Source organism: Streptomyces yangpuensis (assembly GCF_001005295.1).
In the GTDB taxonomy this organism is placed as follows: domain Bacteria; phylum Actinomycetota; class Actinomycetes; order Streptomycetales; family Streptomycetaceae; genus Streptomyces; species Streptomyces yangpuensis.
Map to the genome: position 1 here is coordinate 572,451 of NZ_LBMK01000001.1, position 55,503 is coordinate 627,953.

General features: G+C 71.3%; 53 protein-coding genes and 3 pseudogenes (1 of these 56 cut by a window edge). 22 read left to right on the top strand and 34 right to left on the bottom strand.

Features of this window, described 5'->3' with window-relative positions; genetic code table 11:
* Both AAT21_RS39615 and AAT21_RS02550 read right to left on the bottom strand, forming a co-directional pair.
* A pseudogene (locus AAT21_RS39615) lies at positions 1–145 on the bottom strand (DUF6303 family protein); the annotation flags it as partial.
* The gene (locus AAT21_RS02550) at positions 142–411 is read right to left on the bottom strand and encodes a DUF6284 family protein (RefSeq protein WP_046775041.1); all 270 of its coding nucleotides are present in this window, start codon (positions 409–411) and stop codon (positions 142–144) included. The gene AAT21_RS02550 and the pseudogene AAT21_RS39615, both read right to left, overlap by 4 nt.
* Before the next feature lie 465 nt (positions 412–876).
* On the opposite strand from AAT21_RS02550, the gene AAT21_RS02555 reads away from it, so the two are divergent.
* The 3 genes from AAT21_RS02555 to AAT21_RS35090 all read left to right on the top strand — a co-directional run bounded on the left by AAT21_RS02555 (position 877) and on the right by AAT21_RS35090 (position 3,533).
* Positions 877–1,635, top strand: coding sequence for a GntR family transcriptional regulator (locus tag AAT21_RS02555; RefSeq protein WP_046775042.1), 759 nt, complete (start codon positions 877–879; stop codon positions 1,633–1,635).
* Entirely contained in the window at positions 1,632–2,201 is a 570-nt protein-coding gene (locus AAT21_RS02560; protein ID WP_079025394.1) for an AAA family ATPase, read from the top strand. Before AAT21_RS02555 ends, AAT21_RS02560 begins: the two co-directional genes overlap by 4 nt.
* Positions 2,202–2,789: 588 nt before the next feature.
* Positions 2,790–3,533 carry a hypothetical protein gene (locus AAT21_RS35090; protein WP_235438647.1) on the top strand — a complete coding sequence of 248 codons (744 nt, stop codon included), beginning with the start codon at positions 2,790–2,792 and terminating at the stop codon, positions 3,531–3,533.
* Between the two features lie 307 nt (positions 3,534–3,840).
* Here the strand turns inward: AAT21_RS35090 and AAT21_RS37315 are convergent, their stop codons facing one another.
* The gene (locus AAT21_RS37315; RefSeq protein WP_157879609.1) at positions 3,841–5,082 is read right to left on the bottom strand and encodes a hypothetical protein; all 1,242 of its coding nucleotides are present in this window, start codon (positions 5,080–5,082) and stop codon (positions 3,841–3,843) included.
* Between the two features lie 804 nt (positions 5,083–5,886).
* Here AAT21_RS37315 and AAT21_RS02570 point away from each other — a divergent pair.
* Positions 5,887–6,705 carry a glycoside hydrolase family 26 protein gene (locus tag AAT21_RS02570; RefSeq protein WP_235438648.1) on the top strand — a complete coding sequence of 273 codons (819 nt, stop codon included), beginning with the start codon at positions 5,887–5,889 and terminating at the stop codon, positions 6,703–6,705.
* A 7-nt stretch (positions 6,706–6,712) separates the two neighbouring features.
* Here the strand turns inward: AAT21_RS02570 and AAT21_RS02575 are convergent, their stop codons facing one another.
* Both AAT21_RS02575 and AAT21_RS02580 read right to left on the bottom strand, forming a co-directional pair.
* Positions 6,713–7,849, bottom strand: a complete 1,137-nt coding sequence (locus tag AAT21_RS02575; RefSeq protein WP_235438649.1) for a glycoside hydrolase family 26 protein — start codon at positions 7,847–7,849, stop codon at positions 6,713–6,715.
* Positions 7,842–9,086, bottom strand: a complete 1,245-nt coding sequence (locus tag AAT21_RS02580; RefSeq protein ID WP_235438650.1) for a glycosyltransferase family 2 protein — start codon at positions 9,084–9,086, stop codon at positions 7,842–7,844. Before AAT21_RS02580 ends, AAT21_RS02575 begins: the two co-directional genes overlap by 8 nt.
* A 432-nt stretch (positions 9,087–9,518) precedes the next feature.
* Here AAT21_RS02580 and AAT21_RS02585 point away from each other — a divergent pair, with 432 nt between their 5' ends.
* Positions 9,519–10,838 carry a UDP-glucose dehydrogenase family protein gene (locus tag AAT21_RS02585; RefSeq protein WP_046775047.1) on the top strand — a complete coding sequence of 440 codons (1,320 nt, stop codon included), beginning with the start codon at positions 9,519–9,521 and terminating at the stop codon, positions 10,836–10,838.
* A gap of 189 nt (positions 10,839–11,027) precedes the next feature.
* Here the strand turns inward: AAT21_RS02585 and AAT21_RS39950 are convergent, their stop codons facing one another.
* On the bottom strand, positions 11,028–11,102 hold the full coding sequence (locus tag AAT21_RS39950) for a 50S ribosomal protein bL37 (RefSeq protein ID WP_099895366.1): 75 nt from the start codon (positions 11,100–11,102) through the stop codon (positions 11,028–11,030).
* A gap of 129 nt (positions 11,103–11,231) precedes the next feature.
* Here AAT21_RS39950 and AAT21_RS02595 point away from each other — a divergent pair, with 129 nt between their 5' ends.
* Both AAT21_RS02595 and AAT21_RS02600 read left to right on the top strand, forming a co-directional pair.
* Positions 11,232–11,906: a TRADD-N-associated membrane domain-containing protein gene (locus AAT21_RS02595; protein ID WP_235438651.1), complete on the top strand. Its 675-nt coding sequence runs from the start codon at positions 11,232–11,234 to the stop codon at positions 11,904–11,906.
* A 16-nt stretch (positions 11,907–11,922) separates the two neighbouring features.
* Complete coding sequence (locus AAT21_RS02600) at positions 11,923–12,147, top strand: DUF2277 domain-containing protein (protein ID WP_046775049.1); 225 nt, start codon at positions 11,923–11,925, stop codon at positions 12,145–12,147.
* A gap of 8 nt (positions 12,148–12,155) precedes the next feature.
* Here AAT21_RS02600 and AAT21_RS02605 read toward each other — a convergent pair whose 3' ends face one another.
* From AAT21_RS02605 to AAT21_RS02620, 4 genes are all read right to left on the bottom strand, one after another.
* Positions 12,156–12,686 carry a hypothetical protein gene (locus AAT21_RS02605; RefSeq protein ID WP_235438652.1) on the bottom strand — a complete coding sequence of 177 codons (531 nt, stop codon included), beginning with the start codon at positions 12,684–12,686 and terminating at the stop codon, positions 12,156–12,158.
* Positions 12,687–12,936: 250 nt separating this feature from the next.
* Entirely contained in the window at positions 12,937–13,578 is a 642-nt protein-coding gene (locus AAT21_RS02610) for a DedA family protein (protein WP_079025395.1), read from the bottom strand.
* Positions 13,579–13,778: 200 nt separating this feature from the next.
* On the bottom strand, positions 13,779–15,437 hold the full coding sequence (locus AAT21_RS02615; protein ID WP_046775050.1) for an alkaline phosphatase D family protein: 1,659 nt from the start codon (positions 15,435–15,437) through the stop codon (positions 13,779–13,781).
* A gap of 174 nt (positions 15,438–15,611) precedes the next feature.
* Positions 15,612–16,256, bottom strand: coding sequence for an HNH endonuclease family protein (locus AAT21_RS02620; protein WP_107081206.1), 645 nt, complete (start codon positions 16,254–16,256; stop codon positions 15,612–15,614).
* Positions 16,257–16,785: 529 nt separating this feature from the next.
* Between AAT21_RS02620 and AAT21_RS02625 the strand changes: the two genes are divergently transcribed.
* Both AAT21_RS02625 and AAT21_RS02630 read left to right on the top strand, forming a co-directional pair.
* A complete protein-coding gene (locus tag AAT21_RS02625; RefSeq protein WP_046775052.1) occupies positions 16,786–17,367 on the top strand; it encodes a TMEM165/GDT1 family protein in 582 nt (193 codons plus the stop codon).
* A 251-nt stretch (positions 17,368–17,618) separates the two neighbouring features.
* The gene (locus tag AAT21_RS02630) at positions 17,619–18,140 is read left to right on the top strand and encodes a DinB family protein (RefSeq protein WP_079025446.1); all 522 of its coding nucleotides are present in this window, start codon (positions 17,619–17,621) and stop codon (positions 18,138–18,140) included.
* A gap of 77 nt (positions 18,141–18,217) precedes the next feature.
* On the opposite strand, the gene AAT21_RS02635 is transcribed toward AAT21_RS02630, so the two are convergent.
* Together AAT21_RS02635 and AAT21_RS34310 are read right to left on the bottom strand one after the other, a co-directional pair.
* Entirely contained in the window at positions 18,218–18,925 is a 708-nt protein-coding gene (locus AAT21_RS02635; protein ID WP_046775053.1) for an HAD-IA family hydrolase, read from the bottom strand.
* Positions 18,926–19,214: 289 nt separating this feature from the next.
* The gene (locus AAT21_RS34310) at positions 19,215–20,090 is read right to left on the bottom strand and encodes a peptidoglycan-binding domain-containing protein (RefSeq protein WP_052757619.1); all 876 of its coding nucleotides are present in this window, start codon (positions 20,088–20,090) and stop codon (positions 19,215–19,217) included.
* Positions 20,091–20,314: 224 nt separating this feature from the next.
* On the opposite strand from AAT21_RS34310, the gene AAT21_RS02645 reads away from it, so the two are divergent.
* On the top strand, positions 20,315–22,384 hold the full coding sequence (locus AAT21_RS02645; RefSeq protein ID WP_046775546.1) for an MFS transporter: 2,070 nt from the start codon (positions 20,315–20,317) through the stop codon (positions 22,382–22,384).
* A 28-nt stretch (positions 22,385–22,412) separates the two neighbouring features.
* On the opposite strand, the gene AAT21_RS02650 is transcribed toward AAT21_RS02645, so the two are convergent.
* Positions 22,413–22,937 (bottom strand): GNAT family N-acetyltransferase, encoded by a 525-nt coding sequence (locus tag AAT21_RS02650; RefSeq protein ID WP_046775054.1) that lies wholly within the window; start codon positions 22,935–22,937, stop codon positions 22,413–22,415.
* A gap of 107 nt (positions 22,938–23,044) precedes the next feature.
* Between AAT21_RS02650 and AAT21_RS02655 the strand changes: the two genes are divergently transcribed.
* Positions 23,045–23,440 carry a nuclear transport factor 2 family protein gene (locus AAT21_RS02655; protein ID WP_046775055.1) on the top strand — a complete coding sequence of 132 codons (396 nt, stop codon included), beginning with the start codon at positions 23,045–23,047 and terminating at the stop codon, positions 23,438–23,440.
* Positions 23,441–23,592: 152 nt separating this feature from the next.
* On the opposite strand, the gene AAT21_RS02660 is transcribed toward AAT21_RS02655, so the two are convergent.
* On the bottom strand, positions 23,593–23,940 hold the full coding sequence (locus AAT21_RS02660; RefSeq protein ID WP_046775056.1) for an antibiotic biosynthesis monooxygenase family protein: 348 nt from the start codon (positions 23,938–23,940) through the stop codon (positions 23,593–23,595).
* A gap of 106 nt (positions 23,941–24,046) precedes the next feature.
* On the opposite strand from AAT21_RS02660, the gene AAT21_RS02665 reads away from it, so the two are divergent.
* Positions 24,047–26,092 carry a bifunctional glycosyltransferase 87/phosphatase PAP2 family protein gene (locus tag AAT21_RS02665; RefSeq protein ID WP_046775057.1) on the top strand — a complete coding sequence of 682 codons (2,046 nt, stop codon included), beginning with the start codon at positions 24,047–24,049 and terminating at the stop codon, positions 26,090–26,092.
* 479 nt (positions 26,093–26,571) lie between these two features.
* Here the strand turns inward: AAT21_RS02665 and AAT21_RS02670 are convergent, their stop codons facing one another.
* The gene (locus AAT21_RS02670; protein ID WP_046775058.1) at positions 26,572–27,816 is read right to left on the bottom strand and encodes a cytochrome P450; all 1,245 of its coding nucleotides are present in this window, start codon (positions 27,814–27,816) and stop codon (positions 26,572–26,574) included.
* 241 nt (positions 27,817–28,057) lie between these two features.
* On the opposite strand from AAT21_RS02670, the gene AAT21_RS02675 reads away from it, so the two are divergent.
* The gene (locus tag AAT21_RS02675) at positions 28,058–29,227 is read left to right on the top strand and encodes a steroid 3-ketoacyl-CoA thiolase (protein WP_046775059.1); all 1,170 of its coding nucleotides are present in this window, start codon (positions 28,058–28,060) and stop codon (positions 29,225–29,227) included.
* 155 nt (positions 29,228–29,382) lie between these two features.
* Here the strand turns inward: AAT21_RS02675 and AAT21_RS38570 are convergent.
* The 8 genes and pseudogenes from AAT21_RS38570 to AAT21_RS02710 all read right to left on the bottom strand — a co-directional run.
* Positions 29,383–29,509 (bottom strand): aggregation-promoting factor C-terminal-like domain-containing protein (locus tag AAT21_RS38570; RefSeq protein WP_459543213.1); only part of this gene is annotated, 127 nt, incomplete at its 5' end.
* A gap of 1 nt (position 29,510) precedes the next feature.
* Positions 29,511–29,871 (bottom strand): annotated as a pseudogene (locus AAT21_RS02680) (aggregation-promoting factor C-terminal-like domain-containing protein); the annotation flags it as partial.
* Between the two features lie 288 nt (positions 29,872–30,159).
* Positions 30,160–31,113: an ECF transporter S component gene (locus AAT21_RS02685; RefSeq protein WP_079025396.1), complete on the bottom strand. Its 954-nt coding sequence runs from the start codon at positions 31,111–31,113 to the stop codon at positions 30,160–30,162.
* On the bottom strand, positions 31,110–32,876 hold the full coding sequence (locus tag AAT21_RS02690; protein WP_046775061.1) for an ABC transporter ATP-binding protein: 1,767 nt from the start codon (positions 32,874–32,876) through the stop codon (positions 31,110–31,112). Before AAT21_RS02690 ends, AAT21_RS02685 begins: the two co-directional genes overlap by 4 nt.
* Positions 32,873–34,135: an energy-coupling factor transporter transmembrane component T gene (locus AAT21_RS02695; RefSeq protein WP_235438653.1), complete on the bottom strand. Its 1,263-nt coding sequence runs from the start codon at positions 34,133–34,135 to the stop codon at positions 32,873–32,875. The genes AAT21_RS02690 and AAT21_RS02695 overlap by 4 nt, the downstream gene beginning before the upstream one ends.
* The gene (locus AAT21_RS02700) at positions 34,132–34,788 is read right to left on the bottom strand and encodes an SCO2322 family protein (RefSeq protein ID WP_046775062.1); all 657 of its coding nucleotides are present in this window, start codon (positions 34,786–34,788) and stop codon (positions 34,132–34,134) included. Before AAT21_RS02700 ends, AAT21_RS02695 begins: the two co-directional genes overlap by 4 nt.
* Positions 34,788–36,062, bottom strand: a complete 1,275-nt coding sequence (locus AAT21_RS02705; RefSeq protein WP_046775063.1) for a prenyltransferase/squalene oxidase repeat-containing protein — start codon at positions 36,060–36,062, stop codon at positions 34,788–34,790. The genes AAT21_RS02700 and AAT21_RS02705 overlap by 1 nt, the downstream gene beginning before the upstream one ends.
* A 352-nt stretch (positions 36,063–36,414) precedes the next feature.
* On the bottom strand, positions 36,415–37,464 hold the full coding sequence (locus AAT21_RS02710) for an MBL fold metallo-hydrolase (RefSeq protein ID WP_046775064.1): 1,050 nt from the start codon (positions 37,462–37,464) through the stop codon (positions 36,415–36,417).
* 189 nt (positions 37,465–37,653) lie between these two features.
* On the opposite strand from AAT21_RS02710, the gene AAT21_RS02715 reads away from it, so the two are divergent.
* Both AAT21_RS02715 and AAT21_RS02720 read left to right on the top strand, forming a co-directional pair.
* Positions 37,654–39,117, top strand: a complete 1,464-nt coding sequence (locus AAT21_RS02715; protein ID WP_046775065.1) for an aldehyde dehydrogenase — start codon at positions 37,654–37,656, stop codon at positions 39,115–39,117.
* Complete coding sequence (locus AAT21_RS02720; protein WP_030656932.1) at positions 39,117–39,350, top strand: ferredoxin; 234 nt, start codon at positions 39,117–39,119, stop codon at positions 39,348–39,350. The genes AAT21_RS02715 and AAT21_RS02720 overlap by 1 nt, the downstream gene beginning before the upstream one ends.
* Positions 39,351–39,403: 53 nt before the next feature.
* On the opposite strand, the gene AAT21_RS02725 is transcribed toward AAT21_RS02720, so the two are convergent.
* The 3 genes from AAT21_RS02725 to AAT21_RS02735 form a co-directional block, all read right to left on the bottom strand.
* Positions 39,404–39,775: a VOC family protein gene (locus tag AAT21_RS02725; RefSeq protein ID WP_046775066.1), complete on the bottom strand. Its 372-nt coding sequence runs from the start codon at positions 39,773–39,775 to the stop codon at positions 39,404–39,406.
* Complete coding sequence (locus AAT21_RS02730) at positions 39,744–40,328, bottom strand: hypothetical protein (RefSeq protein ID WP_052757620.1); 585 nt, start codon at positions 40,326–40,328, stop codon at positions 39,744–39,746. Before AAT21_RS02730 ends, AAT21_RS02725 begins: the two co-directional genes overlap by 32 nt.
* A 93-nt stretch (positions 40,329–40,421) precedes the next feature.
* On the bottom strand, positions 40,422–41,882 hold the full coding sequence (locus AAT21_RS02735; protein ID WP_063838059.1) for an MFS transporter: 1,461 nt from the start codon (positions 41,880–41,882) through the stop codon (positions 40,422–40,424).
* A gap of 115 nt (positions 41,883–41,997) precedes the next feature.
* Between AAT21_RS02735 and AAT21_RS37320 the strand changes: the two genes are divergently transcribed.
* The gene (locus AAT21_RS37320; RefSeq protein ID WP_157879610.1) at positions 41,998–42,411 is read left to right on the top strand and encodes a MarR family winged helix-turn-helix transcriptional regulator; all 414 of its coding nucleotides are present in this window, start codon (positions 41,998–42,000) and stop codon (positions 42,409–42,411) included.
* 331 nt (positions 42,412–42,742) lie between these two features.
* On the opposite strand, the gene AAT21_RS02745 is transcribed toward AAT21_RS37320, so the two are convergent.
* Entirely contained in the window at positions 42,743–43,366 is a 624-nt protein-coding gene (locus tag AAT21_RS02745) for a TetR family transcriptional regulator (RefSeq protein WP_030852348.1), read from the bottom strand.
* Positions 43,367–43,582: 216 nt separating this feature from the next.
* Between AAT21_RS02745 and AAT21_RS02750 the strand changes: the two genes are divergently transcribed.
* From AAT21_RS02750 to AAT21_RS02760, 3 genes are all read left to right on the top strand, one after another.
* Positions 43,583–44,902, top strand: a complete 1,320-nt coding sequence (locus AAT21_RS02750; protein WP_046775068.1) for a glycosyltransferase family 4 protein — start codon at positions 43,583–43,585, stop codon at positions 44,900–44,902.
* Positions 44,903–44,966: 64 nt separating this feature from the next.
* Complete coding sequence (locus AAT21_RS02755; protein WP_046775069.1) at positions 44,967–45,701, top strand: class I SAM-dependent methyltransferase; 735 nt, start codon at positions 44,967–44,969, stop codon at positions 45,699–45,701.
* Positions 45,698–46,780 carry a prenyltransferase/squalene oxidase repeat-containing protein gene (locus tag AAT21_RS02760; RefSeq protein WP_046775070.1) on the top strand — a complete coding sequence of 361 codons (1,083 nt, stop codon included), beginning with the start codon at positions 45,698–45,700 and terminating at the stop codon, positions 46,778–46,780. Before AAT21_RS02755 ends, AAT21_RS02760 begins: the two co-directional genes overlap by 4 nt.
* A gap of 108 nt (positions 46,781–46,888) precedes the next feature.
* Here AAT21_RS02760 and AAT21_RS02765 read toward each other — a convergent pair whose 3' ends face one another.
* Positions 46,889–47,191, bottom strand: a complete 303-nt coding sequence (locus AAT21_RS02765; protein ID WP_079025449.1) for a hypothetical protein — start codon at positions 47,189–47,191, stop codon at positions 46,889–46,891.
* 118 nt (positions 47,192–47,309) lie between these two features.
* Between AAT21_RS02765 and AAT21_RS02770 the strand changes: the two genes are divergently transcribed.
* Entirely contained in the window at positions 47,310–47,948 is a 639-nt protein-coding gene (locus tag AAT21_RS02770) for a hypothetical protein (RefSeq protein WP_046775551.1), read from the top strand.
* A gap of 134 nt (positions 47,949–48,082) precedes the next feature.
* Positions 48,083–48,466, top strand: coding sequence for a hypothetical protein (locus tag AAT21_RS34315; protein WP_157879611.1), 384 nt, complete (start codon positions 48,083–48,085; stop codon positions 48,464–48,466).
* Positions 48,467–48,506: 40 nt separating this feature from the next.
* On the opposite strand, the gene AAT21_RS02780 is transcribed toward AAT21_RS34315, so the two are convergent.
* From AAT21_RS02780 to AAT21_RS39955, 6 genes and pseudogenes are all read right to left on the bottom strand, one after another.
* Positions 48,507–49,517: an LLM class F420-dependent oxidoreductase gene (locus AAT21_RS02780; protein WP_046775072.1), complete on the bottom strand. Its 1,011-nt coding sequence runs from the start codon at positions 49,515–49,517 to the stop codon at positions 48,507–48,509.
* A gap of 424 nt (positions 49,518–49,941) precedes the next feature.
* Positions 49,942–50,769, bottom strand: a complete 828-nt coding sequence (locus tag AAT21_RS02785) for a membrane protein (RefSeq protein WP_046775553.1) — start codon at positions 50,767–50,769, stop codon at positions 49,942–49,944.
* A gap of 155 nt (positions 50,770–50,924) precedes the next feature.
* Positions 50,925–51,920: an N-acetylmuramoyl-L-alanine amidase gene (locus AAT21_RS02790; RefSeq protein ID WP_046775073.1), complete on the bottom strand. Its 996-nt coding sequence runs from the start codon at positions 51,918–51,920 to the stop codon at positions 50,925–50,927.
* Between the two features lie 136 nt (positions 51,921–52,056).
* Positions 52,057–52,698 (bottom strand): class I SAM-dependent methyltransferase, encoded by a 642-nt coding sequence (locus tag AAT21_RS02795; RefSeq protein WP_046775074.1) that lies wholly within the window; start codon positions 52,696–52,698, stop codon positions 52,057–52,059.
* 91 nt (positions 52,699–52,789) lie between these two features.
* Positions 52,790–53,875 (bottom strand): serine/threonine-protein kinase (locus AAT21_RS02800; protein WP_459543211.1); only part of this gene is annotated, 1,086 nt, incomplete at its 5' end.
* A gap of 3 nt (positions 53,876–53,878) precedes the next feature.
* Positions 53,879–54,587: pseudogene (locus AAT21_RS39955) on the bottom strand (serine/threonine-protein kinase); the annotation flags it as partial.
* A 110-nt stretch (positions 54,588–54,697) separates the two neighbouring features.
* On the opposite strand from AAT21_RS39955, the gene AAT21_RS02810 reads away from it, so the two are divergent.
* A protein-coding gene (locus tag AAT21_RS02810) for a helix-turn-helix domain-containing protein (RefSeq protein WP_046775076.1) crosses the window boundary here: on the top strand, positions 54,698–55,503 show its 5' portion. The gene runs 43 nt beyond the window's last position; 806 of the gene's 849 nt are visible here — the first part of the coding sequence; it begins with the start codon at positions 54,698–54,700; its stop codon lies beyond the right edge, outside the window.

The window sequence follows — 55,503 nt, forward strand, 5'->3', positions numbered from 1 at the left end:
TGGGCGGCCAGGTGTAGGTGGGCCACTCGCTGACCAGACCGCTCATGGCCACATACAGCTGCCAGCACGGACCGTCCGTCGCGGCCAGGCTGGTGGTGCCACAGCAGCGCAGGGACATCTGCGCGCCGAAGATCTGCTTGTTCATGCCGCGCCGCCGGAAGACGGGAGGTGGGCGGCCTTGTTCTCCAGCGCGGTCCGGGCGGCGAGCACCCGCCGGCACGCCCGGCGGATCCGCTGCACGTCCACCTCGGTGGGCGTGCGGTCCAGCGTCATGATTTGCGCGTCGAGCAGGTCGCGTTCCGCCAGGATCAGCGGCAACTCGACCTCGATCGCCTCAAGCTCCGCGTCCGACGGCTCCAGGCCGTCGGACCACGGGGTAACAACGTCGTGAAGTGCAGCGATGGACTTCATGGGTCTTGCTCCTTCTGTGGAGGAACGGGACCGAACAGCAGCCCCGGTGTTCCAGCACCGGGGCTGCACTTCGTTGTGAAGCAGGAAGAACTCCGGCTCCCCTCAACCCCGCCCGTACGCCGCCGAAGCGGCGGACGAGCGGAGGAGGCAACCAGCCGCAGCCGTGTGACTGCGAAGTTGGTGATTCACGTGTCTCGCCTTCGGGAGCGCGCTCCCGTGGCAGGCGTGCGAGACGGTGACCTTTCGGTCTTGCCCTCCGGTTGACCAGGGATCCGGGACCCTCGGCCCGCTCTATCCCGGGCCCCTTGACCTCGACCGGCCACGAAGCAGGGCACGGCGAGGTCCGGCACTCCCCGGCCGGTGTAACCATTCGGCGAGCACGTCCCTAAGGTTCCCTAGGGTTCCCTGCGGTGTCAAGCAGTAAGCTAGGGAACCTCAGGGATGTCACGACGAGGAGCGAACGACATGGCAGGCCAGGCCGACAATCGGGCGCCTTACGCGAGGATTGCTGCCCACTACGCCGAGCTGATTGCGTCCGGTGAGCTGCAACCGGGCACCCTCATGCCGAGCATCAAGAACCTCTCGGAGGAGTGGCAGGTCAGCACGGCCACAGTGGAGAAGGCGCTGCGTAAGCTCCGCAATGACGGACTCATTCGGGGCATCCACGGCATCGGCACAGAGGTCTTGGACCCGCCTTCCCCCATGTCCTCCGGTTCTCAGCGACAGGACCGCGGGCGCCGTACGGGTTCCAGCTGGGGAGACGGCGAGCGCTCCGACTCGCACCAGGCCGCCGTGGTGCCGGCGCCCGCGGATGTGGCGCAGGCCTTGGATGTTCAGCCCGGCTCCGAAGTGGTCCGCCGTAGCCGCGTCTACCGGGACCGGCACGGCATCGTCGCGCACAGCACGTCGTGGATTCCCGCTCGCTACGCCCAGCTGATTCCGCAGCTGGCGGTGAGCGAACGGCTGACCGGGGGGACCTCGCTGCAGCTCATCTCGGAGGTGACCGGACATCCGATCAGCCACCGCATCGACACAGCGTCCGCTTCCCGCCTGACCCCTGAGTACATGGAACTCCTGGAGCTGGATCCCGACGACGCACCTGCGGACCCGGTTGTCGTCATGACCGCCAAGTTCGTCGACAGCGAGGGCAACGTCGTGGAGTACGGCGTAGACCTCGGTGGCCCCGGCCGGACATGGCGGACGGAATCCGAGGTCGTCGCATGAGCGGCGCGGACGAGACACAGGGGAACCCCACGCTGCCCTGCCGGCCGATCTGCGTCCTCATGGTGGGGCTTCCCGGCTCCGGGAAGACCACCCTGTCCCGCGCCCTCACCGACCGCGGTTTTGTGCGCCTGTGCCCGGACGAGGAGATGTTCCGCCGGCACGGCGTGTACGGGGTGGACTTTCCGCGAGGCATGTTTCCGACTCTTGAGCGCCCCGTCCTCGAAGACGTGGCCGTCGAGCTGACAGAGCACCTGAAAGCTGGTCACGACGTGGTGGTCGATCACGGCTTCTGGACGCCGGAGGAGCGAGCGAAGTGGCGCTCGATCGCCACCGACGCGGGGGCCATCCCTCTCGTCGTCTACCTCGCGGTGGACCATGACGAGCTGTGGGACCGGATCAGTAGGCGCAACGAGTTCCACGCGAACGACCCGAACGCTATCTACTTCTCGGAGAGCGACCTCCAGCGCTATCGCGCCCGGTTCTTCCCCCCTGAGGCCAACGAGCCGCACGTACAGTATGACGGCGATCCCGCAACCGTGATCGGTGCTCTAAAGAGCTTCCGCTGAGGCAGGTGGGGCCTGAAGTGCAGCCCGACCATCTCCGGAGGGTGGCGCGGTAGGACTTTCCCTACCCGACCAAGCACCCGGCTGCGCTCCGCTCCGCCGGGTGGGCTTCCCGGCTCCGCTCGGGGCGACGCTCCTACCTTCGGCCCGCTCCGCCCCCGCTGCGCCGACGCCCGCCCCTACGGCTGGGATAGGCCCAAGGGCATGAGTTGAGCCCCGACGGACCGTCGATTCCATCTTTCACCGACATGCCTCTGGCGGGGGCCTCAGGCTCCGGGATGGCGGTGCACCGTACGTGGGTGCCGGCCCGTGGATGGCTGGGGGGCGGGGAACTCCCATCCCGTCCGCCATCGGCCCAGGACAAGCCGAACAGGCACGGCACTGGGCGTCCATGTCGTTCGTACAGTGGCGCGCTCCACCTGGACGCCCGGTGCCGTGCCTGGCCCACATGCGTGTGGGCCGACGGCAGACGGGATGGGAGTTGGGAGGGTTGCGGCGGAGGTCACCGAAGCAGGGGTGGGGGCCAGGCAGGCCACATATCCTGCGGATGATGAAGTGGTGATCTCGCCCGTACCGACAAGGAGCTCACGAGTGATCGAAAGTGTCGCTGCAACCCTGTTGGCTGCGGCGGTCGTTTGGGTTGTCGTGGCTCTCCGGCGTTGGCTGAAGCGCGGTGATCCGCTAGTCGTCACGGGAGAGGTGATAGTTTCCAAGGCTTGGGAGCTCGCCTTGCCTACAGACGAAGCCTTGCCACAGCACGTGCCCCCTGACAAGCGCACGTACGTGCCTCTATATCGACTGCTTCGTCAACAGGGTGCCGCCGACTTCAAACGGACAACGGTCAAGCTCCTGGTCGAGAACCGCTCAGAGCAACCACTCACGATCACCTCAATCAAGGTTCACCGAGGAGAAGTTGGCGAGCCTTACAGCGCTGTTTGGGTTAGGTACCCACCAGCTGGCGCAGCAGGGGCGATCGTGTTGGACTTTCTGCTAGATGATGATCAGCCTGAAGCCTGGAGCGCCGCCTACGAGGACTCGATTGAGTATCTGGTCCGCACTGGCAGCCGTCCGTATTTTGATGATCACGTCATCACGCTTCCTCCTGGTGAGTCCCAATCGCTGCTGGTCACTGGTCGCGCCGAGAGCGTGCGATGCTCCTGGTGGTTGCAGATCGAAGTGGTCCAGGCGGGGAAGCGGAGAGTAGTTCCTGTAGTGCCAGAAGACGGCGTTCTCCTAACCTCCGGCACACCAGACGGAGGGTTCGGACGCCAACTGGAATGGGCCTGGTACGAGGGAGCGGACGCAAGCTTCGCCACACCGCCCTGGCTCACGTGACCGAGATCTGGTCAACAGCTCGCTACCCAGGGCAAGGCGCGTTGGCCGTACAGCAGCCCCGCACCGCAACCTCAGCAACCGCCCCTGCCAGCCACCGTCCTTCGGGGGCTTCAGAGCAGCTGGTATGACCGTCGACGACCGGTCTGGCTAGAGCTACAGATCACAAGGCTGGCCGGTGCGGGGAGGGGGGTCGGAACCCCGTCGGGATCCCGCGGCCTGAGCAGGATCGCGGACCCGCACCCGATGGATGCCATGGCAGCACTGAGCGCCCATTCGAGCCGCGGGGGGGCTCAGCGCTGCACATGCATTAGAGCCAGTAATACCGATCCTCAGCAATGTAGTCCGGCTCCTGCCATCCGGCATTCTTCGGATGGCCCTGCCAAAACATCCGGAGCAACGCGATGCTCTCGACTACGAGTGCCATGAGTTCGGCCTGATCTCGAATGAAGGTCTTGTTGGCGATGTTCTCGCGGACAGTATGGGCAGGCTTCTGGCGTGCTGCACGAATGTCACGCAGAGGCTTGAGCACACTGCGGCGCTCATCTTCCGGAATATTTTTCATTGCCAGGAGTCGGTCCAGTCGGTTAAGGCTTCCGATTGGCTGACCGTTCTCATCCTTCCGATCAACGCCGGCCGCATCAAAAGCAGCATGACGCAGATTTTCGGAAAGCAGCTTGTCCAGCTGATGAATGAACGCATCATACTCGGCCTGAGAGGGGCGGAGAACCCAGCCGAACTCACGCGGCCGTTCCACGGTCTTGAGTAGTGGCACACCAAACGCCTGTGCATGGAAATCATTCCAAGTCTCAAGCTCGAAAAAGAACCGCGCGAAGGGGCCAAGCCCATCGGGCCAATTTCCCATCTGGGCAGCCATCCAGACGGGGTGCGGCTTTACTTCCGGCTTCGCTGCGACCTCGTAGGTCCTCCATCGCTGCTGATGAGCAGGAGTCAGCTTGGACAGATCCCCCAGAAACGCGCAGACATAGCGAACAATCGGTTCGATACTGTCGCGCATGACAGTATTCTCATCGTAGGCAAAGCCGACATGGTGAATCGAGGTCTTATCGCTGGGATCTTCATCCTCATCCAGGTAGACCTCGGCCGAGATTGACGCCCTCACCCCAAAGTCATCAAAATCGAAGTGGAAGCGAGGATCATTACGGTAGCTCTCAAGAACGTCAAACCTGAAATAAGACAGGTCCAGCCTTCCGCGACCTTCAGCCAGTTGACGACGGTACGGCTCATCGCGGTAGAGCTGGGCTCCGAGGTGACCCTCCAGTGCCTTTGCGGTCGGATACAGGCAGATTGCCATATTCCCGGCGCCCGAGTTATTGATATCCTCCCGCTGCTGTTCGATCGGCCGACGGGTCGACCAGGGGCGAATGTGCGGATTCGGATAGTCCGCCTCGCTAACAACCTCAATCAGCCCAGCATCAAGTAGCCCAACAGCCTTGCGTCGGACGCCTTCCGGCTCCCCATAAAAGGAATATCCGTTGAAGTCGCCTGAACCAAGGTAGCGAGCAATGATCTCACCCAGAAGGTCTGCCATGTCGGGATAATATCAACGGCGGCCCGAAGACGGTGCCGCATTTTCCTCGCATGCGGGCGGACCAGAGGAGTCGGCGCCCGAGAATTGCGGCCGCGCCCCGCATCCGAGAGCCACGGCCTATGCGTGGACTGGCATGGTCGATCCAACGGACTCTGCACCCCTGACCTGGAGAAACGCGTGAGACGCACGGGGCCTCCGGAGCCGTGTGCCAGCAGTTGTGTTCTGACGGCAACCGCTGACGGCAACGGCTGCGCACACCGAGGGGTCGCGGCTGATCCTGACGCGGTGGTTGGAAAGCAGGCGGGCAGGCTATCCGATGTCGCCTTCCTGGCCTGGCGAGCTTACAAAGCAGATGTCGGCGGTTCGAAACCGTCCGCGCCCACCGTGCTTGACCAGGCATTTCTTGAGAACGGGCTTCCGGGAGACTCCCCAGGAGCCCGTTCGTCTTCACCGGGCGGCCTCGCCGGTCGAGGCTCTGCGCCCACCAGGTAGGTTTCCCCTGTGTCCACCTGTGTCAGAGCCGCCTTCGCCGGTCCCGCGGCCGTCCGGTCGAGCCGCCGGGTGTTTCCGGCGGTGCTGCTGGCCATGTCGGCGGTGCTGACTAGCTGTTCCAGCGCGGGAGCTCCCGACCGGTCGGCGGGGAGCTCGGCTGCGCGTGAAAGTCTTCCGGAGCAGAGCACGGCCCCTCCCGGCCCGACAGCGCCGGCCGTCTCGCCTGTTGCTCAGCGACTGATCCCGGAGCGGGGCAAGTACTTCGGCGTCAGCACGCTCGAGACGCCGTGGTCGCCCCAGGAGACGGACCTGGTGGCGCAGCGGGCGGGTGGGCGCCCGAACCTGCTGGAGTACTTCGCGAAGTGGACCGAGGACTACCGCCGGGACGCCGTCGACGCGACGTACCAGCAGGGCGCTGTCCCGCTGCTGACGTGGGAGCCCTGGGGCTCGGGCGCGGCCGGGACCGAGCAGCCGCAGTACGCGCTGGCGGAGATTTCCAACGGCCGCCACGACGCCTACATCAGGCGGTTCGCCCAGGACGTGAAGGCACACGGCCGGCCGATGATCCTGCGGTTCGCGCACGAGATGAACGGCACGTGGTTCCCGTGGGCGGAGCAGCGCAACGGGAACAGCGCCGGCGAGTACGTGAAGGCCTGGCGCCACGTCCACGACATCTTCACCGAGGCCGGCGTGCGCAACGTGGCCTGGCAGTGGAGCCCGAACATTCTGCGCACGGTGGAGAAGGTCCGTCTGCAGCCGTTGTACCCCGGCGACAAGTACGTCGACATCGTCGGCCTGAGCGGCTACCGCAAGCACGAGATGCGGGCTGCGGACGTCTTCGAACCGGCGCTCAAGGAGATCCGGGCGTTCACCCGGAGGCCTGTCCTGATCGCGGAGACCGGCGCTCGGCCCGGCGACGACAAGGCCCTGTGGATCGCGGACTTCTTCACCTGGCTGCGGGGGCGCCCCGACGTGATCGGCTTCGTGTGGTTCGAGCGGAGCATCGAGCAGGGGGGCAAGCAGGACTGGCGGTTCGCGGAGACCGCCGAGACGCAGAACGCCTTCCGCGGGGGGCTCGTCGGCCTGGAGCTCGCGGACGTTCCGGGCGGCGAGCCGATTCTGTCGGGCTGAGAGAGAGTCAGCCGGACTGCCCGGCGGTCGACACGAGGTCGATTCCGCTGAGTCCCGTCCTGAAGGACTGGGTCGTAGCCGGGTCGATGGAGAAGCGCCAGTCGGCGCCGCCGCCTTCGTTTTCACTGCGCTCGAACCAGATGAACCCGATGACGTCCGGCACCTTGTCGAGCCAGGTGAAGAAGTCCGCGGTCCAGGGTGCCTTGAGGGGGCCCGGCCGGGCCCCGGTCTCGGTGATGAGCACCGGGTGGGCGGCGAACTTGCGCAGGGCTTCCAGGGTGGGGTCGAACACCTGGGCGGCATTCTTCTCTTCTGCCGCGTAGCCCACCAGACCGACCCAGTCGACGTACTCCTTACCCGGGTACAGGGCCTGAAGGCTCACCTTCGGTACGGGGCGCAGGATGTTCGGACTCCACACCCAGATGACGTTGTCCGCTCCGGCGGCCTTGAAGAGCTCGTGGATGTGCTGCCATGCCTTGACGTAGTCGCCCGGCTTGTTGCCGCTGCGCTGCTCGGACCAGGGATACCAGTTGCCGTTCATCTCATGGGCGAAGCGCAGGGCGACGGGCCACTTGTGATCACCGACCCCCTTGGCGAAACGACTGATGTAGGCATCGTGCTCTCCCGCCGCGATGGACGCGAGGGAGTACGCGGGCTGGTCCAGCCCTGCCTTCGGGCCCGCCCAGGGTTCCCAGGAGAGTACGGGCAGCATGCCCTGCCGGTAGGAGGCGTCGACCGCCTCCGGCTCGAAGTCCTCCGTCCACTTGACGAAGTACTCGACCATGGTGGGGCGGGTGCCGGCTGCGGTGGCCACCTTGTCGATCTCCGAGGTGGACCACGGCGCTTCGAAGGTGCTGACGCCGAAGTGCTTGCCCTTCGGCGCGAGGAAGTCCGCGCGGTTCGGTATCGGCTTGTCGGTTGAGCCCGGCTTGAGTCGTTCGGTGATGCCCGGCTTGTTCTCCTGCTGTCCGAAACCCGCGAAGGCGGGGGTCGCGTTGGACTGCACCAGCAGGTAGACGCCGTAGCTGAGCCCGCAGAGCAGCACCAGATTGAAGGCCATCCACAGGCGAAGCCGGATGCCGGTACCGCGGTTCCACCAGCGCAGGCGCCTGCGGCGCCGGCTCTTGGTCCTGGCCCTAGACACTCATCATCACCGATCCGAACAGCAGGGCTCCGCCGAGGAGGTAGGGGATGACGACCAGGGGGCTGCGGGCGCTCTCACCGGCGAAGCTGTCGGCGCGTGTGCCCCAGCTCGCGTTGTGTGCCATACGGAAGAACCCCAGCAGTCGTACGGGCAGCAGAAGGAACGTGTTGATCAGCATGAAGACCGGGAGGAAGAACATGTCCTGAGGGCGGTAGGCGAAGTGCCTGCCGAACCTGACCGCCATGGAGAGGATGGACATGACGGCCGCGAGAGCCAGGATGAAGAGCAGTGCGTGCCAGGGCACTTCGGGCAGCGGCAGCTCATTGTAGATTCCGGGCCTGTCCCGCTGGAAGGCGGAGACGCCCCACGACGCGAACGTGCCGAGCAGGACGAACGGGACGAGGATGTCCGCCATGTAGAAGAGCCACAGGATCTTGGCGTGCCGGAGCATCCACCAGAACATGCGCATCGTGTTGTACTGCGAGCCGCGCGCCCAGCGGTACTGCTGCTTCGCCAGCTTCTTCAGTTCCAGAGGGGCGTCGGTGTACACGAGAGACGTGGACTGGTAGACGCACTTGTAGCCGGCCTTGAGCGTGTAGTTCGTCAGGGTCCGGTCGTCGCTCACCTCGAGGAAGACTCCCAGGAACTTCTCGCTCAGGAAGTCCTCCATGCATCTGTCGAGTATGTGCTTGCGGAACGCGATGGTGCGGCCGGGCAGGCAGCCGACGGTGCCCACGACGCTCATGGCGGGCAGAGAGTACTGGCACCGGACGCTCTCCAGCCAGTCCGCCCAGCGGGTCAGGACGGAACGGCCGGGGTCCAGGATGCGCTGGCGGGTGGTGACGCCGCCGACCTTGCGCTGGCGGAACGGCTTGATCAGCTCGGTCAGGGTGTCCTTGGTCCAGATGGTGTCCGAGTCGACGAGCACCGCGATCTCACCCGTGGCGTGTTCCAGGCCGACGCGCAGGGCGTTGCGCTTGCCGGGGATCTCGGTCCAGAGCCACATCACACCGACGTCGTTGCAGATCCGTTCGAGCTCGGGATTCCGTCGACCGTTGATCACGACGATGATCTCCGTCGGCCGCTGGTCGATGATGCGCCGGAGAACGGACCTGAACAGGTCCTCCGGCTCGTCGACCACCGGGATGATGACGGAAGTGGAGGCGTCGTAGCTCCGGGTCCAGGGCTTGTAGCGGCGGGCCAGGAAGATGCGAAGCACCCAGAGTGCCCAGATCATCGTCATGAAAACGGCGAACGGGTAGACGCTCCCGTGATTCCACCATTCTCTGATCTCAAGCAGAAACGCGAGCATGTGCCATCCCCGGAACCGGGCTGTCAGGCGCAGGGCGCGTGACCGCACATGTCCCGTCTGTGTGTAGAAAAAGTGAAGAGATTGCGACGGCTCTGGCGAGCGGGTTTTCTGGACTGGGTCAAGCTATGGGAGCTAACGAGTCTCCGAACTGTCTCAATTCGGTCATTACGGCTCAATGGTCTCGGCTGCGAGTCCCAATCGTTCCAGGAATGATGTCGAAAAGATGCCCGATCCGTTACAACCCTTCCGGGCCGCCGCTGTGGGGCGTCTGGTGAATTCGTGCGGGTTCTGCGGGTTTAAGGTGTTGATCCGAACAGTGGAACAACCGCACACAGGGCGGCTGACCGAGGGGGCCGCATGCCTTTCCGCGTCACAGTAATAGGCACCGGCTACCTCGGTGCCACACATGCGGCCTGCATGGCCGAGATCGGACACGAGGTGCTCGGGGTCGATGTCGACCCCGAGAGGGTCGCCGCACTGCAGGCCGGCCGGGCGCCCTTCTACGAGCCCGGCCTGGAGGCTCTCCTCGCCAAGCATGTGGCCGGCGGTCGCCTGCGGTTCACCACGTCCTACGAGGAAGCGGCCGCATTCGGCGACGTGCACTTCTCCTGCGTGGGAACGCCCCAGGTCAAGAACGGCTATGCGGCGGACATGCGTTACGTCGACGCGGTGATCGAGCAACTCGCGCCCCACCTGGAGCGGCCGTGCCTGGTGGTGGGCAAGTCGACCGTGCCGGTGGGTACGGCCTCTCGCCTCGCCGATCGGCTGACCGAACTCGCACCGGTCGGTGAACTCGCCGAGCTGGCCTGGAACCCGGAGTTCCTGCGCGAAGGCTTCGCGATCGAAGACACCCTGAGTCCCGACCGGCTGGTCTTCGGTGTACGGTCCGACGCGGCACGAACGACCCTCGAAGAGGTCTATCGGCCGGTGACCGACAAGGGGATCCCGGTCGTCGTCACCGACTTCCCGACCGCAGAGCTGGTCAAGACGTCCGCCAACGCCTTCCTGGCCACCAAGATTTCCTTCATCAACGCCATGGCAGAGGTCTGTGAGGCCGGCGGAGCCGACGTCGGCAAGCTTGCCGAGGCGCTCTCCCACGACGAACGCATCGGCGGCCGGTTCTTGCGCCCTGGTGTCGGATTCGGCGGGGGCTGCCTGCCCAAGGACATCCGCGCATTCATGGCCCGGGCCGGAGAGCTCGGTGTCGATCAGGCACTCACCTTCCTCCGGGAGGTGGACTCCATCAACATGCGCCGCCGCACGCGAACCGTCGAACTGGCGCGGGAACAGTGTGACGGGCAGTTCCTGGGCCGCCGGATTGCCGTGCTCGGCGCCGCGTTCAAGCCCGGCTCCGACGATGTGAGGGACTCACCCGCACTCAACGTGGCGGGTCGGATCCAGCTGATGGGGGGTGACGTCACGGTTTACGACCCCAAGGCCATGGACAATGCGCGCAAGTCCTTCCCGAGCCTCGGCTATGCCCTGAGCCTGGAGGACGCCCTGCAGGGAGCGCATCTCGTCCTTCTGCTGACCGAATGGGAAGAGTTCCGCCACCTGAATCCGGAGATGCTTCGCGATGTGGTCGCCGTACCACGGGTCGTCGACGGACGTGGAGTACTGGATCCCGCGCAGTGGCGTCAGGCCGGATGGACCTATCGGGCACTCGGCCGGCCGTGAAACACCCGGCGTCCGGGGACGGGGAGAAACGCGCTGATCGGCATTGCGGAAACTCGTGATGTGAACCTGAACAGGCCCTGGCGGCGTTGAAGTGGATTGTGTGCGTTCCGGGGAATTGCGTGACGTGACGCCCTTTCCCCTGACATGCGAAGACCCCCGGCCCGGTGGGGCGGGGGTCTTTCGGTCGGCTCAGGCGTTGGGGCGCTTGCCGTGGTTGGCCTTCTTCTTCTTGCGGGCCCGCTTCTTGTTGCCTCGCTTGGCCATGGTGACAGTCTCCCTACTCTCGGTGACCTTCATGACGCCGCCAGTCTAGGCCCGGGCCGCCGTGTTCGCATCAGCACCGGGAAGTCCCGCGGTCTTGGCCGCCGCCCCGGGGCGTGGGATCGTCGGAGGATGGGCGACTGGCTCGCGTGGGGCGCGGTGGCCGCGGCGGTGCTCGCGGCCGTGCTGGTACTGGTGGTCACGGAGCGCTCCCTGGGCGCGGGCTTCGAGCGGAAACGCGACGAGGAGCGGGAACGGCTGCTCGCGCACCTCACCGGAACGGCCGGGCCCGACGACGCCGCGGCACGGCCCACCCTCGCCGTGCCGGGCCCCCGGAAGTTCGAGGACGTCGGCGGCATCCGGACCCCGGACACACAGGCCCAACTCGGCGACCGCCGGGACGACTTCACCCCGATCCTCGTCGAGTACTACGCCTACGGGCTCACACAGGCGCGCAGCAGCTTCGGGACGAGCCAGCGGTTCGCGGGCGCCGGAGCGGCGATCCTGCTTCTCGGCATCGGGCTCGCCGTCCGGAAGGCCGAAGCCGGCGGGGAGCTGTACCTCGGCATCGTCACCAGCGCGACGGGCCTGGTCACGACACTGATCGGGCAGCTCTTCCACCGGCGGGCCGACATCGCCCTGCGGCACATGGCCGACCAGACCGCCGCGCTGCGCGACGACCGCCGGGCCGCCGAGACGACCCAGCAGGCCATCGGGCTGCTGGAGTCGGTTGACGACCCGGAGCTGAGGGCCCGCCTCCAGGCCGGCCTGATCATGAAGCTTTCCGGGGCCGAACTGCCCCGGTGAGCGGGATAGTGGAGATATGTGCCGATCGATCAAGACCCTGCGTCCGCCCGCCATCCCCGAGAAGGCCACCGAGGAGGAGATCCGGGCCGCCGCCCTGCAGTACGTACGGAAGGTGTCCGGCTTCCGGGTGCCCGCCGCGCACAACCGCGAGGTGTTCGACGCGGCGGTGGACGCCGTCGCCGAGGCCACCGCGGCCCTGCTCGACGGCGTCCACGTACGGGGGCAGGCCGCCCCGGCGTGATCCGCCGCCTATGCGGCGGCGCGGCGGCGCAGCACCCACACCCCGCCGACCAGGGCGCCCACGGCGAGGGTGCCGCCGACGGCGATCTGGGCCGGGCTCATCGAGCCGACGCTGCCGCCCGTTCCGCCGCGCGCGGCACCCGTGGTGACCTGGAGGGACACGGAGACGCGCTCGCCGCCCGGGCCGCCGCACTCGAAGGTGACCCGGTGCGTGCCGGGATTGGCGTTGGAGAAGACCGTGGCGTTGCCGAAGAGGTTGGTGGCTTCGAGGTTGCCGGGAGTCAGCCGAACCTCGCTGAACGCGGTCGACGTGACCCGGGCGGCCTTGGTGCCGCACCCGGTGATGTTCAGGGCGACCCGGCCGCCCGGGGCGGCCGCGGTGGGGGAGACGCTGGCGGACGGAGCCGCGTGGGCGAGCGTGACGGGTGTGGCGGCGGCGACGATGAGGGCGGCGGCCGCGGCGGTCATCAGACGGCGCGGAGCGGCGGACCGCGGACGGGGCGCGGTGGCCGGCGGCTGGGCGAGCGACGTGGCGGGCATGGAGAGAACTCCTCGGCTCCTCGAAACGGCGCGACCGGGCCACGGATGTGACGCGGATTCGGTTGCGCACCGTTCTCCGGACGCTAGGAGCCCGGGCCGGAGGCGGCGATCCGGGCCGGGTGAACGGGTGAGCCACTGCTCCGCCCGGGGGATCCCGCCCCCGGATCAGGCGCTCGCCCCGGGGCGTGTCCGCCCGCCCGACCGGACCGCACGTCGCCTTCCTGTGCCCCCTACGACCGTCTGCGTCCCCTTACGCCGCCGGGGACGCGGCCGGCGCCGAGGGCGGGCGGCGTACGAGGAAGGCCGCCAGCGCGCCCGCGGCGAACAGGGCGACGATCGACACCGCCGTGCCCAGCCACTGCGTACCCAGCCACTGGGTGCCGAAATAGCCGAGAGCCACGCTGTAGCCGGCCCACGCCATGCCCGCCAGGACCGACCACGGCAGGAACTCCGTCACCTTGCGCTGGGTCTTGCCCGCACCCAGGGACACCACGCTTCGCCCCGCCGGGGCGAAGCGCGCGATCACCACCAGGGCCCCGCCACCGCGTGCGAGGGCCGCGCCCAGGCGCTCCTGGGCGCGCGTCAGCCGACGCGAGCGGGCGATGGCGCGGTCCAGCCTGGCCCCACCACGCCGGCCCAGCCGGTACGCGGCCATGTCACCCAGCACCGACGCCGTCGTCGCGATCACGAGCAGCAGCAGGATGTCCGGCACCTGCTCCGGCCCCGGGACCGGCACGGGACCCGCCGCACCTGCGGCCGCCGCGGCCGCCGCAGCGGTGATCACCAGCACCCCGCTCGGCAGCACCGGGAGGAAGACGTCGAGCACGATGGACAGCGCCACCAGGGCGTAGATCCATGGGCTCGCGGTCAGCGACCCCAGAGTCTCAAACAAAGCGGGACTCCCCAGTCCGGTTGACGTGCTGCGGCATGAAGCGCCGCGACGTCGCGGGGGAGCGGCAGGGGCGGCTGACAGCCATACAGCGTACGCCCGGCACTCCCGCCCCGGGTGCCCGGGGCGCATCGCGCACCACCACCGTGTCAACTCCGCCGCCACCCAACCGGCCCCGCACTCACCGCGCCTGCCGGAGGCGGCTATTGCGCCGCTGTGAGCTCCCGTTCCAGCACCGTCACCAGCCGGGCCCTCTGACGCCTCTTGCGCGCCTGGTCCAGCCGCAGCCGCGCCGTCCGCCCGGACAACGCCAGGGTCATCAGCTGGTTCCCGAACCACGGACCGCCCGTACGCCGCCAGTTCAGCGGCGGCCGCCCCGTCCGCCCGTGCAGCGAGAAGCCACGCCCCAGCCACCGGCCCGTCCGTGACCAGCCCAGCCGGAACCCCCACTTCACCACGGTATGGATTGAATTGTGGACCGGTGAGCACGTCAGCTGGAATATGCGGGATGTGCTCGGTATTCGAGGCTCGGCCACATACGCGTGGTGCACGTCCCCGGAGAGCACGCACACCGTCGCCGGTGCCCGGGGCCCCGTCCCGACCTCCTCGATCAGATCCGTCAGCGCCGCGAACGACGCCGGGAACGCCGCCCAGTGCTCCAGATCGCTGCGCCGCCGCAGATCCTCACCGATCCTGGCCCACCGCGGCCCGCGCTCACCGCGGCACAGCGCCGCATTCCACGTCTCCGCGTCGTGGATCAGCGGCGGCATCAGCCAGGGCAGCGAGGACCCGATGAGCAGGTGGTCGTAGTTCCCGTGCCCGGCCAGCGCGTTCTCCCGCAGCCACTGCTGCTCCGCCGGATCGAGCATCGCCCGCCCGTCCTCGGCCAGCACCCGCGCGGCCCGCGTGTCCACCATCAGCAGTCTGGTCCGCCCGAAGTCGCGCCGGTAGCTCCAGCGCACCGAGGCCGGATCGGCGTCCGCCGCGGACGCGAAGGCCCGTAGCGCGTCGGTGCCGTCCTTGTCCTCGCGGACCGCTCCGTACAGCCCGTCGGCCGCCAGCTCGGCGGGCGAGAGATTGCCCAGGTGCTGGTACACCCAGTACGACATCAGGCCGCTGAGCACGCGCTCCCGCCACCACGGGGTCGCCCGCATCTCGGCGAGCCACGCCGCGCTCGTGTTCCAGTCGTCGATGACGTCGTGGTCGTCGAACATCTGCAGGCTCGGCACCGTCGACAGCAGCCAGCGGATCTCCGGGTCGAGCCACGACTCGTAGTAGAGCCGGGTGTACTCCTCGTAGTCCGCGACCTGGGCGCCGGGCGCATCCCGCAGATCCCGGCGGGCGGCGAGCCACTGCCGGGTCTCCTGCGACAGGGCATCCGCATACACCTGGTCGCCGAGCAGCAGCAGGAGCTCCGGGCGCTCCGCCTCCGGGTCGGCGGCCAGCTGCGCCGCGAGGGTGTCGAGCGCGTCCGCGCCGTGCGGCCCGCGCCGGCCGGCGGGCGGCGCGGCCTGCCGGCAGGACCCGAAGGTGACGCGCAGCCCGGGCTCGGGCCGGCCCGGGCCCGCCACGGCCGGAGTGGTGATCGTGCTCGGCGGGAAGCCGCTGTCGGGCAGCGGCCACACCTGCCGTCCGTCGAGCAGTACCTCATACGCCGTCGTGGCGCCCGGGGTCAGGCCGGTCACCGTCACCAGCGCGTAATGGTGTCCGGCTATCTGGAAGGTCCGCGTGCTGCCGCCGGCCCCGTCCGCGCACCGCACCTCGGCCGTGCACGGGCGGTCCGCCTCGACCCATATGGTGGCCGCTCCGCCCGTCTCCCAGTCGACGTGACGCAGCAGCGGACCCAGACGCAATCCGGCCATGCAACTCCCCCTCCTCCGTATCCCCTGCGATCACGGTACGACGGGGAGGGGGAGCGACGCCTCCCCCTGACGGGGGAAAGATCGACCGGCGGGGCGGGCGGCGGCGCGCCGGCGGCAGACGACCGATCGGTCCGCAGCCGGTCCGCAGCCGGTCGGCAGTCCGTCCGCAGTCGGTCAGCAGCCGTTCAGGACGTTGACCAGGGCTGTCTTCTCGCCCGAGTCCATGCTCAGGCCCCAGTACTGCTTCACGTTGACCCACATGCGCGCGTACGTACAGCGGTAGGCCGTCCGCGGGGGCAGCCACTTGCCGGGGTCGAGGTCGCCCTTGGCCTGGTTGACGTTGTCGGTGACCGCGATGAGCTGGGGGCGGGTGAGGTCGTTGGCGAACTGCTGGCGCTTGGACGTGGTCCAGGAGGAGGCGCCGGACCGCCAGGCCTCGGCGAGCGGCACGACGTGGTCGATGTCGATGTCGGAGGCGGCCGTCCAGGTGGCGCCGTCGTACTCCGAGTACCAGCGGCCGCTCACCGCGGCGCAGGAGGAGTCCTGGACGACGTTCACCCCGTCGCGCTTCAGCACGGTCTCGCGGGTGTTGCAGGTGCCGGAGACGATGCTCCAGTGCGGGAAGAGGTCGCGGCTGTAGCCGCTGGTGGATCCTTCCGTCTTCGGCGTGACCGTCGCCAGGTAGGCGCGGGCGGCCGAGGCGCTCATGGGGGTGGGCGGGGCGGCCTGGGCGGCCGGTGCGTTGAGGAGGGAGGTGAGCGCGGCCAGCGCAGCGGCTGACGCGAGCACGCCAACTCGACGCGCGTAGACGTTGGGTATGAGTGCCATGAGGGCTCCCTGGGTGCGGGGGGTGCGGCCGTGTCGCCCCGGCGGGGCTCGGCCATGCTGGCGCCATCGGGTTGCGAGGGGATGGGCGCCAGATGACAGCCTGGCGACATGGGCACGTCACATCAAGCCACGCAAGGCCCCCGATTTAAATGGAAGTTGAGATTCCGAGGCTGGCGGGCGGTCGCTCCGGAGGAACGGCCCGGGACGAGGCCGGGCAGGCCGGGACCAAAGGCCCATGACGGCCGGCCGTCGGCGTCGCGTACCCTGTTCGGAGCAGAAGGGGAGTAGCTCTTCGCCGGACCGTCGACATACTGCTGGGTCACCCAGCCGGCGCCCGGAGGCAGGCCGCGAGCAGCGGCCGGCCAGCGAGACCTTCGGCCGCAGTGTCCTGTCCCGGCGTGGGCGCGTTCCGTACGCGCACGCGCGAGCCAGGGTGCCGCCGAGCCGAAGCGACCCCTGACACACCCCAGGTCTCTCGGTACCGACGGCGTCCTGCCCGACCGATTGAGGTTCCACCTCCGTGTTCAGCTTCAGCATCACGGCGATCGCCTTCGGCGTCGTCTTCCTTGCCGAACTCCCCGACAAGACGGCCCTCGCCGGCCTGATGCTCGGCACCCGCTACCGCGCCTCCTACGTCTTCGCGGGCGTCGCCGCCGCCTTCGCCGTACACGTCGCCCTCGCCATCGCGGCCGGCAGCGTCCTCACCCTCCTCCCGCACCGCCTCGTCCAGGCCGTCGTCGGCGTCCTCTTCCTCGTGGGCGCGGCCATGCTGCTGCTGAAGAAGGACGACGGGGACGAGGAGATCAAGCCGCCCGCCGACCAGTCCTTCTGGAAGGTCTCCGGGGCCGGCTTCATGCTGATCCTGGTGGCTGAGTTCGGTGACCTGACCCAGATCATGACCGCCAACCTGGCGGCCCGGTACGACAACCCCGTCTCCGTCGGCATCGGTGCCGTGCTGGCCCTGTGGGCGGTCGCGGGCATCGGCATCCTGGGCGGCCGCACCCTGATGAAGTACGTACCGCTGCGGCTGATCACCAAGATCGCGGCCGCCGTGATGGCGGCACTGGCCGTGTTCTCCCTGTACGAGGCGATCGCAGGCTGACCGCGCCGCGCCGCGCCGGGCTGGGCCGCGCCGCGCCGGGCTGGGCCGCGCTGGGCCGCGCTGGGCCGGGCTGGGCCGGGGCGCGGCGCGGCGCGGTGCCTGGCCGGTCCGGTCGCGGGGGCGGAAACTCCGTTGCGGAGGGCGCGCCCCGGGGGCACGCTCTGCGCGTGATCGACTCGACCTCCGCCACCGGCTCCGGCCCCGGATCTGGTGCCGCGCCTGCCCCGGACCGCCGTTTCGGCTGGTCCAACATGTTCGTCCACCCCGACGAGGACACCCGTACCGACGGCGGCTTCCGGGGCGAGCGCGACGTACTCGCCGGCTACCTCCGCGACCAGCGGCTCACCCTGGAGCTCAAGTGCGCGGGCCTCGACGCAGAGGACCTGGCGCGGCGCTCGGTGGCGCCGTCCGACCTCTCCCTGCTGGGGCTCGTACGCCACCTCGCGGGGGTGGAGCAGTACTGGTTCCGGCAGGTCATGGCGGGCCAGGACGTACGCCGCCACTACCGGACGGAGGAGGAACCCGCCGGGGAGTTCACCGGCGCGGTGGCCGACCCGGAACTGGTCGCCGACGCATGGACGACCTGGCGGGCCGAGGTCGCCTTCGCGGAACAGCTCGTCGCGCGGGCTCCCGGGATGGACGTCACGGGCGACTGCGGCGGTGAGCCGATGGAACTCCGCGAGGTGCTCGTCCACATGATCGAGGAGTACGCCCGCCACAACGGCCACGCGGACTTCCTGCGGGAGCGCATCGACGGGCGCGTGGGGCAGTAGGCGGGCGGGGAGCAGGTAGCGGGCGGGCGGTGGATGGGGTCGGGGCCGGGGCCGGACCTCGGCCTCCGGCCGGCGCACTACCGGGCGGGCGCGTCCTGGTGCTCCGTCCGCAGCGTGATGCGGATCGAGCCGTCGTGGCCGGCCGTGACATCGAGGAACGTCAGGTCCGGAACGTGCACCGTCGGGCCGTGCGCGGCCGCGCGGGGGCCCACGCCGATCACGCGCATGCCCGCCGCCCGGCCCGCGGCGATACCCGCGGCCGAGTCCTCGAAGACGACGCAGTCGGCCGGGTCGACTCCCAGTGCGGCGGCACCCTTGAGGAAGCCCTCGGGGTCCGGCTTGCTGGCGCCGACGGACTCCGCCGTGACCCGCACCTCGGGCATCGGCAGCGCGGCGGCCGTCATCCTGGCGGTGGCCAGAGCGGCATCGGCGGACGTGACCAGGGCGTGCGGCAGGCCGCCGATCGCGGCCATGAAGGCCGGGGCGCCCGCGATCGGGACCACACCGTCGGTGTCGGCCGTCTCGCGCGCCAGCATCTCGGCGTTCTCGGCGAGGTTGACCTTCATGGGGCGGTCCGGCAGCAGCACGGCCATGGTGGCGTAGCCCTGGCGGCCGTGGACCACCTTCAGGGCCTCTTCCGGGTCCAGCCCGTGGGAGACCGCCCAGTCGCGCCAGCAGCGCTCGACCACCGCGTCGGAATTGACGATCGTGCCGTCCATGTCCAGGAGCAGGGCCTTGGCGGAGAGGACTGCGGGTGCGGTGGTCGTGGTGGTGCTGGCCGGCATCGACGGGGCTCCAGACGGGCGGGAAAAGAGAACAAGTGGTTCCGTCCACCGGTCAGGGAGTGCGGACGGAACCACTTTGTTCCTCCACGATACAAAACGTGGGGCGGTCTGCGCCACTCGCGGGCCTGTGACCCCTGTCGCGCCCGGCCCGCCTGCCCGAGGGCCGCACCGCCTCCGGCGCGGCCCTCGCCCTCTCTTCCGTTGTGTGTCCGCGCAGCGTCCGTGCAGCCTCCCCGCGGCGTCGCGTCTCGTCGTGTCTCGCTGCGCCGTCCCGGCCCCGTCCTGGGGCCTACCCCTCCAGTGCCTTGCGGGTCACGGGTCCGTAGATGCCCCATTCCTGGTCGTCGATCCCCTGGTCGTACTGGAACTCCGACAGCGCCCTCTCGACCCGCCAGTCGAACTTTCCGTGGAACTTGCCCCCGTACAGACCCTGCCCCGCCAGCAGCCGCTGGAGCTTCTCCACCTCCGGCCCTGAGTCCCCGTAGCGCAGGACCGGGGCCTGCGCGGGCGGTGTCGGGCTGGAGGAACGGCTCGCGCTGGGCGACGCGCTCGGGGACGGCGGCGCGGAGGAAGCCGACCGGGACGCGCTCGGCGTCGGCGACGGCGACTTCGAGGCGCTCGGCGAAGCGGAGGCCGACGGGGACGCGGAGGTCCTGCTCGGGCTGCCGGACGGTGCGGCCGGAGCAGCGCTCGCCGCGGGCGCGGACGCCTTCACCTCCACCAGGGCCGCATCGCTCTCCGAGGAAGCGGGAAGCACCCACACCGCCACGGCCGTGCCACTGAGGGCCACGGCCGCCGCGGCGCCGACCAGCAGAGCCAGCGGCCGCCGGCGGGACGGCCGGCTCGACCACTCCTCCGGGCCCCCGCCCCCGCCCCCACCCTCTCCTCCGCCCGGTGCGGGGCCGGCTGCCGGGACCGCACGCAGCTGGACCGTCTCCGTCGGGTCCGGCGCGGGCGCCGGAGGGCCCGACTGCCACAGGCCGTCCTGCCACGGCCCGGCCGCGGGCGCGACGGGTATCCCGTACGCCGGAGTGTCGTCCTCCGCCGCCGCCGCAAGCGGCGGCGGAGCGGCAGCCGCGGGGAGCGGGGCGACCGCGCCGGCCACGGGCTGCGGCGACGGCGGCGCGGCCTCCGCGGGAAGCTCGCCCGGATCGGACAACGTCACATACGGACGGATGCGCAGAGGGTTGAAACCCACACCCGGCGCACACCCGCAGGCGGCGCCGGCAGCGTCGCAATTCGGACAGTGCTCACCGTTCACTGGGACTCCCTCCCCTGGCCATTGCCTGCGATTATGCAGACCCGTCGCAGCCCTCCCAACCGCCCGAGAGGCCATAACCGGACACACCGCTCAGGATGGAAATGTTGATCCGGCCGGAGGAGGAATCGATGGCTCAGGATGCGACCAAAGGTGCCGTGGACCCCGTCCCCGGCCCGCAGAAGCCCGGCCCCGCAGGTGAGCACAGCTCCCGCGAGGTGCTCGTCCCCATCGGTGCACTGCTCCTGGGCCTGCTGATCGCGGCGCTCGACCAGACGATCGTCTCCACCGCCCTGCCGACCATCGTCAGCGACCTCGGCGGCATGGCCCACCTCTCCTGGGTCGTCACCGCCTACATGCTCGCCGCCACCGCCGCCACCCCGCTGTGGGGCAAGCTCGGGGACCAGTACGGCCGCAAGAAGCTCTTCCAGTACGCCATCGTCCTCTTCCTGATCGGGTCGGCGCTGTGCGGACTGGCCCAGGACATGCCGCAGCTCATCGGCTTCCGCGCCCTGCAGGGCCTGGGCGGCGGCGGACTGATCGTGCTGTCGATGGCGATCGTCGGCGACATCGTCCCGCCCCGTGAACGAGGCCGGTACCAGGGCCTCTTCGGCGCCGTCTTCGGCGCGACCAGCGTGCTGGGCCCCCTCCTGGGCGGCCTGTTCGTCGACAACCTCTCCTGGCGCTGGGTCTTCTACATCAACCTCCCCATCGGCCTCGTCGCCCTCGTCGTCATCGCCGCCGCCCTCCACATCCCGGTCCGCTCTGCGAAGCACACCATCGACTACCTCGGCACCTTCCTCATCGCCTGCGTCGCCACCTGCCTCGTCCTCGTCGCCTCCCTCGGCGCCACCTGGGGCTGGGGCTCCGCCCGGATCATCGGCGTCGCCGTCCTCGGCGTCCTGCTGCTCGCCGCCTTCCTCCTCGTCGAACGCAAGGCCGCCGAACCGGTCCTGCCACTGAAGCTCTTCCGCATCCGCACCTTCACCCTCTGCTCGGCGATCAGCTTCGTCGTCGGCTTCGCGATGTTCGGCGCGATGGTCTACCTGCCGACCTTCCTGCAGATCGTCCAGGGCGTCTCACCGACCATGTCCGGTGTCCACATGCTGCCGATGGTCATCGGCATGCTGATCTCCTCCACCGCCTCCGGGCAGATCGTCAGCCGCACCGGCCGCTGGAAGGTCTTCCCGCTCGCCGGCACCGCCGTCACCGCCATCGGCCTGCTCCTCCTCCACCAGTTGCACCGCACCAGCTCCACCTGGGAGATGAGCGTCTACTTCTTCGTCTTCGGCGCCGGACTCGGCCTGGTCATGCAGGTCCTCGTCCTCGTCGTGCAGAACGCCGTCAGCTACGCCGACCTCGGCGTCGCCACCTCGGGTGCCACCTTCTTCCGCTCCATCGGCGCCTCCTTCGGCGTCGCGATCTTCGGCACTGCCTTCACCAACCAGCTCGACGACAAACTGTCCGCCTCCCTGGCCGGTGTCACCCTGCCCGCCGACGCCGGCATCCCCGAGCTCGAGGCGGACCCCAGGGCCATCGGCGCACTTCCCGCGGACCTACGGCCCCGCGTGCTCGACGCCTACGCCACCGCCATCACCGACGTCTTCCTCTACGCCGTGCCCGTCGTCCTGATCGCCCTCGTGCTCGCCTGCTTCCTGAAGGAGGACAAGCTCCGCGCCTCCGTCACCGCACCCGACGTCACCGAGACCCTGGCCTCCAACCCCGTCCAGCGCTCCTCCCGCGACGAGGTCGCCCGCGCGCTGTCCGTCCTCGGCACCCGCGAGGGCCGCCGCCACGTCTACGAGAAGATCACCGCGAAGGCCGGCTACAACCTGCTGCCCGCCTCCAGCTGGCTGCTGCTGCGGATCAACAAATACGGCTCGGCGGAACCGGCGCTCCTCGCCGAGCGCGTCAACGTGCCACTGACGGTCATCACGGACGCCGCCCGCCAGATCGAGGAGCGCGGGCTCGCCGTCCGCGACGGGCTGCCGCTGGTCCTCACCGAGCAGGGAAGAGAAGCCGCCGCGAAGCTCAGCGCGGCCCGGCAGGAGTCCCTCGCCGAACTCCTCGGCGACTGGTGGGGCCCCGACCGCCCGACCGACCTGATCAAGCTGGTCGAGGAGATCAACACGGAGCTGTGCGGATCGGACGCCGAGGAGCCCTACGACGCCGAGCCCCGGCGCGACCACGCCGCACCCTAGAACCGGGCCTGCCGCAGCCCTCCCGGGATCAGACCAGGCGCTTCTCGAACCAGTGCTCCGCATACGGGCCGGAGTTGTACGCGGGTATCTCGTGATAGCCGTTGCGCGCATACAACGCGCGGGCCTCCACGAGATCCGACCGGGTGTCCAGCCGGACCCGCTCCGCGCCCAGCGCACGGCTCTCCGCCTCCAGGACCCGGAGCAGGGCCGCCCCGCCGCCGGTACCGCGGGCGCGCCCGTCCACATACACCCTGGTGAGCTCGGCGGTCTTCGCGTCGAGCATCCGCACGCCGCCGCACGCGAGCGCCTCGCCCGCCAGACGGCCGACGACGAACTGTCCCGTCGGCGGTGCCAGCCCGTCGTCCGGGAAATCCAGCAGCCCCTGGTCGATCTCGGCCTCGGTGACCTCGCGTTTCCAGTACCGGCCGGCGACCTCGGCGTAATAGGCACGGCGCAGCCGGGTCGCGTCGCCCGTCGTGAACGGTTCCGGGGACACGGTCCACGAGGCGCGAGCGGACGGCGTAGGGGTGAGGTGTTCGCTGTGAGTGGTCATGGCGTCATTGTGGAGTGGGCGCGCGATCTCCCGCGTGGAATATCCACAATGGCGGGCTGATGATAGGAAAAGCGAACATTCCGCGTACCCGGAGGGTGTGAAACGCCATGGCAGAGCATCCGGACTGTGCCCTGATCCGCCGCGGCTACGAGGCCTTCGGCAACGGCGACATGGAGGCGTTGGGCGCGCTCATGACCGCCGACGTCATCCACCACGTACCCGGCGACAACCCCATGTCCGGGCACCACAAGGGCCGCGAACACGTCCTCGACCTCTACCGCCGCATCGGCGAGGAGACGAAGGGCACCTTCCAGGTCCACCTGGAATCCGTGCTCGCGGACGGCCGGGGACACGTGATGAGCTTCCACACGGCGCGCGGTGACCGCGGTGACCGCGGTATCGAGATCCGCCAAGGACTCTTCTTCACGATCGTCGGCCACAAGATCACCGACATCGACGAGTGCACCGCGGACATCGACGAGGAAGACGCCTTCTGGAGCTGATCCGCTCCCGCCCCGCCCCGACCCGCGAGCCCCGGTCCCGCCTCCGCCCCCGATCGCTCCTGACCGCGACCGAGGCACCGACAACCGTCCGGACCCCAGGACACTGCCCAGGGTCCGGCCACTGCGCGCCCCGGCCGCAGAAAGGCGTAGCGTCAGGGCTGCTTCGGCGCCGCCTGCTGCACGACCTCGAACGACCAGACCGTCGACGCCGAGGCCGCCGGCTTCGGCCGCTCCGCACCGCCGCCCGCACCGCCCTCGCCGCCGCCACCGCCCTGGTGAGCGGCCTTCATCGGCCCCTCCATCCACGCCTGGAAGTCCTCCTCCGAACGCCACCGTGTGTAGACGAGGTACTGGTCGGTGCCCTCCACCGGGCGCAGCAGCTCGAACCACTCGAACCCGTCGGAGCTCTCCACCGCCCCCGCACGCGATGCGAAGCGCCGTTCCAGGACCTCCCGCTGCTCGGCGGGAACCGTCAGTGCGTTGATCTTCACGATGCTCATGGAGCCATCCTAGGGATCCTGCGGGGGATATCGTCGTGCGGGTAATGGAGCGCGGCAGCCAGGCGAAGTCGGGGTTGCGGTCAACAGGGCGGGAGGCCGGCGGGGCGTGGCGAACGCGGCAGAGCACAGCACAGCGGACGGACATGCCGGGGTCATAGGCGGCAGCAGACTCGCCGCGGCGCGTCTCCTCCTGTGGGCGCTGGCCGGGGCCCTCGCCGTCAGACAGGCCGCCGCGGTACTGCGCGTTCCACCGGGCGAGTGGCTGGGCGGCTTCCACCTCCCCGGCGCGGGCGGCTCCGTCCACGACGTCGGGCAGTTCGCCGGCACCCCCTTCGCCGGGCTGGTCCTCAAGCCGTTCGTCGGCCTCGCCGCGCCCTCGCTGGAGGTCGCCTGGACCTGCGTGACGTTGCTGTTCGTCGCCGGCATCGGTCTCGTCGCCGCCCGCGGCCTGCCCGACCCGGTGCCGCGGCGCACCGCGCTGCTCGCCGCGCCCGTCCTCACCGCCCTGATGATGGTCTCGCTGCCCGTCCGCGAGGCCGCCTCACCCGGCCGGACCGCCGTCGTCCCCGTCCTGCTGCTGCTCCTGGCCGTCTTCCGCGTCCCCGGCGACCGGCCCGCAGGCGTCCTCGTCGGCCTCGCCGCCGCGCTCCAGCCGGCGCTGCTGCTCTTCGCCCCGCTGCTGTGGCTGACCGGGCGCCGCCCCGCGGCCCGGACCGCCGCCGTGACCTTCGCCGCGGCCACCGCCCTGTCGTGGGCGGCCCTGCCGCGCGACTCCTGGACGTACTGGGTTCGGCACCTGGCCGGCACCGGCCTCGGCGGCGCCCCCGACGGCCTCGCCAACCAGTCCCTGCACGGCGCGCTGCTGCGCCTCGGCCTGACCGGACCGGTCGAGATCCTCCTCTACGCCGCCCTCGCGGGCGCCGTCGTCTGGTTCGGCCTGCGCCGCGCCGTCCGCTACGCCCGCGACGGCCAGCTGCTGCTCGCCGTCGCCGTCACCGGCTGCGCCGCCGTCGCCGTGTCGCCGGCCGGCTGGCGCCACCAGCTGCTGTGGGTGCTGCTCGCCGTCGCCGGCAAGGTGGGCAGGCGCGCCGCCGACCGGCGCGTCTGGCCGGTCGCGGTGGTCCTTGCCATGACCCTGCCGAGTGCGGTGCTGCTGCCGAACCTGGCCGCGCTGGCCCCCGTACGCGACAACGTGCTGCTGCTCATCGCGGTGGCGGCGGCCTGCGCGGTGCCGTTCCTGCCGCGCTCGTCCCCGTACTGGCGCGATCCTGTACCCACCGACTACGGGCGGCCGGCGGCGGCCCGCTGGTCGCGCGTGCCGCTGCTGCCGTTCTGGCGGCGCGTGCTGTCCCGCCCGAACCTGCTGCTGGAACTCCTGCTGATACGGGTCGGCTACTCGCTCTACTCCCACATCCGGGCGGCCGCCCCCACCAGCCGCTCCCTCGCCGAGGGCAACGGCAGCCAGATCCTCGGGATCGAGCGGGTACTGGGCATGGACATCGAACACGCCGTCAACCGCGCCGTGGTGGACACGCCCTGGCTGGAGGCCTTCTTCAACTTCTACTACACCTCCTTCCACTTCGTGGTCCCGCTGACGATCCTGGCGGTCCTGTACTGGCGGCGCCCCGGCGACTACCGCTGGGCCCGCGCCTCCCTGGGCCTGGCCACGGTCCTGGCCCTCGCCGGCTTCTGGCTCTACCCGCTCGCGCCGCCGCGCCTGATGCCGGGCCTCGGCTTCGTCGACACCGTCCACGGCCCGCAGGACCTGGCCAACCCGTCGTACGGGGCCATGACCGCGATCTCCAACCAGTACGCGGCGATGCCCTCGCTGCACTTCGGCTGGTCGCTGTGGTGCGGGGTCGTGATCGTGGTGCTGGCGCCGAAGGGCTGGCAGAAGCTGCTGGGCGCCCTGCACCCGCTGATCACGGTGTGCGCGATCGTCGCCACCGCCAACCACTGGGTGCTGGACGCGGTCGGCGGAGCGGTCGTGGTGACCGCCGGCTTCGCGCTCGTCCATGTCCTGTCCGGGCCGCGCGGCCTGCACACGAGCCTTTCCGCGCAGCAGCACGGGGACGGTACGGAACGCGCGGCGGCCCCCGCCCCCGGGACGGCCGCCCCCGCCGAACCCGTCGCCGGGGCGCGCCCCTGGTAGGCCCTGCCGTCAGAGTCCCGCCTGGCCCGCGGCGCCCGGCACCGCACCTCGCCGCGTTGTCGGGGCGCCCGAGTACGCCGCACGCCGACCGCGCGGATGCCGATGGCGGGCGGCGGGATCCCGGCGACCTCGCGGCGCAGCGCGCCGCGCCGCACGTGGGCCGGACCACCGCCACCGCCGAGGCGCGGATCACGGGCGGGCACGCACGACGGCAAGCTGTACGCCCGCGGGGCGACGCCCTGCGCGATCCTGCGCAGGGCTGAGCCGGCCGTGCGCCGGGCGCAGGCCGAAGGGGCGCCGGGGCGCACATCGCCCCGGCGCCCCTTCGGCTGGATCGCCGCTGTGAGTCAGGATCACCCCGTTCGGGCCGGCCCGCCACCCGGACGGCGGGCGGCCGGAAGACGAGCCGCGTCCCGCGACCAGCGGACGGCAGGGGCCGGGGCGTGGGAGGAGCGGCCCCTGCCGTCCTGGGTCGCGGGTCAGCCGTGGCTGACCCGGAGTTCCTTGATGCCGTTGAGCCAGGCCGCCCGCAGCCGGCGCGGTCCCTCGCCGGCCAGCCGCAGGCCGGGCAGGGCGTCGGCCAGGGCGTTGAAGATCAGGTCGATCTCCATCACGGCGAGGGACTTGCCGAGGCAGAAGTGCGGACCGCCGCCGCCGAAGCCCAGGTGCGGGTTCGGGTCGCGGGTGATGTCGAAGACGTCCGGGTTCTCGAAGACCTCGGGGTCGTGGTTGGCGGAGGAGTAGAACATCCCCACCCGGTCTCCTGCCTTGATCTTCTGGCCGCCCAGTTCGGTGTCCCGGGTGGCGGTGCGCTGGAAGGACACCACCGGGGTGGCCCAGCGGACGATCTCCTCCGCGGCGGTGGACGGCCGGGTCGCCTTGTAGAGCTCCCACTGCTCGGGGTGGGTCAGGAAGGCGTGCATGCCGTGGCTGATGGCGTTGCGGGTGGTCTCGTTGCCCGCGACCGCCAGCAGCAGCACGAAGAAGCCGAACTCGTCGGAGCCGAGGTTGCCCTGTCCCTCGGCGGCCACCAGCTGGGTGACGATGTCCTGGGCCGGGCACTCCTTGCGCTGCGCGGAGAGGTTCATCGCGTAACCGATGAGCTCCATGGCGGCGTTGGATCCGACCTCGGCCGTGATCGCGTACTCCGGGTCGTCGTAGGCGATCATCTTGTTCGACCAGTCGAAGATCTTGGAGCGGTCCTTCTGCGGTACGCCGATCAGCTCGGCGATGGCCTGCAGCGGAAGCTCGCACGCCACCTGCGTGACGAAGTCGAAGCTCCCGTCGGCCGCCGCGGCCGACGCCTCCTCGACGATCCGCCGGGCCCGGTCGCGCAAGGTCTCCTCCAGGCCTCGGATGGCGCGCGGGGTGAAACCGCGCTGCACGATCTGGCGTACGCGGGAATGCTCCGGCGGATCCATGTTCAGCATGATCAGGCGCTGGGCATCGATCGCATCGCGCTGGATGTGCTCGTTGAAGCGGATGATCGCGGTGTTGGTGGTCGAGGAGAACAGCTCGGGGTGCGTGGAGACGTACTTGACGTCCGCGTGCCGGGTCACGGCCCAGTAGCCCTCGTCGTCGAAACCGGTGACCCCCCGGCGCTGCGGGCACCACCACACGGGGGCGGTCTGCCGCAGCCGTGCGAACTCCGGGTAGGGGACCCGGCTCTGGAGCAGGTCGGGGTCGGTGGCGTCGAAGCCGTCGGGGAGCGCGGGGCAGGACATCGGGCAACTCCAAAGTCTGACGGACCATCAGAAGTTGGCTTGAAGGTAGTAACGAGTTCCAGAAGTGACAAGGGTCGGCGCGCCAACTGTTGCGTGTGGAATCCGTGCAGGCCGCGTGCAAGACCCTTGCGTGGCGGGCTCCAGGTCATAAGACTGCGGATAGAACTAGAACGCGTACTAGTTCGGGGCGGGGCGCCGGGACGGCCCGCCGTGCCGGCGCTGTGCAGGAGAGGACGAGCTCATGGCCGCGGAACCCGTCATCGTCGAAGCCGTACGCACCCCGATCGGCAAGCGCGGAGGCGCGCTCGCCAACCTCCATCCCGCCTACCTGCTCGGTGAGACCTATCGCGAGCTCCTCGCCCGTACCGCGATCCAGCCGGACTGCGTCGAGCAGATCGTCGGCGGCACCGTCACCCACGCCGGCGAGCAGTCCATGAACCCCGCCCGCACCGCCTGGCTCGCCATGGGACTCCCGTACGAGACCGCCGCGACGACCGTGGACTGTCAGTGCGGCAGCTCCCAGCAGGCCAACCACATGGTCGCCAACATGATCTCCGGCGGGGTCATGGACATCGGCATCGCCTGCGGCGTCGAGGCCATGAGCCGGGTACCGCTGGGATCGGGCTCCAAGCACGGCCCCGGCAAGCCCTTCCCGGACGAGTGGAACGTCGACCTCCCCAACCAGTTCGAGGCCGCCGAACGCATCGCCCGCAACCGGGGCCTGACCCGCGAGGACGTCGACCGCCTCGGACTGCTCTCCCAGGAGCGGGCCAATGCCGCCTGGGCCGAGGAGCGGTTCAAGCGCGAGACCTTCGCCGTACAGGTGCCCACCACGGAGGAGGAGCAGGCCGCCGGGCAGGGCATGTGGCGCCTGGTCGACCGGGACGAGGGCCTGCGCGACACCAGCATGGAGGCCCTGGCCCGGCTCAAGCCCGTCATGCCCACCGCCGTGCACACCGCCGGGAACTCCTCGCAGATATCCGACGGGGCCGCCGCCGTGATGTGGGCCTCGCGCAAGATGGCCCGTGCCCTCAAGCTCAGGCCGCGCGCCCGGATCGTCGCCCAGACGCTCGTCGGCGCCGACCCCCACTACCACCTGGACGGGCCGATCGATGCGACGCGGGCCGTGCTCGGCAAGGCCGGGATGTCGCTCAAGGACATCGACCTCGTCGAGATCAACGAGGCCTTCGCCTCCGTCGTCCTCAGCTGGGCCAAGGTCTTCGACCAGGACCTGGAGAAGGTCAACGTCAACGGCGGCGGCATCGCCCTCGGCCACCCCGTCGGCGCCACCGGCGCCCGCCTGATCACCACCGCACTGCACGAGCTGGAACGCCGCGACAAGGAGTTCGCCCTGATCACCATGTGCGCCGGGGGCGCACTGGCGACCGGGACGATCATCCAGCGCCTCTGACCGCGCCCCGCGCGCACACCCCCGCGCGCAGGGCGCACCCGATCCCGTGGGATGGGATGCAGAAGGCCCCGGTGGCCGGACCTGGGGAGGCCGGCCACCGGGGCCCTCGAATGTCCTGCTACTGCTACTGCTACTGCTGCAGGCGGTGCCGCGGCTTAGTACCAGTGGTTGGCCTGCCAGAAGTTCCAGGCCTCGACCGGGCTGCCGTAGCGCTCGTTCATGTAGTCCAGGCCCCACTTGATCTGGGTGGCCGGGTTGGTCTTCCAGTCCGCGCCCGCGGAGNGGCTGCCGTAGCGCTCGTTCATGTAGTCCAGGCCCCACTTGATCTGGGTGGCCGGGTTGGTCTTCCAGTCCGCGCCCGCGGAGGACATCTTCGAGGCCGGCAGGGCCTGGACCAGGCCGTACGCGCCGGAGGAGGAGTTCGTCGCGGTGTGGTTCCAGCCGCTCTCGTGCGAGACGATCTTGTCGAAGGCCGCGAACTGCGCCGGGTCCTTGATCATCTGCTGCGCGATCGCCTTCGCACCCGTCGGAGCGGCCTGCGCGGGAACCGCGGCCAGCATGGAACCGGCGACACCCAGGGCGAGGACGGAACCGACGAGGGTCTTCTTGGAAGCGGCGATGCGGCGGATGACAGCGTTGGACACGGATGGACCTTCCGAAGGGGACAAGGGCGGTCGCACGCATGCCGAGGACATGCGTGAGCCACTCACGCGGTGGAGAGGGGTTCGTCGGCGGGGGGTCGAGCACCCCGGCCGCCTTGCGACTCATCCAGTTCTACCGACGCCCCGCCGCCCTGGCAAAGAGCCCGGCTACTAGCCACCCCGCACATCGGAGACCCGGTGAACCTCGCCGAACCCACCGAAAAGGGGCCTAATGGGCGCCCCGTGGCCTACTATCCGCCCTCGTATGTGACCTGCGTCCTGTGGGCCGCCTCACCGGCGAGGGCCTCGGAACTCACCCTCGGTGGCCGGACACACACTCTGACGTGGCAGGTCCACGGCGCTCTCCGCCCCCGGATCGAAGGTGACGGGCGCGTCGAAAGCGGCCTTCCGCGTGGCCCGCCGCAACGCCCGCAGCAGCGTGCCGCCGAGCGCGAGCGTCAGTACGACCGTCAGCGTCGCCCTGCCCAGGTCCCAGCCCAGCGAGGTCGCCAGGTAGTACGCGACGAACCGCGCCAGGTTCGCGGCCAGCGGCTCCCCCGGCTGGAAGGAGATGGCCTGACCCTGGCCCGGAATGATCGTCCAGCCCTGCAGGTTCATGACCGCGCCGTACGCGAAGGCGCCCGCGAAGCCGTACGCGGCCAGCATCAGCAGCTCCGCCCGGCCACGGATCCGCTCCGGGCCCGGCAGCAGTCCCGCCCCCAGCGCGAACCAGCCCATCGTCAGCATCTGGAACGGCATCCACGGCCCGACCCCGCCCGTCAGCAGGGCGGAGGCGAACATCGTCACCGAACCGAGGACGAACCCGAAGCCCGGGCCGAGCACCCGGCCGGCCAGCACCATCAGGAAGAACATCGGCTCCAGGCCGGCCGTGCCCGCGCCCAGCGGTCTCAGCGCCGCCCCTACGGCGGCGAGCACACCCAGCATCGCCACCGCCTTCGCGTCCATGCCGTCGTCGGCGATCGTCGCCACGACGACGCCGACGAGGAGCGGAAGCAGCGCCGCGAACAACCACGGGGCGTCCTGGGAGTGCGCGAGCAGCCCCGACTGCCGGTCGGCGAGGAGCGGCCAGCCGAAGGCCGCGATGCCGATGAGGGTGACCAGCACCAGGACCGCGGCGGCCCGGGGGCCGATCCGGACGGGGCGGCTCGGGCGGTGCAGGCGGTTCGTGCGGCTCGGGCGGGGCTGGCGGTTGGTGCGGCTCGTACGGTCCGCGGGGCGGCTCATTCGGTGGCCGTCGCGTCGAGGGCCTGCGCGATCTGGCTCACGGTGAGCCAGTGGCCCGGCGCCAGCACCTTCGCCACCTGCGGCGCGAACGCCGGCGAGGACACCACGACCTCCGCCGTCGGACCGTCCGCGACCACCTCCCCGCCCGCCAGGATCACCACGCGGTCGGCCAGCTCGGCGGCGAGCTCCACGTCGTGCGTGGCCAGGACGACGGCGTGCCCGTCGGCGGCCAGGCCGCGCAGGACCTCGATCAGGCGGGCCTTGGCGGCGTAGTCCAGACCGCGCGTGGGCTCGTCGAGCAGCAGCAGGGCGGGCCGGCCCGTGAGGACCAGCGCCAGCGCCAGGGCCAGACGCTGGCCCTCGGACAGATCGCGGGGATGTGTGTCGTCGGGGACACCCGGCAGCAGGCCGGAGACCAGAGCCCGGCAGGTCCCGGGGGCCACTCCGGCGTCGGAGTCGGCGGCGGCGCACTCGGCGGCGACCGTGTCGGCGTACAGCAGGTCCCGGGGCTCCTGCGGGACGAGACCGACGCGACGCACCATCTCGGGCGGCGGCGTACGGTGCGGGGTCCGGCCGCCGACGGTCACCTCGCCGGTGGTGGGGGCGAGCGTACCGACGAGGGTGGCCAGCAGGGTGGACTTGCCGGCGCCGTTGCGGCCCATGAGGGCGATGGTCTCGCCGGGCGGCACCGTGAGGTCGATGCCGTGGAGGACCTGGCGGGAGTCGCGGCGCAGGCCGAGGTTGTGCGCCCGAGCGGTGTCGCCTGCGGCGGGCTCGGCGGGCTCGGCGGGCTCGGTGGGTTGCGGCTTGCCGCGGCGCAGGAGGCGGGCGAGCAGTCCGGGTGCCGCGCCGTTGCCGGGGGCGCCGCCCCCGGACCCCCGCGCCTCAAACGCCGGCGGGGCTGGAGTAGCGGGTGCCGGCGGGGCTGAAAGGGTGGAGCTCGCCGCAGACGAGAGGCGGGTGCGGAGGGGGGTGGCCTGGCGGCGGGCGTCGCGGACCGACAGGGGGAGGGGGGACCAGCCCGCGAGCCGGCCCAGCGCGACCACCGGCGGGTACACCGGGGAGACGGCCATCGCCTCCGCCGGGGTGACGAGGACCGGCGCCGCGCCGCGGGCGGGCAGCAGCAGGACGCGGTCGGCGTACTGCACCACCCGCTCCAGCCGGTGCTCCGCCATCAGCACGGTGGTGCCCAGGTCGTGGACCAGACGCTGGAGCACCGCCAGGACCTCCTCCGCCGCCGCCGGGTCCAGCGCGGACGTCGGCTCGTCCAGCACCAGCACCTTCGGGTGCGTGGTCAGCACCGAGCCGATCGCGACCCGCTGCTGCTGGCCGCCGGACAGCGTCGTGATCGGCCGGTCGCGCAGTTCGTTCAGGCCCAGCAGGTCGAGGGTCTCCTCCACCCGGCGGCGCATCACCGCGGGCGGCAGGCCCAGGGACTCCATCCCGTAGGCCAGCTCGTCCTCCACCACGTCCGTCACGAAGTGCGCCAGGGGATCCTGCCCCACCGTGCCCACCACGTCCGCGAGCTCCCGCGGCCGGTGCGTACGCGTGTCACGGCCCGCGACCGTGACCCGGCCGCGCAGGGTGCCGCCCGTGAAGTGCGGGACCAGCCCGGAGACCGTCCCCAGCAGGGTGGACTTGCCGACCCCGGACGGGCCGACCAGCAGCGTCAGCTCGCCCTCCGGGACCTCCAGGTCGACGTCCCGGAGCGAGGGGGCGCCGGCACCGTCGTAGGTGACCGACACCTCGTCGAAACGGATCACTGCGACGCCTCCTTCGGCGGTACGGGTGCCACGAAGGCGGGCAGCAGGCCGATCAGCACCGAGGCCGCCGGCCACAACGGCAGCGAAGGGGCCACCAGCGGGACCACCCCCGGGTGCATACCGGCCGGATCGACACCGCCGGCATGGATGAGCAGGCCCGCGACGGCTGCCCCGGAACCGGCGACCAGCCATGCGCGCGCACCCCACCGGTCGGGCCGGTAGCGGGTGCGCACCGACCGGCGCCCGCCGAGCCGCAGCCCCGCCAGGGCCAGGACCACGCCGATGCCGAGCACGGGCAGCCCGTACGCGGCGCCCTGCGCGGCCAGCAGACCGTACGTCCCCGCGCACACGCCGAGCAGGCCGCCGAGGGTGAGGACGCTGGTGGTGTGCCGGACGGCGGGCGGGACCTCGGCCGTACGGCCGTAGCCGCGGGCGTCCATCGACGCGGCGACCGCGACCGAGCGCTCCAGGGCGCCCTCCAGCACCGGCAGGCCGATCTGGAGGACGGCCTTGATGCCGCCGGTGGGGCGGCCGCGCAGCCGGCGGGCCGTGCGCAGGCGCACGACGTCGGCGACCAGGTTCGGCGCGAAGGTCATGGCGACGACGACCGCGACCCCGGCCTCGTACAGGGCGGCCGGCAGGGACTTCAGCAGCCGCGCCGGATTGGCGAGGGCGTTCGCGGCACCCACGCAGACCAGGAGCGCCGCCAGCTTCGCACCGTCGTAGAACGCGAAGACGAGCTGTTCGGCGGTGACCCTCCCGCCGAACCGGATGCCCTGCGCCCACGCGGGCAGCGGGACCTCCGGCAGGACGAACAGGGTGTGCGTGCCGGGGATGGGCGAGCCCAGAAGCATCGAGAAGAGCAGGCGCAGGCCGATGACGAACAGGCCGAGCTTGAGGAACGCCCCGTAGGAACGGGCCCAGGGCGCGTCCGTGCGGCGCGCCGCCACCACGAAACCGGCGACGCCGACGATCAGCCCGAGCACGAGCGGATTGGTCGTGCGGGACGCGGCGGTGGCTAGACCGAGGGCCCACAGCCACCAGGCCCCCGCGTGCAGGGCGGTGGCCCGGCCGTCCTGCGGGGCCCGGAACCTTTCGTACGACGGCCGGCGCGGGGCGGCCGCCGCCGCGGGCGCGCCCCGGCGGGCCGGGGGTATGCCGCCGGGTGCGGCTCCGGTGGACGCTCCGCTTACAGCTCCGCCTACAGCTCCGCCGAGAGCCGCGGAGGCTCCGCCGGGGCGCGGCGCGGGGTGCGTCATCGGCGCCGGCGGCGGGACTGCCAGACACCCGCGGCGGCCAGGAAGGCGACCGCGGCGATGCCCACCAGCAGGCCCGCGGCCGGAACGCCGCCCGGCGCGGACCCGGACGGCTCGGCGGACGCCTGCGCCGCGTCCGTCTCCGCCATCTGCTCCCCGCAGCCGTGCTGGGGGTAGCCCGAGATCGCGCACAGCAGCGCGGCGCTGTTGTAGCGCAGCGGCTTCGCGACCGCCGCCAGCGCCTCGGCCGTCGTGGCCTCCGGCGCCAGCTGCGCGCACACCGTGCGCGGGGCCTCCTGCGGCACCACCTCGCCCGTCGGGGCGTCCGCCTGCACACCGAAGTCGATGACGAGGGCCACCCGCTTGCGGCCCTCCACCGGGGCGGTGGCCCCGCACACGGCCTCGAAGTCGGCCGCGGCCCGCGGCTTCGCCGCCTCGGCCGCCGCGTCCTTGCTCACCGCGAAGCGGAAGCCCTGCACAGAGCCGTCCGCGGGGCGGGACAGGGACGGCCCCTGCGTGGCGTACGACCACTGGCCGCCGTCCGCACCGTCCCAGAACGACCAGTAGCGGTAGCCGGCCGCCAGCGCCGGAGCGGCGGCCAGCAGGGTCAGGACGATGCCGAGGGCGAGGCCCGCGGCGGGCAGGCGGCGGCGCATCAGAGCTGGTTCTTCTTCCGGCGGCCGCTCAGCAGGATGCCGATGCCCATACCGGCCGCGGCGCCCGCACCGATGATCCACCAGAGGTTCTGGCCGCCGGAGGGCTCCTTCTTCTCACTGTCCACCTCGGTCGCGCCGGTGTCCGCGCCCTGCGGGGCCGGGCCCGTCGCGTTCAGCGCGGCCACGAGGTCGGTGCCGCCGAAGGACTTCGGGTCGGTGCCGGTGGCGTGCGCGGCGAGGACCAGGGTGCCCAGGGCCGCCGGGGAGTCCTTGGCCCACGCGGCGGAGTTGGCCTTCAGCCACTCCAGTGCGCCCGCGGCCGACTGCTTGTGCCCGGCCGCGGCCAGCGCGATCACCGCGTCGGCGGTGTTGCCGGTGTCGGCGGTCGGCTGGTCCGCACCCGGGGTGAGCGCGGTGAGGTGGCCGTCCTTCTTGAGGGCCTCGGCCAGGTAGCCCGCCGCACCCTGGGCGGCGGCCGCGGCACCGGCGGCCGGGTCGGTGGAGGCCGCCGCCGGGCAGGTCAGCGCGGTGGCGGGGGTGTCCGTACCGGACGGGACGACGGCCGTGCCCTTGCCGAGGCCGGCGAGGGCCGCCGCGGCCGTGGCGTCGGCGTTGGCGACGAGCTTGCCGCCGGCCGGCTGGAACGCGAAGGCGCCCCGGTCGGTGGCCGGCTCGGCGGTGCAGCCCAGCTGGAAGGAGAGGAGCGCCTCGTACGGGGACCTGCCCGCCTTCGACTTCGTCTCCGCGGGCTTCTCGCCGGCCGCGGCCAGGGCGCTGATCACGATGGCGGTCGAGTTGGCGTCGGTGCCGCTGTCCATGGCGCCGCCGGGGTTGGAGCTCCAGCCGCCGTCCTCGTTCTGTACGGACTTCAGCCAGCCGATCGCCTTCTTGACGCTGTCGTCGTGGCCGCCGAGCGCGGTCAGCGCCTGCACGGCCGCGGCCGTCGCGTTCGAGTCGATGTACGCCGTCGCGTCGCAGTCCTTGGAGGTGTCCGCGCGGAAGGCGGGGAAGGAACCGTTCGCGCACTGCTGGCCGACCAGCCAGTCCACGGCCTGCGCGGCGGGCTTGACGCCCACGGTGTCCTGGGCGAGCAGCGCGAAGGACTGCCGCCACACGCCGTCGTAGGTGGGGTCCTTCTTGCCGTGGAGCCCGGAGGGGATGACCGGGGGCGCGGAGGGGGAGGGCGGCGCGGTGTCGGCGAGGGCTGCGGGGGCGACACCCACGCAGAGCACGGCGGAGGCGGCGAGCGCGGCGGCGCTGCGGCGGACGGTCATGGGGAGGGTGCCTCTCCTGCTGGGGAACCGGGGCAGGCACGCACGGGCACCGGGCTCCGGCTCCGTTTTCCTCGACGGTGCCGGCCGCCGGGGGACCGGCGGCACGAGCCGCGCACGCCGGTACGGGGCATTCCGGCTCCCCGCCGGGCTGCTGCCGGGGCGGGTCACGGTTGCGGGTCAGCGCCGGATTCGCACCGGCTTCCCCCCGTACGGGGTGTGGACGACCGCCTCACTCTACCGGCCCGTAGCCCCGGGGCCCGGGGGGTGTGCGGTGGATCATGGCCGTCCCCGGACCCGCCCGACCCGCCCTCGCGCCGCCCGGCAGTCACCGGGCCGGATCCCCGGACCCGCCCTACGCCGCCCGGTACGTGACCGGGTCGGTGCCGGGGACCGGCTCGGCGCGGCCCTGCTTCACCAGCCGCCGCAGGTGTGCCTCCGCCTCCGAGACGGCGATGTTGCGGGAGCCGTACGGGATCTGCTCCCAGGGCCGGTTCCACTCCATCCGCTCCGCGAGCCCCCACGGGGTCAGCGGCTCGGCCAGCAGCTCCCACAGTCCCGACAGGCGTTCCTCGTGGTGGTCGAGCAGTTCCCGTACGCGGGCGGGTGCGTCGGTGAAGGCGTGCTGGTGGGCGGGGAGCACCTCGGCGGGGGCGAGGCGGCCGACGCGTTCGAGGGAGTCGAGGTAGTCGCCGAGGGGGTCGGTGACGCGGGTGTCCTCGGGGGCCTCGTACAGGCCGATGTGCGGGGAGATCCCGGGCAGCAGGTGGTCGCCGGAGAAGAGGCGCCCGTTGCCGGGGAGGTTCGCCGGATGCCTCTCCTCCAGGTGCAGGCAGACGTGACCGGGGGTGTGACCGGGCGTCCAGATCGCCCGCAGCCGGCGCCCGGCGAGGGGCAGCAGTTCGGCGGGGACGATCTCCCGGTCGGGGACGGCGGCCCGCAGCCCCGGCAGGGTCCGCATGCGGCCGCTCGCGCGGGCGGCGCGCAGCGGGGCGATGTGTTCCTCGGGGGCTCCGGCGGCGGCGAGCTTCGCGCTCATGTAGTCGAACCACACGCCCGGCTCGGCGGAGCGGGTGCGGACGACGACCTCGGTGTCGGCGGCGTGCATGGCGATCCACGCGCCGGACGCCTCGCGGACCCGGCCGGACAGCCCGTGGTGGTCGGGGTGGTGGTGGGTGATGACCACGCCGTGGACGTCGGAGATCGCGATGCCGAGTGCGGCGAGGCCGGCGACGAGGGTGTCCCAGGACTCGGGGTCGTCCCAGCCGGTGTCGACGAGGACCGGGCCGCGGTCGGTGTCGAGGACGTGGACGAGAGTGTGTCCGAGGGGGTTGTCGGGGATGGGCACCTTGATCCCCCACACGCCTCCGCCGTGATCGGTGACCTGTGACGTGTCCTGCGGCATGAGCCCTCCGCCTGTCGACCGTTGGACCGTCCTCCGACGAGAACGCGTTCCAGTAGTAGCCAGAGTCGACCATCTTCGCAGCTTTCTGACCAGTCGTCGGATCTTCTCCGCTCTTCCGTCCTGGCCGTGGACTCCTAGAACTAGAACTGGTATCAGTTCGGGAACGCCAAGCCGCAGGAGGCCTCAGCCATGACGGAGCTCGTGCAACACGGAAAGCTGTTCATCGGCGGTGAGTGGACGGATCCGCTGGGCGCCGGCACCATCCGGATCGTCTCCCCCCACACCGAGCAGGTCATCGGCTCCGTCCCGCACGCCTCCGAGGCGGACGTCGACCGTGCCGTCGCCGTCGCGCGCAAGGCCTTCGACGAAGGACCCTGGCCGCGGATGACGCTGGAGGAGCGCATCGCGGTCGTCTCCCGCATCAAGGACGCCATCGCCGTCCGCCACGAGGAGATAGCCCGCTCGATCAGCTCCCAGAACGGCTCCCCGTACTCATGGAGCGTCCTGGCCCAGGCCCTCGGCCCGATGATGGTCTACGACGCCGCGATCACCGTCGCGCGCGCCTACCCGTACGAGGAGCACCGCCAGGGTGTGCTCGGCCCGATCCTGGTGCGCCGCGAGCCCGTGGGCGTCGTCGCCGCCGTCATCCCGTGGAACGTCCCGCAGTTCGTGGCGGCCGCCAAGCTGGCGCCCGCGCTGCTGTCCGGCTGCGCCGTGATCCTCAAGCCCTCCCCGGAGGCGCCGCTGGACTCCTACATCCTCGCCGACATCGCGCGCGAGGCCGGGGTGCCCGAGGGCGTGCTGTCGATCCTGCCCGCCGACCGCGAGGTCAGCGAGTACCTCGTCGGCCACCCCGGTATCGACAAGGTCTCCTTCACCGGCTCGGTCGCCGCAGGCAAGCGCGTGATGGAGGCCGCCGCGCGCAACCTCACCCGGGTCACCCTCGAACTCGGCGGGAAGTCCGCCGCCGTCGTCCTCCCGGACGCCGACGTGACGGCCGCGGTCGCCGGGATCGTGCCCGCCGCCTGGATGAACAACGGCCAGGCCTGCGTGGCCCAGACCCGGATCCTCGCCCCCCGCAGCCGCTACGAGGAGGTGGCCGAGGCTCTCGCGGCGGCGGCCGGCGCCCTGGTCGTCGGCGACCCGCTCGACCCGGCGACGCAGCTCGGCCCGCTCGTCGCGCAGCGCCAGCAGCAGCGCTCCTTCGACTACATCCGGATCGGTCAGGAGGAGGGCGCGAAGGTCCTCGCGGGCGGCGGCCGGCCGACCGGCCTCGACCGGGGCTGGTACGTGGAGCCCACCCTCTTCGGCGACGTCGACAACACCATGCGGATCGCCCGCGAGGAGATCTTCGGCCCCGTCGTCTGCCTGATCCCGTACGGGGACGAGGAGGAGGCCGTACGGGTCGCCAACGACTCCGACTTCGGGCTCAGCGGCAGCGTCTGGACCGGCGACGTCGAGCACGGCATCGACTTCGCCCGCCGGATCCGCACCGGCACCTTCAACGTGAACACCTTCAGCCTGGACATGCTGGGGCCGTTCGGCGGCTACAAGAACAGCGGGCTGGGGCGGGAGTTCGGCCCGGAGGGCCTGAGCGAGTACCTGGAGCACAAGATGATCCACCTGCCCGCGGGTTACGAGGCGGGTGCCTGATGGGCGACCGCTGGCAGGTCGAGGTGGACCGGGGGGTGTGCATCGGCTCGGGCATGTGCGTCAACCACGCCCCGGACGGCTTCGTCCTGGACTCGGCGCGCCAGTCCCACCCCCGCAGCCCGCAGTCGGACGCGAACGAACCGGTCCTGACGGCGGCGGAGGGCTGCCCGGTCGAAGCCATCATGATCACCCTGGCCGCCACCGGTGAACCGGTCTTCCCGCCGGAGGAGTAGGGCAGCGGTGGTGGGGGCGGGGCCGCCGGCCCCGCCCCCACCACCGCGAGGGGTCACTTCCGCTCGGCGGCGCTGCGTTCGACGCAGAATTCGTTGCCCTCGGGGTCGGCGAGGGTCACCCAACCGGTGCCGTCGGGCCGGCGGTGGTCGCCGACGACGGTGGCCCCCAGGGCGAGGATGCGCTCGACCTCCTCGTCGCGGGTGCGGTCCTGCGGCTGAAGGTCCACGTGCACACGGTTCTTGACGCTCTTGGCGTCGGGAACGGTCACGAAGAGCAGCGCCGAACCGGGCGCGGTGACCAGCGCCTCGGGGTCTGCGGGGAGGTCGTCGTCGGCGAGCGAGCCGTCCAGGACGGCGGCCCAGAACTGCCCCAGCCGGTAGGCGTCGGAACAGTCAACGGTGATGTGTCGTACGAGAGATGCCATGGGGCGCACTATCGGACGCGGCGGTGACCCTGTCCATCGAAAAAGGGGTCCGCGCGGCGGCCGGTCTGCGGGCTGGCAGCAGCGGCCTGACGCAGGCCCGGGGTCCGGCCCGGCCTCCCCGGCCGGCAGCCACCAGCTGGTTGACCATGTGCACGGCGAGTGAGCCGAACTGGGGCGCCGCCTCGGTGAGTTGCGGCACGCTGTAGTCGGGACGGCCGAGGCCCCTGCGCAGTTCGCGGTACATCTCGCCCGGGATGTGCGACCTGGGGGCGATACGGAAGATCACTTCCCAGGTGCTCAGCACCTCGGCGTCCTCGGCCAGCAGCTGGCCGTCGAAGATCCTGCGGACCAGCCGGTAGTCGAAGCACTGGGCGGCCAGCACTCCGGCCAGGCCCCAGCCGGTGACCAGGGGCTTGCGCCGGCGGCACGCCTCCTGGTGCAGGGCGATCTTCGCGCGCAGCCCTGACGGGGTGGTCACGTCGACCCCGTCGATGACGACCTCGGCCCGCCGGACCAGTTCGCGGACGTTGTCCCGGGTGATGCCGACGGGCACCAGGGCTCCGGGCTGCCTTCGTAGATGCGGAGGCCGTAGGCGCGTTGTTCGCGGCGGGGACCGGGGTGCGTACGCCGGTTCCCGCGGGGGTGGTCAGCCCTCGGCGACCTCGGGAGCACGGGTCAGCGACCGCAGTGCGAGCGCGATCACGATGGCGACGCCCGAGCAGACTGCGAGGGCCAGGAAGCCGTTGCCGACACCCGAGGTGGTCGCGTCCGCGACCGAACCGCCGCCATCGAGACGGTTGTCGACCGAGGTCGCGAGGATGGTGCCGATGACGGCGATGCCGAGGGCGGCGCCCGTCTCGTTAAAGGTGTTGAGCAGGCCGGAGCCCACGCCCGCCTCCTCCACCTTGACGTGCGAGGTGCCGATGCCGAAGAGCGGGACGAAGCAGGCGGGCAGGCCGGCGCCGATCACGGCCAGCGCGACGATCGTGAGAGCGACGCTGTCGGTGCCGGTCGCCAGGATGCCAGTGCCGACCAGTTGGAGGGCGGCTCCGGTCGCGTACATCCCGCCCAGGCCCAGGGCGTTCGCCAGAGACGGCGCGACCAGTGCGACGACGAGGGCGGACAGGCCCATGGGGAGCAGGGAGAGGCCGGTGGCGAAGGCGCTCATCTCGTGGACCCGCTGGAAGTACAGGCTGGCCAGGAAGGAGCTGCTGATCATCACGCCGGCCACCAGGAGCAGGCCGACGCTGGACAGCCAGTAGGTGGGCTTGTGCAGCAGGTGCAGCGGAAGCAGCGGATCCGCCTGGCCTATCTCCATGAAAGTGACCGCGGCGAGCAGGACGGCGGCGGCGCCGATGCTGATCCAGGCCGTCGTGTCGCCGAAGCCCTCGTGCAGCCGGATCAGGCCGAAGGACAGGAAGGCGAGGCCGGCGGTGGACACGATCGCGGACGCCAGTCGCAGCTTGCGGCCGCTGCTCGTGTTGAGGGCGGGCATGCTGCGCAGGGCGCCGAATCCGGCGGCGATGCTGACCGGGATGTTGATCAGGAAGGCCCAGCGCCAGCTGATCGCCGTGACGATCAGGCCGCCGAGCACCACGCCGATGGTCGCGCCGATCACACCGAGACCGCTCCAGGCGGTCAGCGCGACCTTGCGCTGCTCCTCGTCCTGGTAGACCTCCAGGATGATCGAGAGGGCGGCCGCCGAGAGCAGCGCGGCGCCGGCGCCCTGTACGGCGCGGCCCGCGACGAGCAGTTCCTGGTTGCCCGCGATGCCGCAGAGCACGGAGGCCGCAGCGAAGACGGTCAGGCCGGTGAGGAAGGTGCGACGGCGTCCGAAGACGTCGGAGACACGGCCGCCGAAGAGCAGCAGGCTGCCGAGCATCAGGACGTAGCCGCTGATCGTCCACTGGAGGGCGGTCTGGTCGGCGGGCAGCTGGGCGCCTATCGAGGGAAGGGCCACGTTCACGACCGTCGAGTCCAGCATGACCATCAGCTGGGCGACGCCGACCACCACGAGAGTGGTCCAGGGGGCCTTGCCGGGGGCCTGTGCGGGCGCTTCCACCACGTACCGCTCGGCTGTCTGGGGTGCCAGCGTCTGCTCGGTCACCACGTCTCCTTCGTCTGTGCTAACGATTCATGCAAATACATCGATCTTGATGCCGCACGGTACATGCATGCGCATGCATCGACAAGAGGGGGGTGGTGAACCTACGATGAGGGGCGTGACTGAAACAGCTCTCACCGACCGCTGGGTGGCCGTGACCCGGGCCTGTGCGCAAATCAACCAGGCCGCCGAGCGCGTCCTGTCCGAGCGTCATGGCCTGTGCGCCAGCGCCTTCGAGATCATGGACGTGATGGCGCGCGCGGATGGCTGGATCCGGGCGGGGGAGCTCAGCTCCCGCGCGTCCCGCAGTCAGCCGCAGGTCTCGCGCCTGCTGGCCCAGATGGTCGGCGCGGGATATGTCGAGCGCAAACCGTGCTCCAGTGACCGCAGGGGGTTCGACGTCCGGCTCACGCCGTCCGGCCGCGAGCTCTTCTCCCGGTCCGTCGGCACCATGGAAACGGTGCTGCGAGAGGTGGCCGAAAATAGTGCAGAGGTGAGGGACGTAATGGGGCTAACCGTTACTCACGGGTAGGTAATCGTCGGCGTCATTGACCTGTCTGCTGACGTCCCAGGCCAGTAGCAGTTCTGAGTCGTCCTTCGCATTCGTTCGCGAGCGGCGCAGAAGGCTTACACGCCAACCAGGTGGTCGCCACCAGCGCCTCATGCAGGTCCTCTGGCGGAACGGGGAACGCTCCGGCCACCGCCCGCAAGGTGCTGCAGAACACCGTTTCGGCGCTGCGCGGCGTACTCGCACGCGGAGCCGTGCCGGCCCACGTCGTCTCACTCCTCAGCCAGGCTCCCGGCTGCAGAACGCGGCCGTCCCCTGGTCGACCACCGTCATGGTGTGACGCCCGACGGCTGCTTCAGGACTTTTCCGGGGACGTCAGGTCGATGAGGCGGCAGACCGTCTCGATGTCGATCTTCACCTGGGCGATCGAGGCGCGGCCCGACAGCCAGGTGATCAGTGCCGAGTGCCAGGTGTGCTCGATGACGCGGACCGCCGACAGCTGCTCCGCGGTCGGCGGGTGCTCCAGGCCCATCGCGTCCAGGATGATCGCCGTGGTCAGGCGGGACACCGTGTCGACCTCGGGGCTCACGCTGCGGTCCGCGAAGGTCAGCGCCCGCACCATCGCGTCGGCCAGCTGCGGCTCCCGCTGGAGCGCGCGGAACGCGCGCATCAGGGTCTCCGCGACCCTGGCCGCCGGTTCGTCGCCGGCGGGAGGCCGCTTGCGCAGCGTGGTGTGCATGTGCTGGAGCTGGTCCTGCATGGTGGCGACCAGCAGGTGCACCTTGGACGGGAAGTAGCGGTAGAGGGTGCCCAGCGCCACACCCGCCGCCTCCGCGACCTCGCGCATCTGGACGGCGTCGAAACCGCCCCGGCTGGCCAGCTGGGCGCTCGCGTGCAGGATCCGGCGGCGGCGTGCCTCCTGGCGCTCCGTCAGGGGAGGCGACGCCGGTGTGGTGACGGCCTTCACTTCCGCACTCATGTGTCCCGTTCCGTGTCGTTGCGCGGGCTGTCTCCGGGCTGATCCGCAGCCAGCATGTCAGGCGCCGCGTCGTGGCGCGAATCACCTGCTCCACCTCTTACGGTGTGGTTTCCGGCCGGTAGATTCAATGCTCTTGGACGGATCAAGTCTGAAACTTGTTCTACATTATCCGAGCGGTTACGCTCCGGCGAAAGTGCAGTGAGAAGGGGGCCGAGAGTGACCGCTGAGGCCGTGGCGACGAGCCCTTTCGCGGGTCCCGCCGACGACGGCGAGCGTCCGCTGCGCATCGCCCTCCTCACCTATAAGGGGAACCCGTTCTGCGGCGGTCAGGGCGTCTACGTCCGGCACCTCTCGCGCGAGCTGGTCCGCCTCGGACACTCCGTCGAGGTCATCGGCGCACAGCCCTACCCGGTGCTCGACACGGGCGCCACGCTCACCGAGCTCCCGAGCCTCGACCTCTACCGCAGCCCCGATCCCTTCCGCACACCCAAGCGCGACGAGTACCGGGACTGGATCGACGCCCTCGAAGTCGCGACGATGTGGACCGGCGGCTTCCCCGAGCCGCTGACGTTCTCCCTGCGGGCCCGCCGCCATCTGCGGGCGCGTGCCGGCGAGTTCGACGTCGTCCACGACAACCAGACCCTCGGCTACGGCCTGCTCGGCGACGTCGGCGCGCCGCTGGTGACGACGATCCACCACCCCATCACCGTCGACCGCAAGCTCGACCTCGACGCCGCGCAGGGCCGCATGAAGCGGGCCTCCGTACGCCGCTGGTACGCCTTCACCCGCATGCAGGGCCGCGTGGCCCGCAAGCTGCCGTCCGTGCTGACCGTCTCCGGCTCCTCCAAGCAGGAGATCGCCGACCACCTCGGCGTCCGCGACGAGCGCATCCACGTCGTGCACATCGGCGCCGACACCGACCTGTGGTCGCCCGACGCGTCGGTGGCCGAGGTCCCCGGCCGCATCGTGACCACCTCCAGCGCCGACGTCCCCCTCAAGGGCCTCGTCTTCCTCGTCGAGGCGCTCGCGAAGCTGCGCACCGAGCGGCCCGACGCCCACCTCGTCGTCGTCGGCAAGCGCGCCGAGCAGGGCCCCGTCGCCCGCGCCATCGAGACGTACGGCCTCCAGGACGCCGTCCGCTTCGTGAAGGGCATCACCGACGCCGAGCTGGTCGACCTGGTGCGCAGCGCCGAGGTGGCGTGCGTGCCGTCGCTGTACGAGGGCTTCTCGCTCCCCGCGGCCGAGGCCATGGCCACCGGCACCCCGCTCGTCGCCACCACCGGCGGTGCGATCCCCGAGGTCGCCGGCCCCGACGGCGAGACCTGCCTCGCCGTACCTCCCGGCGACGCCGGCGCCCTGGCCGCCGCGCTGGGCCGGATGCTCGGCGACCCGCAGCTGCGGGCCCGCCTCGGCGCGGCCGGACGCGAACGGGTCCTGACCCGTTTCACCTGGGCCGCCGCCGCTGAGGGGACCGCCGCGCACTACCGTGCCGCCATCGAGCAGTCCCGGGTCGCCCGCAGCCGCCGCGCGCGGTGATCTTCCGCATCGTCCCCACCGTCCCCACCCCCGTACACCCCCGCGACCGCGAAGGCAGGACCCCGTGCTGACCGTCGATTTCTCCCGGTTCCCGCTCGCCGCAGGCGATCGTGTGCTCGACCTCGGCTGTGGCGCGGGCCGCCACGCCTTCGAGTGCTACCGGAGAGGCGCCCAGGTGGTCGCCGTCGACCGCAACGGCGAGGAGATCCGCGAGGTCGCCAAGTGGTTCGCCGCGATGAAGGAGGCCGGTGAGGCCCCGGCGGGCGCCACCGCCACCGCGATGGAGGGCGACGCCCTCGCGCTGCCCTTCCCCGACGACTCCTTCGACGTCGTCATCATCTCCGAGGTGATGGAGCACATCCACGACGACAAGGGCGTGCTCGCGGAGATGGTCCGCGTGCTCAAGCCCGGCGGGCGCATCGCCATAACCGTCCCGCGCTACGGCCCGGAGAAGATCTGCTGGGCGCTCTCCGACGCCTACCACGAGGTCGAGGGCGGCCACATCCGCATCTACAAGGCGGACGAGCTGCTCGGCGAGATGCGGGCCGCGGGCCTCAAGCCGTACGGCACGCACCACGCGCACGGGCTGCACTCCCCGTACTGGTGGCTCAAGTGCGCTTTCGGCGTGGACAACGACAAGGCGCTGCCGGTCAAGGCGTACCACAAGCTCCTGGTCTGGGACATCATGAAGAAGCCGCTCGCGACGCGGCTCGCGGAGCAGGCCCTCAACCCGCTCATCGGCAAGAGCTTCGTCGTGTACGCGACCAAGCCCCACCTGCCCGTCGGCGCGGCGCAGTGAGCTCGCCCGGGCGTACCGAACACCTGGTCCTGGACGGCGTACTGACCGCGGAGCAGGCCGCCCAGACGGTGGCGGGCATCCTCGCGGTGCAGCGCGCCGACGGCGCCATCCCGTGGTTCCGCGGTCACCACCTCGACCCGTGGGACCACACCGAGGCGGCGATGGCGCTGGACGCGGCCGGCGAGCACGAGGCCGCCGAGCGGGCGTACGAGTGGCTGGCGCGGCACCAGAACCAGGACGGTTCCTGGTACGCGGCCTACGCCGACCGGCCGGGCGGTGTGGACACCGCCGAGCCGCAGGACGCGAGCCGCGAGAGCAACTTCACCGCCTACATAGCCGTCGGTGTCTGGCACCACTACCTGTCGACCGGCGACGACACCTTCCTCGACCGCATGTGGCCGGCCGTCTACTCGGCCGTGGAGTGCGTCCTGTCGCTCCAGCAGCCGGGCGGCGAGATCGGCTGGAAGCGGGAGGCGGACGGGACACCGGTCACGGACGCGCTGCTGACCGGCTCGTCCTCCATCCACCAGGCGCTGCGCTGCGCGCTGGCCATCGCCGAGCACCGCGAGGAGCCGCAGCCGGACTGGGAGCTCGCGGCGGGCGCGCTGCGCCATGCGATACGCCGTCACCCCGAGCGGTTCCTGGACAAGGACCACTATTCGATGGACTGGTACTACCCGGTCCTCGGCGGTGCCCTGACCGGCGCGGAGGCCACGGCGCGGATCGAGAGCCGCTGGGACGAGTTCGTGGTCGCGGACCTGGGGGTGCGGTGCGTCCTGCCGAACCCGTGGGTGACGGGCGGCGAGTCCTGCGAGCTGGCGCTCGCGCTGTGGGCGACGGGGGAGTCGGACCGGGCGCTGGAGATCCTGCGGTCGATCGGGCACCTGCGCGCGGACAACGGCATGTACTGGACGGGGTACGTCTTCCAGGACGACGCGGTGTGGCCGGTGGAGCAGACGACGTGGACCGCCGGGTCGCTGCTGCTGGCCGTCGCGGCGCTGGGCGGGGACGAGGCCACCACCGAGGTGTTCGGCGGGGGTTCGCTCCCGGCCGGGCTGGAACCGGACTGCTGCGGCTGAGCCGGACCTGACGCGAAGAAGGGGCCCTTCCCGCCCGGTGGCGGGGAGGGCCTCCTCTTCGTGCCGGCGCGGGCGGGCACAGAGCGGCGCGGGCGCGGGGTGCGGGCGTCAGCGGCGGTAGAGCCAGCCGGCGACGGCGTGGCCGATCAGGACGTAGACGACGGCGGCCAGGCCGTAGCCGACGACGACCTGGATCCATTCACGGCTGAAGGTGAACAGGTCGTAGGACCAGCCGGCCAGCCAGCTCGCGGCGTCGTGGATGAAGTTGACGAGCTCGTTGCCCTGGTTGGCGTCCAGGAACCAGAGCAGGATCCACAAGGCGATCACGAAGGCAAGCACGTCCGCCACCAGAGCGACGGCCCGGCCTGCCTGACTGCTTCCTCGGGTGCGTACTCGCGTGTGTGTGGGCATGCTGCGCGTGTTGCCGCCCGGGCGCCTCGCAAACCCGAACGGGTCCGCCCGGTGGCGGGCCAGCGGGGCCGGGGTGAGGCTGCGGGAGACGCCTGAGTCCCCGGAGGAAACCGTGTCCGTGTCCGTACCCACGACCGTCCGATTCCGTCGCGCCCTCACGGCAGTGGTCCTGTCGACCGCGCTGCTGGCCGGTGCCACCGCCTGCGGCAGCAGTGGCGGCGGTACCCACCGGGAGGAACTGTCCGCCGCGTCGATGGGCGAGCTGGCCGCGCTCGCCGCGGCGGAGCCGGCGGCGGTGGAGGCCGACGAGCGGGCGGCCGTGACGCCGTCGCCGAGCACGTCGGCGGAGAAGCAGAAGTTCGCCAAGACGCGTTTCGTGGCCAACGCGTCGCTCGCGGCGGGCGCGACGTACCAGTGGATCGTCAAGCCGTACCGGGAGGGCAAGTTCAAGAAGGGCGCGAAGGGCCGGACCTTCGCGCTCATCAAGGCGGGCCTGGCGGGCGCGTTCGCGTACAACCGGCTCAAGGCGGCGGCCGACAACGCCAAGGGCGACCCGCTGCTGTCGAAGGCGGTCGCCCCGCTGACGGCGGGCATCGAGTCGCTGAAGGGGCTCGGCAGCAAGCTGCGCAAGGGCCAGGCGGGTGACGCCGACATCTCGTCCTTCGACGCCGTCATCAACGGCATCAAGGAGGCCGGCAAGAGCGCGGGCGCCGAGGTGACCAACAAGGTCCCGAGCGCCTCCCAGCTGGGCGGGTAGGGGGTGTCCTGCCGGTCGGGCCGGATCAGCGAGCCCGACCGGCAGGACACCCCCCTGGCCCCGGCCACCACCCGGTTCCGCGGCCGGGGGCGGCGTGAGCGCCCCTCGGCCGCGGGGCTGTTTCAATGGGGCGTGTGATCGAGTACGTGGTGCTGGCCGGTGGGGTCGTCGGGGTCGGGTGGCTGGTGCGGCGCAAGCATCGGGCGCGGGCGGGCGCCGCGCCCGTGCCGGGGATCCCGGGCATGGCGCGGCAGCCGGCCGGCCAGGGCCGCTGGCGGCCGGGACGGCTGTACGCCGAGGGCGGCGCGGCCCGCTGGGTCCCCGAGCGCGGGGAGGCCCTGGCACTGCCCGGCGGCCGGGCCACCGGGCTGCGGGTCCCCTCGATGAAGGAGGGGATCTCCATCAACCCGGGCTCGCGGATCGTGGCCTGTGTCTACGAGGGCGGCGGGACCATCGAGATCGCCGTGATGCCGCTGGACGTGCGCGAACTGCTGGAGGCCCTGCCGCGGGCGGAGTGAGCGCGTAGTGGTCTTCCGGCCGCAGCGGCGGCTGCCTCCCTCAGCTGTTGAGTTCCGCCAGGACGCGCAGGGTGTGCGGGTCCGGGGCCGTCACCAGGAGGTCCGTGACCGGGCCCTTGCGCCACAGTTCCAGCCGTTCCGCGATCCGCTCGCGCGGGCCGATCAGGGAGATCTCGTCGGCGAACGCGTCCGGCACGGCGAGTACCGCCTCCTCCTTGCGGCCCGCGAGGAAGAGCTGCTGGATGCGGCGGGCCTCCTCCTCGTAGCCCATCCGCGCCATCAGGTCGGCGTGGAAGTTGCGGGCCGCGTGGCCCATGCCGCCGATGTAGAAGCCGAGCATGGCCTTGACCGGGAGCAGGCCCTCGGCGACGTCGTCGCAGACGTGCGCCCGCGCCATCGGCGCGATCATGAAGCCCTCGGGGAGATCGGCCAGCGAGGCCCGGTAGGCGTCCGTGCGGGTCGGCGACCAGTACAGGGGCAGCCAGCCGTCCGCGATCCGGGTGGTCTGGGCGATGTTCTTCGGGCCCTCGGCGCCCAGCAGGACCGGGAGGTCCGCGCGCAGCGGGTGGGTGATGGGCTTGAGGGGTTTGCCGATGCCGGCTGCGTCCTCGCCCCGGTACGGGTGGCTGTGGAAGCGGCCGTCCAGGGCGACCGGGCCCTCGCGGCGCAGGACCTGGCGGATGACGTCGACGTACTCGCGGGTCGCGGTCAGCGGGCTCGCGGGGAAGGGGCGCCCGTACCAGCCCTCGACCACCTGGGGGCCGGACAGGCCCAGGCCCAGCATCATCCGGCCGCCGGAGAGGTGGTCCAGGGTCAGGGCGTGCATGGCGGTGGCGGTCGGGGTGCGGGCGGCCATCTGGGCGATGGCGGTGCCCAGGCGGATCCGTGAGGTGTGCGCGGCGATCCAGGTCAGCGGGGTGAAGGCGTCGGAGCCCCAGGCCTCGGCGGTCCATACGGAGTCATAGCCGAGCCTTTCGGCTTCGGTGGCGAGGTCGAGGTGGGCGGGACCGGGGCCGCGGCCCCAGTAGCCGAGTGCGAGTCCGAGGCGCATGGACGGTCCCTCCAGCCAAAACTGACGATGCGTCAGGCGACTGTAGGGCAACGGACCCCCGCCCGGAAGGGCGGGGGTCCGTCGGAGCCGGGCCGTCGGAGCCGGGCCGTCGGGGCCGGCCGCTCGTCCCGGCGGAAGCGCTGCTGCCCGGCCGGTCCGGACCGGGCCCGGCGGCCGCGGCCACCCCCGGCAGGCACAGTGTCGCGACGACGCCCAGCGCGGCGGCCAGAGCCGTACCACGCATGCGACTTGCTATGGCGTAGTTCCCCACCCGTAGTCAACTCATCGCATACGAGTGCTGGTTGGGGGCGATGCTGCTGACCCGTACCGACAGACCCGAACGCACGACGCCCCACCGGCGGGACCGGTGGGGCGTCGTGGTGGAGCGTGGTGGAGCAGCGTGGAACGCGGTGGGGTGCGGGACTCAGCCGCGCTGGATCCCCGAGGTGTCGCTCAGGATGCCGCGACGGCCGTCCTGCGTCTGCGCGACCAGGGCGGCGCCGCCGCGCTGCTCGACCGCCAGGTACCAGGTGCCCGGCGCGAGTTCGGCGATCTGCGTGGGCGAGCCGTCCTCGGCGAAGAGGGGACGGGCCACCGGCACCGCGAACCAGAACGGGCTGAAGTCCCCCGCCGGGGCCGGCGTCACCGCCGCCTGGTGGCCGGCGCCGGAGTCCTGCGGGCCGGGCGCCGGGGTCGGCGTACCCGTGCCACCGTACGGCGGGACCGGCTGCGGGGTGGAACCGTACGGCTGCTGCCCGCCCGGGTAGCCGTACCCGGCACCCGGCTGCGGCTGGCCGCCGTACGGCTGCGGGGCGGCGGGCCGGGCCTCCGGCACCAGCGAACCGGCGAGCGCCGGGACCTTCGCGCCGAACAGGGACACGCCCGCCAGGGCCAGCGTGGCGAGGAAGGCGATGACCGCGCCCGCGCCCAGGTCGAACGTGCTCGGGCAGGTGATCAGCGCCCACAGCGCGGACCAGGCGGCCGACACGGCGAGGACGGTCCCCCACGCCGCCAGCGGCAGGCCGGCGACCTTGCGGCTCTCCGGCTGGAAGCGGCCCGCGATCAGCAGGCCGGCGGCGATGAAGCCGAGCAGGAAGACGCTGGGGAGCACCAGGCGGTAGGCGTCGGTGTCCCAGGGGCTCGGGAGGTCGACGCCCGTGGTGGAGTAGAAATCGAGGAACGAGGCGATGAACAGCAGCGCCGCTGCTCCGATCACCACGCCGTCGCCTCGAGTGAGGGAGCGGATGTTCACGTCTTCGGTGTCCTTCTCGGTCTCGGTCGTCTCGTGGTGCCGCGGTCGCAGCGCAGATCGTGCCTGCAGCAGGGCGGGCGGCACCATGGTACGGATGTATCCCGCAACCGAGAGGATCGGGGCGGCGGGCGGCCCGGCGGGACGCCCGAGAGGGACTACCCGCCGAGGAAGCCGACGATGCCGTCCGCGATGCCCTGGGCCGCCTTCTGCCGCCACTCCGGACTCGTCAGCTGCGCCGCGTCCTTGGCGTCACGCATGTTGCCGCATTCGATGAACACCTTGGGGCGAGTTGACAGGTTCAGTCCGCCCAGATCGTCGCGGACCACCAATCCGGTACCGCCGCCGAGGTAGTTGGCGGGCGCCGAACCGGTGGTGCGGGCGAAGTTCCCGGCGATCCGTTCGCCGAGCTCGCGCGAGGGACCCACGATCTTCGCGGTGTCGGCGGCCCCGCTCTTGACCTTGGCCGGGAGGATGATGTGGAAGCCGCGGCTGCCGGCCGAGACGCCGTCGGCGTGGACGGACACGACGGCATCGGCGTTCGCCTCGTTGCCGATCCGGGCGCGCTCGGTGATGCAGGGCCCCCAGGCGCGGTCGCCCGCCTCGTGGGTGAGGACCACCTTCGCACCCTGCGCCTCCAGGGCCGTCCGCAGGCGCTTCGAGACGTCCATCGTGAACTCCGCCTCCATGTAGCCGGAGTTCGTGGTGGTCCCGGTGGTGTCGCACTCCTTGCGGTTGGTGCCGATGTCGACCTGCTGGTCGATCTCGTCGGTGTGCTTGAAGTTGCCGGTGTTGTGCCCGGGGTCGACGACCACGGTCTTCCCGGTCAGCGGACCCTTGGCGGGGACCGGGGCGGGGGCCGCCGCGGGCGTGCTCGCCTCCGTGCTCGGGCTCCCGCTCGGGGTGGAGCCCGGCTTGGCGTCCCGCTGGCCCGGCGACAGCGCCGAGTGCGAGGCGGGCTGCGGTGCCGGGCCCGGCAGGGTCTCGCCGGGCCCGGCCCCGGACAGTGCCTGGGTCAGGACCCAGCCCGCCAGACAGGCCGGGGCGAGGGCGGCGACCCCGACCACGAGCGTGGAGCGTCGGGTGAACCAGTGCCGGTCCGGATTCGCCGAGGAGCCGGACTCGGGGGGCGGGGGGCTGTCGTCGTAGCGCACGTCCGCGATGCTAGACCGCCACCCGGCGGCCCGGCCGGTACTGCGCCATCCGGGGGCGTGGTGCGCTTATATGAACGGTTGCGTGAGTGGTTGTATGCGCGGCTGCGTGAGCGGTCGCAGGAGCGGCGGGCCTGCGTCAGATGCCCGGGCCGGTGCGGCGCAGCACGCGCAGCGAGTCGGTCACGGAGACCTCCTCGAAGGCGCCGGAGGCGAGGGCGCGCAGGTAGATGCGGTACGGGGCCTGGCCGCCGTCCGCCGGGTCCGGGAACACGTCGTGGATGACGAGCGTGCCGCCCTCGGCCACGTGCGGGGCCCAGCCCTCGTAGTCGCCGGTCGCGTGCTCGTCGGTGTGGCCGCCGTCGATGAAGACGAAGCCGAGCCTGCCGCCCCAGGCTGCCGCGACCTGCGGGGAGCGGCCGACGACCGCGATCACGTGCTCCTCCAGCCCGGCCCTGTGCAGGGTGCGGCGGAAGGTGGGCAGGGTGTCCATCAGCCCGACCTCCGGGTCCACGACCGTCGGGTCGTGGTACTCCCAGCCCGGCTGCTGCTCCTCGCTGCCCCGGTGGTGGTCCACGGTGATCGCGGCCACGCCGGCCTCGCGGGCGGCGTCGGCCAGCAGGATCGTGGAGCGCCCGCAGTACGTGCCGACCTCCAGCAGCGGCAGCCCGAGCGCCCCGGCCGCCGCGGCGGCCTCGTACAGCGCGAGGCCCTCCCGTACGGGCATGAACCCCTTGGCGGCCTCGAAGGCGGCGAGGGTCTCCGGCTTGGGCGTGGCCATGTCGTTCCTCCTGCTGAGCTGCGTGTGGCGGCCCATGCTGCCCTACCGCCGGGTAGGGGTCCATGGCGGGGCCTCCGCAGCTGCGCGTGGATCAGCGGCCGAACAGCCGGGACAGTCCGCCGCCCGGCCCGCCGGAGCCGTCCGCGCGCCGTTGTTCCCGTACGGCTCGCCGGAATTCCGACCGGGTGTCGGAGACCTCCTGGGCCAGCCGCTGGGAGCCGCTCAGGAACGGGAGCCGGTGCAGCAGCAGGTCCATGTGCGCCAGCGCGCTCACGGGATCGCCCGCCTCGCCGATGCTGCGCAGGACGCGATGGGCCACCTCGGGATCGCCGTACCCGGCCAGCTCCGCCAGGTCCGGGAAGAGCCGCCAGTACAGCTGGGCGGCGCCCGCGCAGTCTCCGACCAGCCAGGCATCGTGCGCCAGCCGACGCCGCACGTCGAGCAGGACGGGACTGTCGGCGGTCAACGCCCACTCCAGGTCGGGCAGCAGTGGCCCCAGCCAGGCACGTTCGCTCTCCGCCCGCTCCCGGGTGCGGGCATCCCACTGGCCGTCGCGGTCGCGGGAGCCCCGGTGCATGGCCGAGGCCAGGTGATAGCGGGCGGTCAGGGTGACGAGTCCGTGCGCGCCGAACACCCTCCCGGCCTGCGCGATGAGCTCACGCAGCTCCTCCTCGTGGCGGCGGCCGTCACCGGGCCCGAAGGCCGCGGCCTCGCCGACGCAGGTCGCGCGGGCGGTGATCGTGTCCGGATGCTCCAGGCCCAGGACCCGCACCATGCGCGGCAGGACGCGCTCCAGGTCGGTCGCGGACTGCCGGCGGACCCGCACCGCCCGGTGGTAGGAGGCGCGGACCGTGAGGGGGTCCTGAGCGCCCAGTTCCTCGGTCAGGTCGTCGACCAGCATGGCGAGCCGGTCGACGACGTCCGCGGGGGAGTCCTCCAGCAGCTGCGTCAGCCGACGGTCCAGCATCACGCGGACCGCGCCGTCGGCGGCCGTGTGCACGGAGGGGGCGTACGAGGGCGGCGGCGGGTACGGCGAAGCCGCAGCCGCAGGCTGTACGGGGCCCTCGGGCCACGGGCCGCGGGCGATCTCGGCAAGCCGGCGGGAGACCTCCGCCGCGTCCGCGGGCCGATCACGGGGGTCCTTCGCGAGCAGGTCCCCCACGAGGGAGTCCAGGGCNNNGGGCTGCCGTGAGGTGCTGGGCGAGGAGCTCGTGCAGTTCGACTGCGGCGAACGGCCGGGTGCCGGTCAGCAGCTCCATGAGCACGCACCCGAGGGCGTACAGGTCGGCCCGGCCGTCGACGGGCGAACCGTCGGCCCCGCCGGTCCAGCGCTCGGGGGCCATGTACGGGAACGAGCCGATGAGCATCCCGGTGCCGGTCAGATCCGTACCGCCCCCGCCCCCGTCCCTGGCCCCGCCTCCGGCCTTGGCGATCCCGAAGTCGAGAACCTTCACCGCGCCGCTCCCGGTGACCATCACGTTGGCGGGCTTCACGTCCCGGTGGACGATCCCGGCGGAGTGGGCCGCCCCGAGCGCGTCCGCGATCCGCCCGGCCCACTCCAGGGCGTCCGCGAGCGGCGGCACCCCGTCCGCCAGGACCTCGGCGAGGCTGCGGCCGCGCAGCAGCTCCATGACGAGGAAGACGGCATCGCGCCCGTCGCGCTCGATACGGCCGAAATCGTGGACGGTGGCGATGTTGGGGTGTGCGAGGTTACCGGCGAGGCTGGCCTCCCGCTCGAAGCGGCGGGCCTCCTCGGGCGTCTGCGGATAGCCGATCTTGACGGCGACCCGCCGCCCCACCCGTCCGTCCTCGGCCTGCCACACCTCGCCGAAGCCGCCCCGGCCGAGCAACTCCTCCAGTGCGTACCGGTTTTCGATCAGTTCCCCCACGTGCGCATTATCGCCGACGACCGTCCCGGTCTGCCGAATCGGTCACCGGAAGGTGCGCGGATGGCTACGCTCGGCCACGGAACCGGCAACTGGCTTGGGGGTGACCGTCCATGGTCGGCGTGCGTGATCTCGATCCCAGCGCCTCACCGCTGGACTACTACGGATCCGAACTGCGCCGCCTGAGAGAGGAGGCCGGCCTCAACCAGGCGCAGCTCGGCAGCATCGTCTTCTGCACGGGCTCGCTGATCGGCCAGATCGAGACCACGCGGCGGGTCCCGACACGGGACTTCTCGGAACGGGTGGACGCGGCGCTCGGCACGGGCGGGGTGTTCTCGCGGCTGGTGGGGCTGGTGCTGCGGCACCAGCTGCCGACGTGGTTCCAGCCGTACGCGGAGATGGAGGCGCGGGCCGCGTACATCTCCACCTTCCAGGCGCAGTTGGTCTACGGGCTGCTGCAGACGGAGGAGTACGCGCGGGCGGTGCTGGGTGTGCCGACCGGAGGAGACCTTGATGCGAACGTGGCCGCCCGACTGGAACGGCAGCGGATCCTGGACCGCGAGAACCCGCCACTGGTGTGGGTCGTGTTGAGCGAGGCCGTCCTGCATCAGGAGATCGGCGGCCGGGACGTCATGCGGAACCAGCTCGCCCACTTGCTGGACCTGCGGAGGCGGGAGTGGGTGCAGGTGCAGATTCTGCCCTTCGAGGCGGGTGCCCACGTGGGCCTCGACGGCTCGTTCACCCTGCTGCGCTTCGACGACAACCCTGACGTCCTCTACACCGAGGACTTCGTGCAGGGCCATATGACGCCCAATCCACAAGCCCTCAGGGAAGGTTGGCTCCGATACGATCATCTGCAGGCTGCCGCGCTCTCCGCGGAGGACTCTGCGGCGCTGATCGCCCGCGTATTGGAGGAGCG

What these genes read in the sequence shown, in the direction of transcription:
- AAT21_RS02550 (WP_046775041.1), bottom strand. Translation starts at nt 411, where the DNA reads ATGAAGTCCATCGCTGCACTTCACGACGTTGTTACCCCGTGGTCCGAC.
- AAT21_RS02555 (WP_046775042.1), top strand. Translation starts at nt 877, where the DNA reads ATGGCAGGCCAGGCCGACAATCGGGCGCCTTACGCGAGGATTGCTGCC.
- AAT21_RS02560 (WP_079025394.1), top strand. Translation starts at nt 1,632, where the DNA reads ATGAGCGGCGCGGACGAGACACAGGGGAACCCCACGCTGCCCTGCCGG.
- AAT21_RS37315 (WP_157879609.1), bottom strand. Translation starts at nt 5,082, where the DNA reads ATGGCAGACCTTCTGGGTGAGATCATTGCTCGCTACCTTGGTTCAGGC.
- AAT21_RS02580 (WP_235438650.1), bottom strand. Translation starts at nt 9,086, where the DNA reads ATGATCTGGGCACTCTGGGTGCTTCGCATCTTCCTGGCCCGCCGCTAC.
- AAT21_RS02585 (WP_046775047.1), top strand. Translation starts at nt 9,519, where the DNA reads ATGCCTTTCCGCGTCACAGTAATAGGCACCGGCTACCTCGGTGCCACA.
- AAT21_RS02595 (WP_235438651.1), top strand. Translation starts at nt 11,232, where the DNA reads ATGGGCGACTGGCTCGCGTGGGGCGCGGTGGCCGCGGCGGTGCTCGCG.
- AAT21_RS02600 (WP_046775049.1), top strand. Translation starts at nt 11,923, where the DNA reads ATGTGCCGATCGATCAAGACCCTGCGTCCGCCCGCCATCCCCGAGAAG.
- AAT21_RS02605 (WP_235438652.1), bottom strand. Translation starts at nt 12,686, where the DNA reads ATGCCCGCCACGTCGCTCGCCCAGCCGCCGGCCACCGCGCCCCGTCCG.
- AAT21_RS02615 (WP_046775050.1), bottom strand. Translation starts at nt 15,437, where the DNA reads ATGGCCGGATTGCGTCTGGGTCCGCTGCTGCGTCACGTCGACTGGGAG.
- AAT21_RS02630 (WP_079025446.1), top strand. Translation starts at nt 17,619, where the DNA reads ATGTTCGTCCACCCCGACGAGGACACCCGTACCGACGGCGGCTTCCGG.
- AAT21_RS02635 (WP_046775053.1), bottom strand. Translation starts at nt 18,925, where the DNA reads ATGCCGGCCAGCACCACCACGACCACCGCACCCGCAGTCCTCTCCGCC.
- AAT21_RS02645 (WP_046775546.1), top strand. Translation starts at nt 20,315, where the DNA reads ATGGCTCAGGATGCGACCAAAGGTGCCGTGGACCCCGTCCCCGGCCCG.
- AAT21_RS02650 (WP_046775054.1), bottom strand. Translation starts at nt 22,937, where the DNA reads ATGACCACTCACAGCGAACACCTCACCCCTACGCCGTCCGCTCGCGCC.
- AAT21_RS02655 (WP_046775055.1), top strand. Translation starts at nt 23,045, where the DNA reads ATGGCAGAGCATCCGGACTGTGCCCTGATCCGCCGCGGCTACGAGGCC.
- AAT21_RS02660 (WP_046775056.1), bottom strand. Translation starts at nt 23,940, where the DNA reads ATGAGCATCGTGAAGATCAACGCACTGACGGTTCCCGCCGAGCAGCGG.
- AAT21_RS02670 (WP_046775058.1), bottom strand. Translation starts at nt 27,816, where the DNA reads ATGTCCTGCCCCGCGCTCCCCGACGGCTTCGACGCCACCGACCCCGAC.
- AAT21_RS02675 (WP_046775059.1), top strand. Translation starts at nt 28,058, where the DNA reads ATGGCCGCGGAACCCGTCATCGTCGAAGCCGTACGCACCCCGATCGGC.
- AAT21_RS02685 (WP_079025396.1), bottom strand. Translation starts at nt 31,113, where the DNA reads ATGAGCCGCCCCGCGGACCGTACGAGCCGCACCAACCGCCAGCCCCGC.
- AAT21_RS02695 (WP_235438653.1), bottom strand. Translation starts at nt 34,135, where the DNA reads ATGACGCACCCCGCGCCGCGCCCCGGCGGAGCCTCCGCGGCTCTCGGC.
- AAT21_RS02700 (WP_046775062.1), bottom strand. Translation starts at nt 34,788, where the DNA reads ATGCGCCGCCGCCTGCCCGCCGCGGGCCTCGCCCTCGGCATCGTCCTG.
- AAT21_RS02705 (WP_046775063.1), bottom strand. Translation starts at nt 36,062, where the DNA reads ATGACCGTCCGCCGCAGCGCCGCCGCGCTCGCCGCCTCCGCCGTGCTC.
- AAT21_RS02710 (WP_046775064.1), bottom strand. Translation starts at nt 37,464, where the DNA reads ATGCCGCAGGACACGTCACAGGTCACCGATCACGGCGGAGGCGTGTGG.
- AAT21_RS02715 (WP_046775065.1), top strand. Translation starts at nt 37,654, where the DNA reads ATGACGGAGCTCGTGCAACACGGAAAGCTGTTCATCGGCGGTGAGTGG.
- AAT21_RS02720 (WP_030656932.1), top strand. Translation starts at nt 39,117, where the DNA reads ATGGGCGACCGCTGGCAGGTCGAGGTGGACCGGGGGGTGTGCATCGGC.
- AAT21_RS02725 (WP_046775066.1), bottom strand. Translation starts at nt 39,775, where the DNA reads ATGGCATCTCTCGTACGACACATCACCGTTGACTGTTCCGACGCCTAC.
- AAT21_RS02745 (WP_030852348.1), bottom strand. Translation starts at nt 43,366, where the DNA reads ATGAGTGCGGAAGTGAAGGCCGTCACCACACCGGCGTCGCCTCCCCTG.
- AAT21_RS02765 (WP_079025449.1), bottom strand. Translation starts at nt 47,191, where the DNA reads ATGCCCACACACACGCGAGTACGCACCCGAGGAAGCAGTCAGGCAGGC.
- AAT21_RS02780 (WP_046775072.1), bottom strand. Translation starts at nt 49,517, where the DNA reads ATGCGCCTCGGACTCGCACTCGGCTACTGGGGCCGCGGCCCCGGTCCC.
- AAT21_RS02795 (WP_046775074.1), bottom strand. Translation starts at nt 52,698, where the DNA reads ATGGCCACGCCCAAGCCGGAGACCCTCGCCGCCTTCGAGGCCGCCAAG.